Origin of the sequence: Cohnella luojiensis (assembly GCF_004564235.1) — a bacterium.
In the GTDB taxonomy this organism is placed as follows: Bacteria; Bacillota; Bacilli; order Paenibacillales; family Paenibacillaceae; genus Cohnella; species Cohnella luojiensis.
On record NZ_SOMN01000001.1, the window covers coordinates 346,029 to 403,699 of the forward strand.

Below are 57,671 nucleotides of genomic sequence, written 5' to 3' on the forward strand. Positions count from 1 at the left end.
GCGTCTTGAAATCGATTACGAACTAGCTGTGCTTCACGAAGCGCTCGCCAACGATTGGTCCGAGACTGTCGAAGCGAGCAAATCAAGGCTAAAGGGCATGCGCACGGAAATGCTTCTATTGGAACTGTAACGTCCAGAGTGAAACCTATAGAATAGGAAAGAGGAGCTTCCCGTGTATGGGGACGCTCCTCTTTCGCGTTATTTCGGTAGTATTAGTTGAATGATTACGCTTGTGCGAATTCCAACTCGACGTGTACTTTGATCGCGTCGCCGATCAGGATTCCGCCCGTTTCAAGAGCCGCGTTGTAAGTAAGTCCGAATTCGGAGCGGTTGATTACTCCGTCGGCAATGACGCCGAATTTGATATTGCCCCAAGGATCTTTGGCAGGACCGGCGATTTCGGTATTGAGCGTGATGGATTTGGTAACGCCGGCAATCGTAATATCGCCGGTCAGCTTATAATCTTCTCCGCCTTTGGATTCGAGAGCCGTCTTCTTGAAAACGATGCTCGGGAACTGTTCGGCATTGAAGAAATCGGGGGATTTCAAGTGTCCGTCGCGTCCTTCGTCCTTGGTATTGATGCTGTTTACGTCGATCGTGATCGTTGCTTCCAAGGAGGAGAGGTTGTCTGGATCCGCGGATACGACGGCGTCGAATTCGTTAAAGCTTCCTCGAACGTTCGTAATCATCATGTGACGCACGCTGAAGGTAATACCGCTGTGCGATTTGTCAAGAACCCAATTGTTTGCTGCCATCATTCACACATCCCTTTATATTTTATATTTACTATTAAATGATAAGTAAAGAAAAAAAGCAAGAGAAAATATGGAGGCTATTGGAAAATCAAATGAAGGTTTTCATCTTCAAGCAAAAAGAGTACAATAATCGTATTGCGAAAATTTTGTACTAAAGGATGAAGAAAATCATGTCGAATGCAAACATTGGCGTAGTCGGCTTAGCCGTCATGGGTCGTAATCTTGCTCTTAATATCGAAAGCCGCGGATATACCGTTGCGGTATATAACCGTTCGAGAGAAAAGACGGACGATTTGTTGAATACGGATGGACAAGGCAAGAAACTCGTCGCAACTTACTCGGTAGAAGAGTTCGTGAAATCCCTCGAGAAGCCTCGCAAAATTCTGATCATGGTCCAAGCGGGAACGGGAACGGATGCAACGATCGAATCGCTTATTCCGCATCTGGATCAAGGCGATATCATTATCGACGGCGGCAACGCCTATTTCCCTGACACGCAGCGCCGCAGCAACGATTTGAAGGCGCAAGGCTTCCATTTCATCGGAACCGGCGTATCCGGCGGCGAAGAAGGCGCGCTTAAAGGCCCGTCAATCATGCCGGGCGGCCCCGAAGAGGCTTACCGTCTCGTAGAGCCGATCTTGACGGGAATTTCCGCTAAAGTAAACGGGGATCCTTGCTGTACATACATTGGACCGGACGGCGCGGGACACTATGTCAAAATGGTACATAACGGTATCGAGTACGGAGATATGCAGCTCATTTGCGAAGCTTACCAATTGCTGAAGGACGTTCTCGGCGTTTCCACCGACGAGCTTCACAGCATCTTCTCCGAGTGGAACAAAGGCGAGCTGGACAGCTATCTGATCGAAATCACGACCGATATCTTCGCTCAGAAGGATCCTGAGACCGGCAAACCGATGGTCGACGTGATCCTGGATGCGGCAGGACAAAAAGGAACCGGCAAATGGACGAGCCAAAGCGCCCTCGACTTGGGCGTTCCGCTTTCCATTATCACGGAATCCGTGTTCTCCCGTTTCCTCTCCGCGATGAAGGAAGAGCGCGTAGCCGCAAGCAAGGTGCTTAAAGGACCTCGGACCAAGCCTTTCCAAGGCGACAAAGCCGCGTTCATCGAGAGCGTACGCAAAGCATTGTTCGCGAGTAAAATTTGTTCCTACGCGCAAGGCTTCGCTCAAATGCGCGCCGCATCCGAGGAATACGGATGGAATCTGCGTTATGGCGATATCGCGATGATCTTCCGCGGCGGCTGTATCATTCGCGCCCGTTTCCTGCAGAACATCAAAGACGCCTATGACCGCGAACCGCAGCTTCGCAACCTGCTGCTGGACGAGTACTTCAAAGGCGTTGTGGAAGCCTATCAAGACGCTTGGCGCGAAGTCGTATCCACGGCTATCGCTTACGGTATCCCGGTGCCTTCGTTCGCGAGCGCTATCGCTTATTACGATAGCTACCGTTCGGAACGCTTGCCGGCTAATCTGCTTCAAGCTCAACGCGATTACTTCGGAGCCCATACGTTCAAGCGCTTGGACAAAGAAGGCTCCTTCCACCACAACTGGATGAATTCTTAAGTTAGTCGCGCGGCAGAAGTTCGCTTAGCATCGAGCGGAAGCAGGCGGTTTCGTGGCTGCTTGGGCTGCGCCGATGAAGAAGCAACAAGGCCATATCCGCGAAACAGGCAAAATGGGCAAGAAGCTGTGGCCGATCGAGCCCCGACCATTCGGGAGCTCTGTCGGCCACTTTTTTCTTAATGAAGCCAAGCGCCCACAGTACATCTTCCCGGCATAACGGGTAAGAGGGGTCGAGCAGGTGGCGGAGCGGTTGCTCTTTCGGAGCGGTTCGATGATTATCCAATTGCAGCATCACCTTTATCGAACGAAGTGGTTGTACACTATCAAAGTTACGGATAAATTCGCCGTTTTATACCTTAGGATCGGTATGCTATGATACAAGTAAAACGGCTTCGACGTCCTTGGGACGTTGGTAAACGTTTGTATCGAGCGATTAGATGAGTAAAACGACATTGATATTTTTACTTTCTGATCGTGAAAAAGCGTAAAGAGACGGAATGGGGAGCTTCTTTTGAACGGAAACGACTCAAGTCGCAACATCATCATTGTCGGCTTCATGGGCACGGGCAAATCGACGGTAAGCCGTTTGTTGTCCGAGCGTCTAGGTTGGGAGAGTAAGGATACGGACGAGGAAATCGAAAGATTAGCCGGGCGTACCATCAAACAAATGTTTTCCGAGGACGGAGAGCAGGCCTTTCGCGATTGGGAGAGTCGGGTACTGGAAGATGTGCTAGTCAGAGGCAAGCAAGTAGTAGCTACCGGCGGCGGAGCCGTGTTGCGGGAGAGTAATCGGCGCGCGATGATGTCCGGGGGATGGGTTATCGCGCTTACGGCGGATAAGATGAGCTTGATCCGCCGCGTGACGAGCGCAGTCGCTGCAGGGACAAGACCGCTCTTGGAAGGTGACGCGGAAGATCGAGTCAGGGTCTTGCTAGAGACGAGGAGAAATGCCTACGACTTCGCGCACGCGATGGTGGACACGTCCAACCGATCGCCTGCGGAAGTTGCGGAGATGCTTATGCGTTGGTTACCTCAATCGCGGAATTAAGGAAGATTGGTCCAAGCAAGCATGCCGCCAACGAGATTGGTTGTCCCCTTAAATCCAAGGGACGATAAGTATTGGCAGGCTTGATCGCTGCGATAACCGCTGCGGCAGATGAAGATGACTTCTTCATCCTTAGGAATCTGATCTAGTTTATGGGGAACTTGACCTAGAGGCATATGAACGGCTCCGGGAATCATGCCTTGCGCGACTTCCTCGTCCTCGCGAACATCGATCAGATGGATTCGTTCTCCGGCATCTAGCCGCGATTTTAATTCTTCGACTGTAATGGTCGTATAGGAGCTCATAATCGGCCAACCTTTCCTGAGAATATAGGTTCATCATAAGAAACTGCGCATAGGGCTGTCAATGCAAGGGCGGAGGAAACGATGAAAATCGCAATTGGAATAGCTATTGCCGGCTTTCTTGGAGCTGTCGCTCGCTACGGGGCAGGATTTCTATTTCCGTACGATGCGGGTTCGACCGGTTTTCCATGGGCTACGCTATTCATCAACTTGTCGGGCTCCTTCTTGCTTGGTTCATTGACCGGATGGCTAATGCGCAGGAATGATCTCGCTTGGCTGGGAGAGGTGTTCGGTACGGGTTTTCTAGGCTCCTTTACGACCTTCAGCGCCTTTAACGGGCAAATGTGGCAACTATGGGAGCATCATGCTTACGCTCAAGCGATGTCTTACCTGTTGCTGAGCGCAGTAGGCGGATGGCTGCTCGCGATGGTCGGATTACGATGGGGAAGAGGTAAACCCTTATGAACACCTTATGGTCAGCCCTCTTAGTCGGATTCGGCGGGTCGATCGGAACGCTCCTCCGTTATGGAATCGGACGCTTGGCCACAGCCAATGGGAAGCCGGGCTTCTACGGAACGTTATTCGTTAACCTGACGGGATCGCTCGCCATGGGCGTGTTCATAGGACTCCAGCTTGAGCAAGAGCATTTAGAGATATACGCGATTGCTGGAATAGGAATACTGGGCGGGTTCACGACTTATTCCACGTTAAACGTGCAGAAAGCTACTATGTTCGCGAAGGGACCTAAGCGGACGCTAGTTTTCTATTTGGTCGCAACCTACGTCGGAGGATTTGTCTTCACCGCTTCCGGAGTTGGATTAGGATATTTAATACATACATAATTTTCAAGGAGCGTGTTCATTCATGGATATGATCGTCACCCCTACAGGCAAGCTTAAGGGCGAAATTCAAGCGTTATCCTCGAAAAATTATACGACCCGTTATTTGCTCGTATCCGCGTTGGCGGAAGGGACGAGCACGATTCTTTATCCGGCGCACAGCGAGGACGGAGAAGCGATGCGACGCTGCATCCGCGATTTAGGAGCAGTAGTGGAAGAGGATCCCGAGAAAATCGTCATCACCGGATTCGGCCGCCATCCGCGGGCTGCCAAGGAATTAAACGTAGGGAATGCGGGTGCGGTTCTGCGCTTTATCATGTCCGTCGCCGCCTTGCTGCCGGAAGTTCGTTTCGTGAATGCTTACCCGGAATCCCTTGGCAAACGGCCGCATGACGATCTGATCATCGCTCTAGAAAGCATGGGCGTAACCATCGAGCACCAGAACGGACGGCTGCCGATGACGATCAAGGGCGGCAATCCGCGCGGCGGCAAAATACAGGTGTCCGGCAACGTCAGCTCCCAGTTCCTAAGCTCGCTTCTGTTCCTGACTCCTCTTCTGGACGAGGACAGCGAAATCGAAGTGCTGCACGATCTGAAGTCTAAAGTCGTCATCGGCCAAACGCTTGAAGTACTCGCGCAAGCGGGCATCATCGTGGAGGCTTCCGCCGATCTGATGCATTACCGTATCCCCGGCAAGCAAAAGTACAAAGCTCAAACCTATACGGTACAGGGGGATTATCCCGGCTCGGCGGCCATTTTGGCGGCGGCATCGGTCACGGAATCCGATGTGGTCGTTCACCGTCTCATGGAGAACAGCAAGCAAGGCGAACGCGCCGTAGTCGACGTGCTTCGCGCGATGAACGTCCCGTTAACCCACGAGAACGGAATCGTCCACGTGAAAGGGAACGGACGCCTGACAGCAGGCGAGTTCGACGGAGACGAATTCACCGACGGCGTGCTGGCCATGGTCGCCGCAGCCGTATTCGCGGAAGGAACATCCCGGTTCTATAACGTGGAAAACCTGCGTTATAAAGAGTGCGACCGCATTACCGACTACTTAGCCGAGCTGCGCAAAGCGGGTGCCCGCGTCGAAGAAAAGCAAGACGAAATTATCGTCCATGGACGACCCGAGGGCGTAGAGGGAGGCGTGGAAATAGACGCTCACTTCGATCACCGGGTTATTATGGCGCTCACGATCGTAGGCTTGCGTTCCGCTCGGCCGATCCGCATCAAGGACGCGCACCATGTCGCCAAATCGTACCCGATCTATTTCGATCACCTGAAGTCGCTTGGCGCGCAAGTAGAGTGGGTAGACTAATCCGGATCCAACCAACTTAAGGGAGGCCATAAACGATGGCATACGTTCACCCGTCTCGCGATGAGATCAAACAGATTCTGCAGGATTCCCAGACGATTGCCGTAGTTGGACTATCCGACGATCCTTCGAAAACCTCGCACATGGTGTCCGAAGCAATGCAGCAAAAAGGTTATCGAATCATCCCGGTCAACCCCAACGCTTCTTCGATATTAGGCGAAACAAGCTACCCTACGCTGAAGGACGTTCCCGTCCCGATCGATATCGTTAACGTATTCCGCCGCCCCGAGCACACGCCCCCCATCGCCGCGGAAGCCGTAGAAGTCGGCGCTAAGGTGCTATGGCTGCAACTCGGCATATCCAATGAGGAAGCAGCCTCCATCGCCACGGAAGGCGGCCTGCGCGTTATCATGGACCGCTGCATCAAGGTAGAGGACTCCATCCTCCTCCCGAATGGTAAATAATCTTTTTATTAAAAAATAGGCAATGTAAAATAGCTGAATTAAAATGTAAACGAGTATATAGATAATCATAAAAAGAACAGAGATATACCTCCTGTAAGAGTTTACGTCCGCCTCTTGTAGCCCATTTCCACCTTGTAATCTCATCAGGCAATGGGCGGAGAGGAAGCGGCTGGAAGGAGGTATATCGGCGTTCTAAATCTGTGATTATCTATATCTTTCGTTTAAAATGAATTCATTATTTTCCATCGGAAAGGAGGGGGTTACTTGTACGGTATAGGCTATCTCCAGAGATTGGGACGAGCGATGATGCTGCCGATGACGGTTCTTCCCGCCGCCGCCATATTTCTCATGCTCGCGCGGCTGCCGTGGGATTCGTTCGGATGGCCGCAAGTACCCGAATTGCTGAACGCCGCGGGGATGGCTATCTTTCATTTCGTTCCTTACGTGTTCGCCATAGGCATAGCTCTGGGAATGTCCAATCAGACCGCAACGGCCGGAATGGCCGCGCTTACCGGGATGTTTATTTTCCATATCGTCACCCATACCTACGATCCTAACGGCGTTCAGCCTTCCATGTTCGCGGGCGCCGTCATCGGCATTATTTCCGCATGGGCCCATGACCGGTTCAAATCGTTTCAGTTGCCGGAATTTTTGCAGTTTCTCGGGGGATCCCGGTTCGTTCCGCTGTTCATGAGCGTTGTCTCGCTCGCGTTCGCCTGGACCATGATCGGACTAGGCGAGGGCTTGAGGAGTTGGGCAGCCTCGGCTGGCACCCTTGTCTATTCCGCGGGCGGCTTTGGCATTTTCCTATACGGATTTTTGCATCGAATTCTCGTAGCTTTCGGGCTTCATCATCTGCTAAACCATTTATTCTGGTTCCAGGTAGGGGAGTATGAGGGAGCGAACGGGGCTGTTTACTTCGGAGACCTTCCCCGATTTTTCGCAGGGGACCCTACGGCAGGCATTTTTATGGCAGGGCTATATCCGACGATGATGTTCGCGCTTCCGGCTATCGCATTCGCGATCATTCACGAAGCCCGCGAAGATCTGAAGCCGAAGACTAGGAAACAATTTCGGGCAGCCGCGCTGGGCTCCTTCCTGACGGGGATTACCGAGCCGGTTGAATTTGCTTTCTTGTTCGTTGCCCCATATTTATTCCTTGTCCATGCACTAATCTCCGGTGGAATCATGTGGTTCGTTTACGAGCTCGATATTCACCATGGATTTACTTTCTCGGCCGGAGTTCTGGAATTCCTGGTCAATATGCCGCTAGCCCAGAGAGGCTGGCTTTTGCTTCCGATCGGCCTTGCCGTAGGAATCGTCTACTATGTCATGTTCCGTTGGAGCATCCGTCGCTTCCAGCTAGCAACGCCCGGACGCGAAGACGCTACGAGGTTAGACGATTGGGCGGGTGACATTCCTTATCGCGCGCCTTTGATCTTGCAGGCGCTTGGCGGCAAAGAAAATATGATCAGGCTCGAGGCATGCATTACCCGCCTTCGGTTGACATTGGAGGACGATCGGAAAGTAGACGTCCAATCTCTGCGGCATCTTGGAGCGGCTGGAGTCATCAGGCTGGGCGGCGGGCATGTGCAGGTCGTGTTCGGTACCTTCTCCGAATTGATACGGGAAGAAATATACAAGCACATGCAAGCGGACATCCAACAGGTTCAATTCCATTCTCCCGTCCAAGGCAGGATGATTCCCCTGGAGGAGGTCGATGATCCGATTTTTGCTCAGCGATTGGTTGGTAGAGGCGTCGCTTTCATACCCGACAAAGGGGAGCTGGTCGCTCCCGTGCAAGGTAAGATCATACATATACATCCTTCGCTGCACGCGATCGGATTGCTGACGAAAGACGGTTTGGAGGTCCTGCTCCATGTCGGCATCAACACCTCGCACTTAGAAGGCAAAGGCTTTACGAGCTTAGTCAAGATAGGCGACGAAGTGTCGCCCGGCCAGCCGCTTCTGAAATTCCATATTCCTACCTTGAAGCAGCATGCGAAGTCGTTAGCCACGCCGATGGTCATTACCAACAGCGATATCGTGAAATCTTGGCGATTCGCTCCGTATAAGGCCGTCAAGAAGGGGCAAGCCGCGGTCATGTCGGTCGTCGTGAACGATAGAGAGAACAAGGGGGCGGAGAAATGATAAAAGCACTGGGGGCCTCGCAAGGCATTGCAATAGGCAAAGCGTTCGTACTTCCGCACTGGGAATGGGAACTGCCGGATCAGAAGATCGACGTGGCGGATTTGGCTAAGGAGTTCGATCGTCTCTACGAGGGAATTCGTCGCTCCAAAACGGAGATCAATCAGATGAAGACGGAGCTGGACGAAGCCGTCGGCTCCGAGGAAGCGAGCATATTCGACGCTCACTTGGCCATTCTGGAAGATCCGGTGTTCATGAACGAAATCCAAGGAATCATTCAAAGGCAATATAAGGTCGCCGAGGTAGCGGTCAAGGAAGCGATCGATCACTTCGTCACGATGTTCGACCTCTTGGACGACGAATACATGAAGGAACGCGCTCTTGACATTAAAGACGTAGGAAACCGGCTGCTTAAGCATTTGCTCGGAGCGCCCGATATTGCGCTGCCGGAGGATACCCAGCCCTTTGTGCTGGTCGTTAGAGAGCTATCTCCTTCGCAGCTCGTTCATTTGAAGCCGGAGCTCGTGCTCGGAATAGTCACGATGGTCGGAAGTCCGACGTCGCACTCCGCCATTATGGCGAGGGCGTTCGGTATCCCGATGGTCATGGGCGTCGAAGGAAAGCTGGAACAGACGATCGGAACGGGGGATCTTCTGATTGTCGATGGCGGAACCGGAATGCTCCAAGTGGATCCGACTTCCGAGATGGTGTCCCGCTACACGGAGATGCGGAAGCGTCAGATCGCGCTTCGAGAACAGTTGCTAACGATCGTAGAGGTGCCATCCGTCACGCAAGACGGCGTGTCGCTTACGCTGGCGGCCAATATCAGCTCATTGAAGGAGCTTGAAGCTGCGTTAAGCAACGGAGCGGAGGGCGTAGGTCTGTTCCGGACGGAATTTCTCTATATGGATAGGAACCGTTTTCCTTCCGAGGAGGAGCAATTCGAGGTATATAGGTCCGTTGCCCAGAAGCTGAACGGGGAATCCCTGATCATCCGAACTCTGGATATCGGCGGTGATAAGCAACTGGATTATTACGAGTTGCCGGAAGAAGAGAACCCGTTCCTGGGGTTTCGGGCTATCCGATTCAGTCTAGAGCGCAAGGACCTGTTCAAGACGCAGCTGCGCGCCATTCTGCGCGCGTCCTATTACGGCGACGTTCAGATCATGTATCCCCTCATTACTTCCGTTGACGAGATCAGGGAAGCGAATGAAGTGTTAGCCGAGGCTAAGCGAGAATTAACGGAAGAAGGAATAGCGCACCGGTCCGACATCAAGGCGGGCATTATGGTCGAAGTGCCTGCAGCGGTCGCCATCGCCGATCTATTGGCGGAAGAAGTATCCTTCTTCAGCATCGGAACGAATGACCTGATCCAATTTACGTTGGCGGTTGATCGGATGAACGAGCAAATCAGCCATATGTATGAGCCGTATCACCCTGCAATCCTGCGAATGATCCGCACCGTTACGAACGCGGCTAAAGCGCAAGGAATTCCGGTGAGTATTTGCGGGGAAATCGCCGGCGACGTGAATGCGCTCCCGATCTGGCTCGGGCTTGGCATCGAGGAGCTAAGCTTGTCGGCGCAAGCGATATTGCCCGTGAAGGAGAGCATGCTGAGAACAAGAGCATCGGATAGCCGCAAGCTGCTTGAGGAAATGTTCCGTTGCAAGACTGCAGGCGAAGTAAGGGCGCTTGCTAACCAGTTCCACGCGGAGGCCGCGCTGGCGCCGGGAAACGTTCAGCGCTTGATGTAACGGTTGACGTATAAGCAAAGTGCCTCCATGCCGTTCGTCCGGGAATCCCGGACGGACGGCATGGAGGCGCGATTCAATGATATGATTTATGCTTAACGGCCGAACAACAAATCGCAGAATGCCTTCGCGTAAGGCGGGAGATCGGGCGGTCTACGCGCGGAAACGATGTTCCCGTCGATTACGACCGCTTCGTCGATCCATGTAGACCCGGCGTTCTCCATGTCATCCCGAATTCCCGGAGTTGAGGTGACGGTTCTGCCCTCGAGTATTTTGGCCGAGATGAGAACCCAACCCGCGTGGCAGATTTGTCCGATCGGCTTGCCCGCGTCGTTCATGCGGCGAACGAAGTCCAGCACTCGGACATCCCTGCGGATTTTGTCCGGCGCCCAGCCTCCCGGCACGAGTAATCCATCGAACTTATCCGCGTCCAGTTCGTCGTATGAAATATCCGCGACGGCAGGCACGCCGTACTTGCCGATGTGTTTCCGTCCTTGTTCGGGGCCGGCGTAGAGAACCTCCGCGCCTTCTTCCCGAAGACGGTAAACCGGGTACCAAAGCTCCAAATCCTCAAACTCGTCGTCCAGCAAGCATACGACTCTTTTGAAAGCTGTCATTTTACGAAGTCCTCCAATCCAATGCTTAGTATGACTCAGAACTCTATTGTACCAAACCATGAGATTTCCTTCACGTTGGAAGGAATAGAGAGAGGGGGGGTTCCATTGTCGCAAAGATGGAGGTATGTACCCGCATTGCTTTGCATGGCAGCCATCTTCATCTCCTCCTCGCGCAGCGGAGACCAATTGGACAGCGTGCTGCCTTGGGTGCAGAAGTGGTTGCCCGGGTTAACGGATTTCAATCCGATGCATTACGTGGCTTACTTCATTCTGGGCCTAACAGTCGCGTACGCGTTAGGAAAACGGGCCGCTGCATGGAGCGGAGTCTTGATTAACGTCTTGGTCTGTTTGCTTTACGGACTGACGGACGAATGGCATCAGGCTTACGTTCCGATGAGGTCGCCAGATCCGCGGGACTTGCTGCACGATGGGATGGGCGCTGTTGCCGCGGGATTGCTCGTCATGCTCCTTTATACCCTATTTAATAGACGCAGTTCCAGATATTACACCGGCAAATAAGCAGGATTAATAAGGCTTCGGAACGAATATATTTCGGGTAAGCTCTTTTTCATAAGGAGAGATTCCCGTTGCTTAAATCCTGTTCTTGCGGAGGAGAGATGAATCTCATGCTCCGCACCGTCATTTTTGCCAAAAAAGTCAATATTAGCAATGTCCCGGTGTTCAATTGTTCCCAATGCGGACGCAATGACGTGTTTCCTGGCGTGAAGGAAGATGTCGGACGCTTGGTCGGCGAATTGGGTACCCGCCCGGTACCGCACAACATACCCTTCGATCAAGTACATGAATGGGCTGGAGTCCTTTCTCAGGCCTTGCACGTATCGGATTCGCTGCAAGCTACAGTAATCGCCAAAGCCGCCGAGGATCGAATCAATCAATTGCTGGATCTCTGGTTGATCGCCTCTTCCCTGGACGATGAGGGGTGGAAGGCCGAGCTGCAAAGCCGGCTATCCCAGCTTAGCGCCCAATACATATTATAGCGAAAGGGACGGGGGGGGGGGGGGGAGATTTCCCCCCGTTTCTTTGCGATGGAAACCATTTTCTGCTACGATTAGCACATGGAAACTGAAGGAGGCTATCAATATGGCAAACATTCAACAGCTTACAACGATAGAGCAGTGGGATCAAGCAATGAAAAGCAGCTCAGAGAAACCCTTGCTCCTATTTAAGCATAGCACTAGCTGCTCGGTTAGCGCGGGAGCGCATGAAGAGCTGATGCATTTCATTGAGGATGACAAAGCTAACCCGGTCGATTATGCAATCGTGCACGTCATCGAGGCTCGTCCGGTCAGCAATGCGATCGCCGAGCAATTAGGGGTAAAACATGCTTCTCCGCAAGCGATTTTGGTGAAGGACGGACAATCCGTTTGGGACACTTCCCATTGGCACATTACGTACTCCTTTTTGTCGGAAAAGCTTGCACCTTCTGCGAACAACTCCTAATCTCGACTTCATGCGTTGAATATCCCTCATGTCAGATTGCTAAACATGCGGTTTTGTCGTATGATTACCTTAATAATCCATGACTGGACAAGACTTTGAACTCCAGTCACGAACATTGGAGCGAATCATTGTGACGGTAACCATTTACGACGTGGCACGCGAAGCCGGAGTATCGATGGCAACTGTATCTCGCGTAGTCAATAACAATCCGAATGTCAAACCACAGACTCGCAAGAAGGTATATGAAGCTATCGAGCGTCTCGGCTATCGGCCGAACGCGGTGGCACGCGGTCTGGCCAGCAAGAAAACGACAACGGTCGGCGTTGTCATCCCCGATATCGCGAATGCCATATTCGCCGAGGTAGCTCGGGGGATCGAAGATATTGCAAATATGTATCATTACAATATTATTCTTTGTAATGCCGACAAACGCAAAGATAAAGAAATCCGAGTTATTAACACCCTTCTTGAGAAGCAAGTCGATGGCTTGTTATTCATGGGGGGCGCCGTGACGGACGAGCATATCCAAGCGTTCAAAACTTCCAACGTGCCGATCGTGCTTTGCGCGACGACCGACGAGAAGGGCAATATTCCTTCCGTGGATATCGATCATGAGGGAGCGGCATTCGATGCGGTTAACCGGCTGATCGCGGAAGGCCATCAGGCAATCGCGATGATTAGCGGAACGCTTCAGGATCCCGCGAATGGCTATGCCCGTTACCAAGGCTATAAGCGTGCGCTCTCTCAAGCCGGTTTGCCTTACCGGGAGGAGTTCGTTCGAGTCGGTAATTATAAATACGAGTCGGGCATCGACGCCATGCAGTACTTCCTTGATCTCCCCGAACGTCCGACCGCGGTATTCTCGGCAACGGACGAGATGGCGATCGGTGCGATACACTGCATTCAGGATGCCGGCTTAAACGTCCCTGAAGACGTCTCCGTCATCAGCGTGGACAACAGTCGAATTTCTTCGATGGTTCGTCCGCTTCTTACGACGGTCGCTCAGCCGATGTACGATATTGGCGCCGTCTCTATGAGACTGCTTACGAAGCTGATGAAGAAGGAAAACGTGGAGACCGCCAAGGTCACCCTGCCGCACGAGTTAATCGTACGACGTTCGGTTACCGGACCTAAGGGTAACTAAATCGATGTGAATAGTACAAGCCCTGCCTCGGCGTTATGCGACCGACGCGGGGCCTCTTTATGAGCAAGAGACGGAAAGGAAGATCGGAATGACATATGGAACAATAGGGATCATTGGCGCTATGCAGGAGGAGATCGAGCTGTTGCTAGCTCAGCTGGATGATCGGTTTACGGAGCAGCACGCGGGCATCGTCTATCATCGCGGTACCTTTCAAGGACGAAAAGTCGTGCTGACGCGTTCGGGAGTAGGCAAGGTGAATTCTGCGGTTTGCACGCAGATTTTAATCGATCGTTACGGTGCTGACGCCATCATCTTCACCGGAGTAGCGGGAGCGGTCGACCCGCGGCTGAATATCGGGGACATCGTCATTTCCACGAGTAGTTTGCAGCATGACGTAGACGTTACGGCGCTAGGTTTCCCGCGTGGAACTATTCCTTATCAGGAAGTGTCGGAGTATGCTGCAGATCCGAGCTTAATTGCGCTAGCCGAAGAAGCCGGCAAGAAGGTTTATCCGGAGCGTTGCTTCACCGGCAAGGTATTGTCTGGAGATCAATTCATCGCGGATCGTACGGTAGTTAAGGGGTTATACGAGGAGCTTGGAGGCGCCTGCACGGAAATGGAAGGAGCTTCTGTTGCCCAAGCATGTTTCATGAACGGGGTTCCGCACGTCATTATCCGCTCCATGTCGGACAAAGCGGACGGTTCGGCTCACGTGAACTTCGCGGAATTTACAATCGAAGCCGCTAATCGGTCTTTTGCGATCGTGAAGGAAATGATTAGCCAAGTTTGAAGTTAGAAGAAAAAGCCGTCAGCGATCGACCGGCTGACGGCTTTTTATCCGACATGCTGGAGCGAGAGCTCCAGCATCGTTTGGTTCTTGGCGGTTATTTCGGCTCTCCTGGGCATCGGCGTCCAGGAAGCTACGTCGTCCAGCCATGTTGTCGGGAGAGGATCGTCGGATTTGCGGCTTGCGGTTATGGTCGGCCATTGTTCGGGCAGATGACCGCCGTTAGGTTCGGAATCGATTCGAGCGAGGAGCGGATGGTCGTTCATTTCCAGCCACAGCAGGCTCCAGGCTCTGGGTACGACTCTCCAATGATCGTATCCGCCTCCGCCTAGCGCCATCCATTTGCCTTGAGTGTAACGCTCTGCAAGCTGATGGATGATCCTAGGCATTTCGCGATAGATCTTCATGCTGCAATGAATATGAGCCAGCGGATCGAAAGCATGGGCATCGCAGCCGTGTTGGCTAACGATGATATCCGGACGAAAGACGCGTGCCGCATGCTCGACGGCCTGCCGGAAACAATCGAGCCAAGACTCGTCTTCCGTATAAGGCTCCATTGATACGTTAAGGCATGCGCCGTAACCGGTCGAATCTCCTCGTTCGTGCGGAAATCCGCTGCCCGGAAACAGAAATTTGCCGGTCTCGTGAATCGACAGCGTGAACACGTCAGGATCCGTATAATAAAACCACTGAACGCCGTCCCCGTGATGAACGTCCGTATCAATATATAACACGCGTGCATGATACTTCTCGCGAATGTAAGATATTGCCGCAGCAGCGTCATTATACACGCAGAAGCCGGAGGCGCGATCGGGAAAAGCGTGATGCAGTCCGCCAGCCAGATGAAGCGCATGCTCCGCGCGACCCGACATGACCTCTTCCGCCGCTGCTAAGGAACCGGCTGTTACCGCTACGGACGCTTCGTGCATGCCTGCGAAGTAAGGGGTATCTCCACTGCCTTCAAGGCCGCACTGCGCGGCTTGCTTAATCGCATCCAAGCTTGGATTGCCGGTGCTTAACGCGGCGACGTTAGCCACATAATCGGATCGATGGATATCGCGTATCACCTGTTCCGCATGTTCAAGGGAGAATGGACGTACCATTTGGAGTCCATCCAACGCGCCGCATTCGCGCAGAAGGTTTTCCGTCAGTTCCAGTCGAACGGGGTGGAACGGATGATCGTCTGAAAAACGGTAACGCCCGGATGCGGAATTGTTGATCCATTTCGTTCTGGATGCCAGTGGAGGTCGCCTGCCTTTCATCTAGTACATGAAACGTTGCCTGAATCGCACGCGATCGAATTGTTCCACGGAGTTTATAGGAACGTCTTTGCCGATCCTCACCATAAGGCAATTGGCGGGATGCGCGCAAATTTCCGGATCGTCCGTCGCAAACCAAACCATGCCGACCGACTTCATCAATTTTTCCATCATCTCGCGGTATTCCCATACGGTTAGGCCGCTGGATTCCAAATCCCAGTGCCAATAATATTCGGTCGTGAACACGATCATATTGTCCAATTGGCCGTTCTCGAACGCCGTGGTAATCAGAGCCTTGCCGACGCCTAAGTTACGGCAATCATCCGCTACCTCGATCGCTCCTAGCTCGACCAAGTCCTTCATGCCGCCCTCTGACCACCGCTCCATCTCATCCGGATAGTGGAAGGTTACATAGCCGACGACGATGTCTTCTTCGCGGGCGATAATAATTCTTCCCTCGGGCAGCTCGGCAATTTCTATGAGAGCGAGATGCTGCTCTTTAGGCCTGCGAAAGGCATCTAATTTCGGGTGGAGCGAAAGGCCTCTTAATGTTTCGGGAGAAACGGGACCCTCGACGATTAACGACCGGCCATTTCGATGAATGGGATACTGAACATAAGATTTGATATGATCCATGCCGTTCCCCTTTCATCCGTTCTATAACTTTGATGTCCTATTATAGCACCTAAGGGAGCCGGGGAGGAACCGTCTACTGGATCATGCAGGTAAAATTGTCCCTTAAATGGCGGAAAATGTCCTTTATCCTGTGCCTAGTCCGCGTGCGCTATGATATAATGGCAATGGCAGAGGAGATTATTTTAACCAGGAATTGAAAGCGCATTCTTCTCGGATGCCCGCATTTCTTCATGGGAAGGTGATGTATCGTGACATTTCAATCGGATGAAAAACTCGCCGTTACGGCGACGGTGTCGAACATGGAATCGTACGAAGAAGCGGTAAAAAGCTTTAACTGGGCTGATGTCGAGAAACAATTTTCTTGGGTATCGACCGGCAAGGTGAACATGGCTTATGAAGCGATCGATCGCCATGTAGACAATGGACGCGGCGATAAAATAGCCCTCCACTACAGCGATAACCAGCGCGAGCAAAGCTATACCTTCGCGGAAATGTCGAGGCAATCCAACAGGTTCGCGAACGTGCTTGGCGGATTAGGCGTAGAGAAGGGCGACCGCGTATTTATTTTTATGCCGCGGACACCTGAGCTGTATTTCAGCTTGTTCGGCGCGCTGAAGGTCGGAGCGGTTGTCGGACCGTTATTCGAGGCATTCATGGAAACAGCCGTAAGGGATCGATTGCAGGATAGCGGCGCGGTTGCGATCGTGACGACGCCTGCATTACTGTCACGCATACCTCGGTCGGAATTGCCGGATTTGAAGCATATCATCGTATTCGGTGATTCGGTAGAAGAAGCGGATGGAATCGTGGCTTATCGTTCCGCGATGGAGTCGGCCTCCGATAAAGCGGAAATAACCTTCCTAGACCGGGAAGATGGACTCATTCTTCATTACACCTCAGGTTCTACGGGTAAGCCTAAAGGAGTCTTCCATGTCCAGAACGCGATGCTCCAGCATTATCATACCGGTCGCATCGTCTTGGATCTTCGCGAGGACGATGTGTATTGGTGCACGGCCGATCCGGGCTGGGTAACCGGAACCTCGTACGGCATATTCGCGCCTTGGTTAAACGGGGTAACCAACGTCGTTCGCGGAGGCAGGTTCAGTCCTCAAGATTGGTATTCAACGATTCAAAAATATAAAGTAACCGTATGGTACAGCGCGCCAACGGCATTCCGCATGCTGATGGGAGCGGGAGACGACGTTGTTAAGAACTTCGACTTGTCCAGCTTGCGCCATGTGCTAAGCGTTGGCGAGCCCCTGAATCCCGAAGTCGTCCGTTGGGGCAATAAGACGTACGGCCAGCGCATTCACGACACTTGGTGGATGACGGAAACAGGGGGGCAGCTCATCTGCAACTACCCGAGCATGGAAATTAAGCCAGGATCGATGGGTCGTCCGATTCCCGGAGTCCAGGCGGCGATCATCGACGATCAGGGCAACGTGCTTCCGCCGTTCCGGATGGGCAATCTCGCGATCCAAACCCCTTGGCCGTCCATGATGCGCAAAGTGTGGAACAATCCGACGAAGTACGCGGAATATTTCCACATCCCCGGGTGGTACGTATCGGGAGATTCCGCTTACCAGGATGAAGAAGGCTATTTCTGGTTCCAGGGACGGATAGATGACGTCATCAACACTTCCGGAGAGCGCGTCGGACCGTTCGAGGTCGAGAGCAAGCTAGTCGAGCATCCGGCCGTTGCCGAAGCAGGAGTAATCGGCAAGCCGGACCCGTTGCGCGGGGAAATCATCAAGGCGTTTATCTCGCTCCGTGAAGGCTTCACGCCGACGGATGAGCTTAAAGCGGACATTTCCAAGTTCGTGAAAGAAGGTCTTTCCGCCCATGCGTCTCCGCGGGAGATCGAGTTCAAAGACAAGCTTCCGAAAACCCGAAGCGGAAAAATCATGCGCAGGGTATTGAAAGCATGGGAGTTGAACTTGCCGACGGGAGATTTGTCTACGATCGAGGATTAGGAAGTTGCTTTGACATAAATAAACGAAAAGCCCCCGACTTCGTCCATAACGACGAGGAGGGGGCTTTCGTTTGCTTGGCAACTATAGTCCGCTTCTTACCTCGACAGGCGAAGTGGGAGGCGACTCGCCGGACGGGCTAATCGCCGTTACGCGATACCAGCCGGATGACAGCGGTGCGATATACTCGAAACTCGTAGATTCCGTCGTTCCGAGAAGTTTATATTTACCGTTGGATGTCGTGCTATACCATACTTGATATTGCGTTATGCCTTGATCGCTAGGATTGGCGTCCCATTTCAGCGTAACGCCGATTTCCGTTCCTTGCGCGCTAAATCCGCTAGGCGCGGTAGGGTGGATTCCGTTGTTCCCGCCGTTATTATCATTCGGGAATCCCGGGTCGGTTCCATCACCGGGATCGCCTCCATTAGGATCGTTCGGATCGATATTCCCCGGCAAGCCGTCAGTCCAAACCTTCTCGCTTGGAGCGGATTCATTGCCGGCTACGTCGACGGCGGTTACATAATAGCTGTAATATTGGCCAGAGGTAATATAATTTATGAACTTCGGATCCTCTCCCGTCGGAACAGAAGCCTCTACTTTCTGGTAGTTGACGCCATCGATAGAACGGTACAGTCTGTATCCTGCCACATCCGCCTGAGCGGAAGGGGTGAATGTGATTCTCGCAAGTCCGTTAAGCGTTTCGACCGAAATGTACGTTAGGGCGTTAGGGATCGCTCCATCTTCTACGCGCGGATCGATCTTTGAAGGCGCGCTTTGCGCCGCATCCTTCGGTAAGTAGTACGATAGCGCCTTGCGGGACTGGGAGGAAACTTGGCCGAGCTTCGCTTTCAATTCCTCAATAAGCGTGTCGAGCGGCGTTTCCCGTACGACCATGATAGATTCGCGCAATAAATCTTCCGGCGTCCCGGGTTGCGGCATGTAATTGACCCCGTTGTAAGAAATATACTTCAACTTAACGAGGGCATCGTCTTCCTCCGTCGGAATGAATTTGCGGTTGAAAATATCCGTAACGAGCTTGCCGGCCGACTTGGTTAGCTCGGTAGGGAGCTTGCCGCTTACGCTAGACACCGTCATGGAGACGATGCCGTTCGGCTTTTCGAAGGACTTGGTCGGGAAAAGCTCCGGTTTGGCATCCGTTACTTCGTTCATTATTTTCGCCCAGATGGAACGAGCGCGACCATGGCTATCCTTGGATAACGTATGGATTACCTTCTCGTACCCGGCCCATACGCCGAGAGTAATATCCGGAGTGTAGCCTTCGAACCAGACGTCTCCGTAGTTTTGGGTCGTTCCCGTCTTGCCGACTATAGGAATGCTCTTATAATTTTTGAATTGGGACATAAGCGACGTCGCCGTTCCGTTGGTTACGACGGTGCGAAGCATATCGGTCATCAGATAAGCCGATTGATCGGATACGACTTGTTTTGGATCCGCTTTGTGTTTGTAAATGCTCTTATTATTGGAGTCTCGGATCTCTTCGATCAAGTAGGCATCGTTGAATACGCCTTTGTTCGCGATTGCGGCATATGCGTTCGTCAATTCCTCGACCGATACCCCGTATTTCAATCCCCCGATGACGCCGGTTTGGGCTCCATCGTCCTCCTTCACCAAAGTGGTGATCCCCAGGGAACGAGCGAACGCCCAGGAATCCTTGATGGTGACCTTGTTCAGAAAGATTTTCAAGGCAGGGATGTTGTAAGAATGGTTAAGCGCTTGGCGGGCGGTCACGAGTCCTGAATAACGGTTGTTGGAGTTTTTCGGGATATGGTAACCCCCTCCGCCGTTTTTCAGAATGATGGGAGCATCGTCGACAACGCTTCCCGGTTGGATCAGGCCTTTATCGATTGCCGGTAAATAGGCGGCTATCGTCTTCATGGCCGAACCCGGCTGCCTAGTCATTTGCGTAGCGAAGTTCATCTGTTCGATATGGAAGTCCCGGCCTTCGATCATCCCCAGAATGGCGCCCGTTTTCTGGTTCATCATGACGGCAGCGATCTGCTCAACGCCTTTAACGGGATGATCCGGCGCGAAGTTTTCCGGATTTTCGGCGATTTCATGCATGAGATTATACACTTTTTTGTCGATCGTAGTTGTGACTTTGTATCCGCTGCGCAGTAATTGTCCGCGAGCTTCCTCGATCAAGTCCGAGTTTTCTTTTTTCTTCAAGTCTTCGCGAGTCAGCTCGGGGTTCATCTGCAAGACGAGTACTTCGGCCGCTTGGCGTTCGACTTCTAGCATCAGGTAGGGATAGGTGTTATAAGCCTTCTCGCTAGGCTTGGCTAGAGAGCTGTAAAGATCGAACGCTAAAGCTTCTTCGTATTGTGCCTGATTAATCTTCTTCTCCTCAAGCATACGGCTAAGCACGAGCTTCTGCCGCGTTACCGCGCGCTTGAAATTTTTCTCGTTAAAATCCCCTTTGCCGTTGAACGCGGAAAACAGGGAAGGGAGCTGCGGTACGCCAGCCAAATAAGCGGCTTGCGCGATATTGAGGTTGTCGAGTTTTTCGATTCCGAAAATGCCTTTGGACGCGGCTTTGATTCCGAATACTTGATATCCGGAAGAGCCATTGCCGTAAGGGACTTTATTCAAATAAGCCGTTATGATTTCTTTTTTGCTTAAGAATCTTTCCAGGCGCAGCGACAGGAAGATTTCCTTAGCTTTCCGGCTGGACGTTTGATCTAGGTTAAGGAACACGCGCCTAGCCAACTGCTGGGTGATCGTACTCCCGCCGGTTTGAACGCTTTCGTTCAATAATTGCTGCCTGACTGCCCGGAACAAGCCATTCGTGTCGATTCCGGGATGGGTGAAGAAGTTCTTGTCTTCTATCGCGATAACCGCGTCGATAATCGTTTGGGGAATTTGATCGTAAGTTACCGGCCGACGGTCTTCCTCGGAGCGTAATTGCCCGATTGGAGTGCCATCGTTGAAATAGACGAAACCGGTAATCGCATTCTCGTTAATCTTCTCCTCGATCAAGCCGCGTTTGCGAATCGGATCGTCGTGGACCAATGAAGCTATGTATCCCGTGACTGCGCCGGCTCCAACAAGTCCGGCAAGTACCCCGAACAGGATAAGCCATAGCACGGTAAAGCCTGCGATTTTCCCCGCCGTCTTGAATCCTTCGCCTTTAGGCTTTGGACTGGAAGGGGGGTGTTTAGTATTTGACATTAAGAAATCCTCCTTCAACAAACAGTACCATTATAGCACATTTAGCCATCGTTTGACTTCCCTCGATGGGGCGCGCCAAGTATGATTACCCCGCGGAATCGCTTCTGAAGCTTGCTTTCGATATTCGTTAGGCGAGCAGGAGTGAAAAAATAACCTTGCGCGAACAACAAAAAAGGCTGCCCCGATGGATGTCGTGGCAGCCTTCTGGCGATTACAATGCCGGAGGAGTAAAGGTTCGCTGAGCGAATTCCGTGTCCATCATGAAGAAGGCATTGCTATCCTTATCGATCCGCTTTAGTTTATTGATAATGCTGTCGAACATCGATTCTTCTTCGACCTGCTCGTCGATAAACCATTTCAAGAATTGAATCGTCGCATGCTCGCGGTCATTCATTGCGAGATCGGAGAGGTGGTAGATTCTTCTTGTTACTTCCTGCTCATGAGCATACGCGTGTTCGAACGCATCGAGAGTGGAGGTGTACTCGTTGTTCGGAGTATCCATCCCCGCCATCGTTACGCGTTTGCCCCGGTCGTTCAAATACTTATAAATTTTCATCGCGTGGAACTTTTCTTCCTCTGCCTGAACCATGAAGAAATTGGCGAATCCGTCCAAGCTTTCGCCCGAACAGTACGCGGCAATGGCCAAGTAGACATGCGCGGAATAAAGCTCGAAATTCAGCTGATCGTTCAACGCCTTGCTCAAGGATTCATTTAACATGCGCCACTCACTCCCTATACGCTATCGGATATACCCGAATTGTACCATAAATTGACGGGTCATCCTATTCGCTGCTTCAATTTCTCGTAAAGCACCTCGGGGGTGGGGGCGACGATGATTTCGGCTTTGCCGATCAACGCCATGCATTGTTTCGTGCACAGCTTGCATTCTCCTAGACAGTCTTTCTTCTTCTGTTTCATATCGGGAAACTCGGCCTTAAGCGTTTTATAGACGGCTTTGGAGCCGTGCTTAAAGTTCTTGCAGCAGTACTTAATTTTCCGCATTATCGGACCAACCTTCATGGAAGATTTCATATCCACCATAAATGATATTAATTCTCATTATCATTGTCAATGGGAAAAAGAAAAAACCACTCCGATTCGGAGTGGTTCGCATGAAGTTTACGATTAACGGCTGTAGAACTCGACGATTTGTTTAACGTCGATGTCTTGGGACAGCTCGCCGCGGTCTGGAAGACGAACATACTTGCCTTCCATTGCGTTAGCATCGTACTCAACGTATCCTGGCAGGTGATGACGGCCTTCGGAAGCTTCTTTGATCGTTTTCAGGGAGCGGGAACGCTCGCGAAGACCGATTTTGTCACCAACTTGCACGGTGTAGGAAGCGATGTCGACCTTCTTGCCATTAACGGTCACGTGACCGTGAGATACCAATTGGCGGGAGCCGTAACGAGAGTTAGCCCAACCAAGACGATATACGAGGTTGTCGAGGCGGCTCTCAAGCAAGAACATGAAGTTCTCGCCGGCGATACCTTGTTGCTTCGATGCGCGGTCGAACAAGTTGCGGAATTGCTTCTCGTTCAAGCCGTACATGTGGCGAAGCTTTTGTTTTTCTTGCAATTGCATGCCGTATCCGCTGATTTTGCGGCGCGTGTTAGCGCCGTGTTGACCTGGAGGGAATGCGCGTTTCAATTCTTTTCCGGATCCGCTCAGGGAAATTCCAAGGCGGCGACTTAACTTGAACTTAGGACCTGTATATCTTGACATGAATTAGAAAGCTCCTTTTTCAAAATGAAATTTTCTGAAAATGGGTTTCGTTGCGCGGATTTCTCCATAACCGAATTATCGGTTCCAGTAGGGATGTTCAGCCGCAGCCCGCTGGCGGATCGTCCGAGAGGGTGTCACAAGAGCTAAGCCCAGTATTCAACAAGTTATATTATAAGAAATTGTACGCATTTGTCAAGGCACAGGATTATTTTCTTCCATAAGCAGCATAAATATAAAAATAAGCCATTAGACTATAGACTTCTATGAACCTAGTGCAAAATTCACTGTTTCATTGTATAGTTAAGGAAAGAGGACATCGGGGGCGGAGGTGTCGGGCATGGTCAATAAAAGAAAAATACAGCAACAGCAAGATGTGCTAGAGGATATCGAAAGTCCATCCCGCACCCGTCAGCAGTTGCCTAACTGGCTGCAGAAACAAGACTTTACAGAAGCGGATATACCGTACATACATACCTTGTTAATTAGCAGCTTCTCGGATTGGTTCGAAGAAGTAGACGGTTTTCCGTGGCTTGGCAGCCCAATGGTGCTTCTGCATCCGGACGGTACGAGGATTCGCGTCGAGGGACAATCGGAAGATAGCGAATCCGATTTCTGGAACGCGGAGGCGATCGGGCCCACTGCGGCAAGCACTGCGCTTGAAACATGTCGGCCGACTCTTATGCGCGCCGAAGAGCATTTATCCCCTAAGCTTAGAGCATTCGATTCCATTGCCGTTCCCATTTTCACGCGGACGACCGGTTTTCCTTGCGCAATCGTCGCTTGCCTGCTGCCCGCGGGTACCGCGCAAGCCGGACAGCTTAAACTGCTTCAGGCGGCTGCGCTCCATATTCGGACTTGCATCTACCGCCATTTCGAGAATTTGTTCGTAGGCGGGTTGCTTAGGGAACGCAAGCTATCGAAGAAGGAAGAGAGCCGCAGGGATATTTTGTTCGAAGTCATGCGCAGGCTTAACGATCACATCGACGTCGAGAATGTTCTATCGGAGGTACTCGATAGCCTTGAGCAGCTATATCCGATATGCAAAGCGGATTTATTCCTATCGCAAGACTATAATAGCCCGAATGAGAAAGTAAAGCCGCTCGCTTTCCATCTAAACGACATGGACTTATGTAAATCGGCTTTCGTGGATGGGAAAATACGGGAAGACCGCTCAGGCGGGCGTCACCAGCTTGCATTGCCTCTATCCGGCAAGCAAGGGGTATATGGCGTACTGCGGTTGGACATGCCGGAGAACGAATTCGACGATGCCGATATTAGCTTCCTGACGATGTTAGCTGCCGCAGCGGGCGCAGCCTTCGAGAAGGCCAAGCTGCATGAGCAGGCAAACGTGCTAGTCGGCGAGCTTCGACTCATCAACGAATTAACGCAAAGGCTCAATAGCAGCCTGAAGCTGTCGGACACGATGCAATTCGCTTCGGCGGAATTGCTGACGATATTCAAGTCGGATTCCTGCTGCATCCTGCAATTCGATGCCGCGTCTCAACAATTCGTGGTCATCTCCGCCAACGTGGCGGAAATGATCGGCGAGATTTACTCCAAGGATTATGGGTTTTGCGGGGTTATATGGTCGACGAAGGAGCCGATAATCCTATCCGATTATTGCTCCGCGACACCGGTAGCCTCGCAAATGATGGACGTAACGAATTCTCGCTCGCTTCTGGCATCTCCTTTGCTGCTTAATGGCGAGGTGATTGGCGCGGTGCTAATCACTAAGCAAGAGCCTAATCATTTCTCCTATGACAATTACAAGCTCTTGCAGGTGTTATCCGCCCATCTCGGGCTAGCGATGTCTAATGCGACCTTGCATGCAGAAGTGCGAAGGATGGTCATTACGGATAATTTGACCGGGTTGTATGCCCGTCACTACTTGAATGAGAGAATTGGCCGCAAGCAAACAAGGGATACCTCCGGCTCGCTTATCGTCGTTGATATCGACCATTTCAAAAAAATAAACGATACTTACGGGCATCAGGTAGGGGACGACATTCTGATCCAGGTAAGCGATATTATTCGCACCTCGATTCGGGATAGCGACATAGCCGCCCGTTGGGGCGGGGAAGAGCTCGCGATTTACTTGCCGTTGCTCGGCTTAGAGCAAACCGAGCGGGTAGCGGAAAGAATCAGGCAGCGTGTCGAGACCGAGACGAATCCTCAAGTCACGGTATCTTGCGGGATCTCGGAATGGCGAATGGCGGATGACAAGGTCAGCGTGGAATCGTTGTTCTATAAGGCGGACATGGCATTATACGAAGCGAAGCACCATGGACGGAATTGCATCGTAATAGGATAACCATATTTGAGAAGGAAGCTTGCTTACAGTCGCGAGACTTGGGATAGCTTCTTTTTTTTTGCATATACGAAGCAAAAGGGGAGACGATACGAGTAAAAGGGGTGAAAGCCATGCCGGGCCATAATAGGACTTATGCTTTGCTTGCGGGAATAATATTGCTGCTGATGGGAATTATCCTGACGGGATGTATGGCTGCTTCGAATACTTTGCCAGCCGATGAAGCCTTTGCGTTATCCGCATCCGCTCTGTCCGGCAGCGAGAGCTACGAGTTCGATGGAGAGGTATCCTTACTCGATCCGGGAGGTTTAGTAGGGAGCCGGGCTGCATACGAGGGTGAAGTTTCGTTGCACGGGAATTTGAAGATGAGATGGAAAACCAAGGAATCTAATCCCGTTACGTCCGACTCCGTTAAGTCCAAGCCTATAAGTACGACTGCCTATCGACCTCTGCAGCTATTAGAATACATCAAAGCAAAATCCGCGGTCATTTCCTATGCAGAACAGCCCGTCCCCGCGCAGCCGGTTCGTCTGCGGATCCAAATAGACGAAAATGTAGCAACGGAGCGGGTAGCTGCAGGGCTAAGGGAGGATTTCAAGCTTCTTCTAGCCGACGGAGAGCTTCGGAAAGGCAACCCCGATAAAGCGAACCAAATATTGAGCGATGCCGACCAACGGCTCGAAACGGCACTGACTACCCTGAAGGTGAAAACCGTCTGCCAATGGACCGCGAATCCTAATGGGTGGTTTCCGTCTCAATTAACGGAAGAAACGGTATTAAGCTATACATGGGACGGAAAACCATTTCAAGAGAAACGAATTTCAGAAACCAATTTCCTCCTTAAAGCCCAAGATGGTACAATGATAAAGTCAAACAAGTAACAGGCTAAAGGAGAGACGTTACAATATGCGAGATTCACGACTGCAGAAACTGGCCGCTAATCTGGCGGGATATTCAATCAAGGTACAGCCGGGCGACAACGTACTCATCGAAATGATCGGTTCGGAGCGAGAATTATTGAAATGTCTTATTGAAGAGGTGGCCAAGCTTGGCGGGAACCCCTTTGTTGAAATAGAGGACCGTTCCGTGCTTCGAACGCTGCTGAATCATGCTAACGAGGATCAGTTGGCCACCTGGGCCGCTTACGATCTCGAGAGAATGAAGCAGATGCAAGGTTATATCGGCATCCGCGCCGGAGAGAACGTCAACGAGTTGGCAGACGTTCCCGCGCAAACAATGAAATCGTACGACCGGATTCACCGCCATCCCGTACATATGGAGCAACGCGTGAAGAAGACCAAATGGGTCGTGTTGCGGTACCCGAATACGGCTATGGCTCAATTAGCCAATATGAGCACGGAAGCATTCGAGGATTTCTACTTCGACGTATGCAACCTGGACTATGCCAAGATGGATCGCGCCATGGATCCGCTGCAAGAGCTCATGAGCCGCACGGATAAAGTCCGTATCGTATCGCCGGGTACGGATCTGACGTTCTCGATTAAAGGAATCGGCGCCCAGAAATGTTCCGGGGAACGAAACATCCCGGACGGAGAGGTGTATTCCTGCCCAGTTCGCGATTCCGTCAACGGCACTATTGCCTATAACACTCCAAGCGTATACAACGGATTTACTTACGAGAACATCACGTTCACCTTCGAGAACGGCAAGATCATTAAAGCGACCGCGAACGATACGGATCGCATTAACGCTCTCCTTGACAGCGACGACGGCGCGCGCCATATCGGAGAATTCAGCCTTGGCTTCAACCCCTATATCCTGCATCCGATGAAGGATACGCTGTTCGACGAGAAGATCGCCGGAAGCCTGCACTTCACGCCAGGGCAAGCTTACGAGGTCACCGACAACGGCAATCGCTCTTCGATTCACTGGGATCTGGTGCTTATCCAAAGGCCGGAGTACGGCGGCGGAGAAGTTTATTTCGATGACGAATTGATCCGTAAAGACGGAATATTCGTCATTCCCGAGCTGGAAGGTCTTAACCCGGAATCCTTGAAATAGTACTTTCCCCTCTTGCGTGAGTTTGGGGGAACAAGGTATGATGTGGAAGAGATTTGAATTGCCTAAAATTTAGGAGGGGATACCATGTCTAATAATGCGGCTATTGTAGAATTGTCCCAAACCGCGAATAAGTTTCGTTCTTCGATCGTACTTCAAGCTGAGAACAAGTACATCGACGTGAAAAGTATCCTAGGATTGTTTACTACGCTTGTAGGTAACCTTTCTTATGAGCTTCATGTACACGGACCGGACGCGGAAGAAGCCAAGAAGGCTCTTGGAGAAGTTTTCTCCAAGCATAGCCTGAACGTTAAAATCGTAGAATAATCACAAAAGCAACCTAATCGTATTGAAGCATCCCTGCCTTCCCGGCGGGATGTTTTTTTATGTCTTCCATCGGAAACAAGTTAAGTGTCCTTGTACTTCTCGGCGATATCGTCTAATATAAAAGTGATAGCTAGAGACAGCTAGCATGCGACGTTCCATCACGAGCGCAGCGGCTCCTCTCTAATGGGAGTTTGGGCACAGGGGGAGTGGGAATGGCAGCATCGGATACCATCATCGATCTAAATCAGAAGGCTCTACGTCTACTTCAAGAGGACGCAGACAAAATCGAGAAGTTGATCGCCATCCAGATGGAGAACTTAACGACCCGTAAATGTCCGCTATATGAGGAAGTGCTGGATACCCAAATGTACGGCTTCTCAAGAGCGGTTGATTTTGCGGTGAGGACAGGTCTGGTAGTGGAAGGCGCGGGCAAATTGCTGATCAGCCAGTTGGAACGCAATCTGGCGATTTTATACGAAGCGTTAGAAAAGAAAGAAGAGTAGCACCCACACGGGTTGCTGCTCTTCTTTCTTGTAGATGCCGAAAGGGCGGCTGGCTTACACGAAGTAAAACGAAACGCCAAGAATAACGTATACGATTAGGAGCAGCTTACCCTCGAACCAAGTCGTGGCACCATCCCTGGAGATAGAGGTCGCAATCAGCACGGAGACGCCTATGGCCGCCAACTCGATCGTTGTGAAGATGAGGTCCATTTCCTTGCCGAATAGCAAGCTGACGAACACAAGGACGGGCGCTACGAACAGTGCGATTTGAAGGCTGCTGCCTACGGCGATTTCAACCGCGGCACCCATTTTGTTTTTCATGGCCAGCAAGATCGCTGCGCTGTGCTCTGCGGCGTTACCGACGATGGCGACGACGAAAGCCCCCACGAATAAATCAGATAAACCAAAGCGCGATGAGAAGGTATCCAGCGTGTGCACGAGCCATTCGCTAATGAAAGCGACCATGACCGTGGCAACGACGAGCAAGAGGATGGACATTCCTTTCGTCCAAGCGGGTTTCTCGCCATGACTCGCTTGCGTATCCACATGGTCTTCCAGCATGTCCTTGTGCGTAACCATGGAATACACCAACCAGCCGATGTAAGCAAAAATGAGGATAGCCGCGACGATAATGCTGATCGTCATCGTGTTTTCATCGGAAATATGCTCGGTTTTGACGAAGATTGCAGGGACGAACAGGGCAATGATGCCGAGCATCATGAGCGAAGCGTTCTGGCCAGCTAGATGATCGTTGAACTTCTGCTCCTTGTATTTCAATCCGCCCGCTAACGCGCTCGCCCCTAGGACAAGGAGCAAGTTACCGATGATAGCTCCGGTCAAGCTTGCTTTGACGATTTCGAATAATCCTTCCTTGATCAGGAAGATGGCGATAATAAGCTCTGCGGCATTGCCGAACGTTGCGTTAAGAAAGCCCCCAATCCGTTGACCGGCGTAATGGGCGACGGACTCGGTCGCTTTCCCGAGAAGTCCCGCGGCGAACAGAATCGCCAATCCCGCGAACGCGAATTCGACTTCCGCTCCCCAATGCATAAAGTGGGAAAGGGCGCTGAGAATAAAGGTAATAATCAGAAGGGGATAGAACAATTTTTTTAACAAACCATACACCTCGTCGTGGAAGAAATTTTTATGTAGCAGCGATTGGCATTTAATACTATACCCAATAAGTATTCCGAAGTAAACGGGATAACCGAGTACTTATACGCTGGCAACGCTTACGGTTGCTTCTGGCCTAGTCTTCCATTACAATGGAAGCATACCAGGTTCGGGAGAGTGAGCCGCCATGACGGAAGAACTGCAGCAAGGATTAATTCGGATTTCTGATGATGTCGTCGCAACGATTGCCGGATTAGCGGCATTGGAGACACCTGGAATCGCCGCCATGTCAGGCGGAATATCGGAAGGCCTAGCCAAAAGGCTGAGCGGACGCAACGCGCAGAAGGGCGTGTCGGTCGAAGTAGGCCAAGTGGAAGCGGCCATCGATCTTAGAGTCGTCGTACATTACGGGATTCCCATTCAAGAGGTCGGACGCCGACTGCAAGATAATGTCCGGGAAGCAGTGGAGAATATGACCGGTCTTACCGTCGTTGAAGTCAACGTGAAGGTTGAAGGCGTCGCCTTCAAGGACGAAGAGACGGACGAAGCCCACCGGGTGAAGTAGCAAGCCGGATAACGAGTAAATCAAAAACGTGATGAAGCAGCCCGGGAGAGCGCTTCATCACGTTTTTTAATTTCTTTTGGAATAGGAAGCAGGTTCCTTCTCTACTCGGTTATATTCCCTGGATATGCTGAGCAGTATGCCCATGCCCGTAAGCAACGTCAGCATTGAGGAGCCTCCATAGCTGATGAAAGGCAAAGTAACCCCGGTTATCGGCATCGCTCCGCTTACTCCGCCCATGTTAATGATCGCTTGGATCCCGATCAAGGCCACGAGGCCTATGCCGACGAGCGTACCAAAGATGTCTGGACACCGAAGGGCAACGATTAGCGCTCTCCACAGAAAAACGATATAGAATAGAATGAAGAGGGTTGTTCCGATAAATCCGAGCTCTTCGCCAATGACGGCAAAAATAAAGTCATTATAGGCATAAGGCAAATAAAATAATTTTTGTACGCTGTTTCCAAGCCCAGTACCCGTGAGTCCCCCATGCCCGAATGCCTCAAGCGAGCGCGTCAGATGGTATCCGTCCCCTTGCTGGTCCGCCAACGGATCCATGAAGGAGGTGAAACGGTCTCCGCGAAAACCGAAGTCGGCGCCGGGGTTAAACAAGAAGTAGACGCTCGTCCCAAGAGCGGCTAGACCTAGCAAGACGCCCGAGGAGAGCATGATATGCTTTAGATTCGAGCCTCCGGCAATGACGATGGCTGAGGCGCACATGACGAGAATCGCGCAAGAGCCGAAGTCCGGTTGCAGCATGATGAGAAAGGCGAAAAATCCGACCACGATCATGACGGGGAGAAGCCCTCGCTTAAAATCGCGGAATTTCTCGTCCTTCTTGGCGATGATTGCGGCTAAGTATAGTATAATGGCGAGCTTGGCGAATTCCGTTGGCTGGACGCCGAAGCTTCCGACTCCGATCCAACTCTTAGCTCCGTTTCTTGCTTCAGCGATAAACGGGACAAGAATGAGCAGGAAAAGGGTCCCGACGAAGAATAAAAGAAATAACTTCTTGTACTTCTGGAAATGGATATTCATCAGCACAAGCATAATAAAGGTGCCGAGCCCGACCCACATCAATTGACGCTTCACGAAGTAGAGGGCGTCATTGTTGTAGTCGGGCTCGGAGACCGCCATGCTAGAGCTGGCGCTGAACACCATGACAAGACCGAAACCCACGAGCAGAAGCGTCAGAATAAGCAACAGAAAATCTGGCGTGCCCCGCTGGCCGCTCTCCGGAGTCTTCATCTCTGATTCCTCCGTGCCGCTAGGACAGCAGTTTCTTTAATTCCTGCGTGTGCTGGGTTGCCGCATTCAAGATCGGTTGAGGAATCGCGGATTCGTAATCAAGGCCATGAGGGAAGGTTGCTCTGCCAATATAGACGGCTTCCACTTCGAGGATGGCTTCCGGATTTTCCAGCTTGCCTTCTACCGCCCGCGTAGTTATGCGTAAGAAATAATCTTGCCCGTTCGTGCGATCATGCAGCTTAAGGTCATATGTAGCGCGGCGATATTCCCATTGCCAACGTACGAAGCCCAACTTATCGCCGGATTCGTCCAGATGTCCGAGGTCGCTGCGCATTCCGTTTAATCCTGTATTTTCGAGTAACATGAATATTCCTCCTTTTAAGGTGCAATCAAATAGGCAGCGTCATTGACGTCTGCGGTTTGTTGTCACTGAGGTTAACGCAAGCGTCGTTCCTTTCCATGATAGTCGGTTTAAGACCCTTCTGCAAGCCCGTAACCTTACAGAAGTTCGAACGTTCATTGACATTTATATCCTTCAGACGCGAGGAGAAGGTTACGGTAAAGCGTGCTTTCTGATACAATGGTACCAAGTAAAACGGCTTTCGGGAAGGAGGCGCCGCCTTGACGGTTAAGGAACTTACGTTGGAGTCTTTATATGACGATATGGTGAAATGGCGCCGACACTTGCATCAGAACCCGGAATTATCTTTCCATGAATTCGAGACTTCCCGGATGATTGCCGAGCTGCTCGAGGCTTGGGGGCTTGAGGTTCGCCGAGGCGTCGCCGGAACGGGAATCGTTGCCAAGCTCCGCGGCGGGTTACCGGGGCGTACGATCGCGCTTCGCGCCGATATCGACGCCCTTTCCATTCAAGATGTTAAAGATTGTTCCTATCGGTCCCAAGTTTCCGGGGTTATGCATGCTTGCGGACACGACGGCCATACCGCACAATTGCTAGCCGTTGCCCGTTATTATAGCCTTCACAGGAATGAGACGGCAGGGACTCGGGTGTTCCTGTTCCAACCAGGCGAGGAGGTACTGCCCGGAGGGGCGATTCGCATGATTGAAGACGGGGCGCTTGACGGCGTCGACGCCATTTACGGAGTTCACTTATGGACACCGATGCCGTACGGAACCGCGGCGACCCGGCCTGGTCCGTTCATGGCTACTCCGGATGAATTCGAGATCGAGATTATCGGGCGCGGCGGACACGGCGGTCTGCCCCATGAAAGCAAGGACGCGTTAGTCGTGGGTGCTTCCCTTGTCGTAGCGCTGCAGACGATCGTGGCCCGAAGCGTCAACCCATTGGATGCAACGGTATTATCGGTAGGCAAATTCGCTTCCGGATCCGCCAACAACGTAATTGCCGAGAGCAGCAGGCTTAGCGGTACGGTACGTTCCTTCGACAAGAGGGTTCGCGCCATCGTCCGCAAGCGGTTGGAGGAAATCGTCAAGCATACGTGCGAGATGCATGGCTGCGAGTATAGGTTGGCTTATTTCGAGGGCTATCCGCCGGTAGTGAATAATGAGGCAGAAGCGGGACGGGTTCTACGGTTGATCGGAGAATGGTTCCCGGAATCCGCCGGTCCATGCGAACCGATTATGGCGGGTGAAGACTTTTCGTATTATTTAGAGCAGAAACCGGGATGTTTTTTCTTCGTAGGCGCAGGCAGCGACGACGGCAGCTCGTCTCCTCACCATCACCCGCGCTTCGACATCGAGGAGAAAGCCATGCTCCATTCGGCAAAGCTTCTTATTGCCGTGGCCGACGACTCGGCTTTGGATGTATAAGGATCTTCTGTTTCGGTCAATTTAGGTAAGTGCCTATTTTGACGAATCGCGAACAGGAGGAAGATTTATGCGTAAAATTGCGGATATTATGTCTGAAGATTGCGTAACGGTTTCGCCGCAAAGCAATATCAACGAAGTGGCAAAATTGATGAAAGATCATGACATTGGCTTCGTTCCGGTCATTGACGGCCGCAAGCTGATTGGAGTCGTTACGGACCGCGATTTGGTCATCCGGGGTTATGCCGACAATCAATCCGGCGCTACGTCCGTTACAGAAGTATTGACTGGAAACGTTCGGTCGGTATCTCCGAATACGTCGGTCGACGAAGCGGCTTCCATCATGTCCTCCGGTCAAATTCGACGGCTTCCCGTCGTGGAGAACGGGGAATTAATGGGCGTCGTCTCCTTAGGGGACCTGGCCGTGAGGGAAATCTTCGTCAATGAAGCCGGCGAAGCACTAAGCAATATATCCGAACACGAGAATCAGCCGTCAAAATTTGCCCACTAGCAGCGAAGATCCATTTTCCGGAGGTTTCGGAAAATGGATTTTTTTTTTTAATATGGGAACGATGTTAGAAGCAAGGAGGGATGCTGGATGGATACTGCCCGGCCACTTTGGGTGCAATCGGACGGAACGCTGCTGCTAGACGAGCGACATCCGGAATACGAGGAAGCCAGAGAGTTGCTTAGAGTGATTTCAGAGCTTCAGAAACGTCCCGGAGTTCTGCACACGTATAAATTGACTCCGGTCGCATTATGGAATGCCGCAGCATCGGGGTGGAGTTCCAAGCCCGTATTGGAACGATTGGCCGCGTTGTCTCGTTATCCGCTGCCCCATTCGGTGGAAGAAGAAATTCGAACACAGATGAGCAGATATGGGCAAATACGCTTGGTTTCCTCGGACGTCGGCCTTCAGCTCATTGCAAAATCTCCCGAAGTGATGGACATGATTGGCGGTCTAGAGGAGATAGCATCGGTTTTTATCGGGAAGCCCTCTCGTACGAGCGTTATTATCCAGGACGCTTCTCGCGGATGGATTAAACGGGAGCTGGCTGCCAGGGGTTATCCCGTCAAGGATGAAGCCGGATTCCACGCTGGCGACGCGCTGGAGGTTTCTTTGCGGTCCAAGAGCATATTAGGCAAACCTGTCGCGCTGAGAGACTATCAGAACGAAGCGGTGGAAGCATTGCTTGGAGAAGCCGATGGAGACGGAGGCAGCGGAGTGGTCGTTCTCCCCTGCGGGTCAGGAAAAACCTGGGTTGGGATAGCCGCTATTGCACGTTTGAAGTGCGAGACGCTAATCTTGACGCCGAACGGAGTGTCCGTATCCCAATGGATAACCGAGCTGATTAACCATACAAGCTTAACGGCCGCTGAGGTAGGCGAATATACCGGGCAAGCGAAGAACGTAAAACCGGTAACCGTAGCCACTTATCAAATGCTTACGCATCGCCGTTCCAAGAGGGAGGAATACCCCCATCTCCAGCTTTTCGAAAACCGGGATTGGGGACTCATCATCTACGACGAGGTCCATTTGCTGCCTGCCCCCGTTTTCCGGATAACGGCCGACATCCAAGCGACGCGTAGATTGGGACTGACGGCTACTCTCGTAAGGGAGGATGGAAGAGAAGAGGATGCCTTTGCCCTTATCGGTCCGAAGCGCTACGAGATTCCTTGGAAAACGATGGAGAGCAGGGGGTGGATTGCGCAGGCCAAATGCACGGAAGTTAGAGTGCCTCTAGATACTCGGACTTCTTTGAACTATTTTGCGGCGCCCAAGCGGAACAGGCACCGTATTGCCGGGGAGAACCCATGCAAGACCGAGGTGGTAAAAGCGCTTCTTAGCCGCCATGACGGAACGCCGACGCTGGTAATCGGTCAATATTTGGACCAGTTGCACGAATTGGCCCGCGAGCTCTCTCTTCCGCTCATTACCGGCGAGATGCCGCATAAGAGTCGAAAGGTTTTGTTCGACCGATTTAACCAAGGGGAGATCAGCGTCTTGCTAGTATCCAAAGTCGCGAATTTCGCCGTGGATCTTCCCGATGCTTCCGTAGCCATTCAAGTTTCCGGCAGCTACGGGTCCAGGCAGGAGGAAGCCCAGCGGCTGGGACGCATATTGCGGCCAAAGAAATCAGGCGGGGGAGCGATTTTTTATTCCTTGGTTAGCGAGGGGACGGATGAGGTGGAGTTTGCCCGCAACAGGGGACGTTTCCTGCTCGAGCAAGGCTATCCCTATTCCGTCGATCAGTGGGCCTCGTCGGATCAGTCGATGATTACCGGGAAGGTGATCTTGTGAATTTGCGTATGTCCGTAGCAAGGCTTCCCGATTCCATTAGGGAGCTCATCTTGACCGAGCGGACGATCAAGATGAGATATGAACGAGGAGAGATACTTGAGAACATATTGGCAAGCGGCGAATGGGCGCAAGAGTGGAAGATGCGAGCCGATTCCAGTTGCGTGGCCGTGCTTAACGGAATCGTGGCGCGATTCGCCGCCGAACCTTTCGAGCTCGATTCTTTGATCAAATCCTTCGGGGAGACGTCCTCTTTAACCGGAGCGGAGATTCGCATCGCCGTGGCTAGGTTGCGCAGAAGCGGCATCGTTTTTGCAGTTCGTAAAGCATGGGGAGACCGATTGTTCTACCTGCCCGTTGACTGCGTTCCGGTTTGGCAACGATTAATGCTCCCGGTCGAGAGTACCCCTCTGGCGGAAGAGGAAATGAAGGAGATCGTATTTCCACCCAAGCCGTTCCGTCTTCCGCTGTCGTTGGAATTGTTGTCGGCTTGGCAAGCAGTCTCCCTTCAGCCCATCGAATGGACAACCAAGGGAGCGCTAAACAAAGTCTCCGTTAACAAAATGACGGGGGCAATGAGGATTAATGAAGAAGAAATAGCCGTTTTGTCTTTGTCCTATCCCCATAAAGATCAGCTCCCAGCCCATGCTGCTTTGGCTCTGGATCTTGGACTCTATGCCAAGGTGCTTTGCAAGGAAGGCAACGTCATTCGCGTCTCCGATCAAGGCCTCTCGGAGTGGCTGATCTTTTCGCCGGAAGAGGCGGATTCCCAATTGCATTCTTGGGTGGTCGAACGCTACGGAGCCGCTAACCCGGCTCACCACTTAGCGGCCGCGGCCATAGACTCCTTGAACGAGATGGAGTGGCACCAAGTGGAAGCAATCGGGAGTCGGATTGGACATCAGGGAGCGATATGCGATTGGCTAGGTTTGATGGAGTCATTCGGTTGGGTGGAACGAGGGATCTGCCGCGAGAATGCGGTATTTCGCAAGAAGGTAAGCCATCGTCGGAGAGAGAATCCGATCGCGCAGGGAGATGGAGCTTTCTTTGTCCAACCGGACGGGGAGATCTTCGTTCCGCCGGAAACGGAATTAAGAGCACGCTGGGTGTTAGCGGAGATCGCGGAGAAGGTGACGGAGGATTCCGTCTTCGTCTATCGATTGACTCGGAATGCGTGCTCAAAGGCGATGAACGCAGGTTATGCGCTGAAATCCGTTCAAGCTTTTTTGGAGGAGGGATCCTCGCTTCCATTGCCTGATCCTGTACTCAGGTCGCTTCAGGATTGGTTCCTGCCGCTTGGCAAAGCAGCGTTCTCCGAGGTGATGTTGCTGCGGACGAGCAGCCCGGAGTTAGCGTCGATTCTTAAGCAAGATCCGAATACGGCGGAAAAACTGATAGAACAGCTAGGTGACCGAGATTTTATCGTCGATGCGGCTTCTTATCCTTTCTTGCGATTGCGGCTGCAAAAGCTGGGATACCCTCCGCTAGAAAGTAAAAGGGATGCCACAGCCATGAAAAAGGAAGAGCCGGATGCGAATTCTCAGGAAAATATGCAGGAAGACCAAGGTTGGGTGTATAGGAGGCACGTGCTGTCCGTATTCGAACCGGACCGCGCCGTACCGAGCATGGATGAGCTGTTTCCAGGGCTCTCGAGCATTCCCGCGTCGTGGGTATCGAAGCCGCGAACATATCATGCTTCAACGAGCAAACAACTGCTGCAACGGGCCATTGAGTGGCAAGCCTCAGTGAGATTGGAGAGTGACGGAAGCAGTCGAACTTTCATTCCTGAAGAGTTAAAGGACGATAGCGGGGAATGGTCGGTAGTCGGCCATTGGCGCGGTTTATCGGCGAGGGACGATGAACCGGGCATAGGGAAGAAGATGGCTGTCGTACATCCGGAAGAAATCACCAAACTCATGATATGGCTGCCGCTCCTTGAGGAGCTTGAAACCAATTGACCTGTTAGGCTACATTTGTGTTATGATAAGTGGGTATGGCATAGCCGAATTGCAACTGCTTTCTTTCACTGAAGGCGATTAGGGCAGTTGTCAACCAAAGGTGAGGTGAGGCCCATGGCCAGCATGACACAAACCCTCCCTGCGGCAGAACAAGGCGTAACGGAGAACGCGCCTGTCGATATGGCGTTGCTCTTGTCCCGCGCCTTCGAGCTGGGGGATTCGCTTAAAAATTCCGAGTTCGCTGCGGAATACGTGTATTGGAAAGACCAAGTTTCTCAAGATGCCGAGGTGCAGAGCCTAACCAAGCAATTCGCCAAGGCCAAAGAGAAATTCGCCGAATGCGAACGGTTTGGAAGGTTTCATCCAGATTATAACGCCGCCTTGGATCAAGTGTACGAGGTGGAAGGCAAACTTGACCAGGTGGAGTCCGTACGCAGGTACAAAGCTGCGGAGAGCTCGATGGATGAACTGCTTAACGATATATCCCGGACGCTGGCATACGCCGTATCGCACAGCATCAAGGTGCCGGATAACGATCCTAACCCGAAAGCTTCGGGCTGCGGGAACGGCGGCAGCTGCTCTTGCGGCAGCGGGGGCTGCGGATAAAAGAACGGATAACCGGAGGTAGGACATGTTTGCAGAACGGACAGGTTATATCGTGTGGTTTAGCGATTCGAAAGCAGCCAAAGGCTTGGACAAATACGGTACGTTGCACTATATGTCTCGGAAGATGCAATACGCCGTCATGTATATGAATGCCGACGTAGCGGAAGAAGCCGTCCGCAATTTGCAGCGTCTACCCTTCGTCCGCAAGATTGAACGCTCATACCGGAATGAGATTAAGACGGAATACGAGAAGAACGTACCCGACAAAACCCGTTTTTACGGGCTCTAATCTTTAGGCAATTACGCTTCGATTTAGCATCTATCAAAAAAAGCCTCCTATTATTTAGGAGGCTTTCTTGTATTAAAACGATATAACTATTATTATCTAAATATTGGAATGTAAGGAGCCATTTTATTTTATTGTTGAATCCTCGGGAATGAATACGGTAAAATGAACTTAAGTTCCTAGGCATAGAAATAGACTTGAGTCATTAGACCTAGAATCGGGAAGGGGATAGCCCGGTGAAGGATAAGCATACGGAGCGTTGGAGTACTTACGAACCCTTCCACATCGTTCTGGGTGATAAGAAGGTAGTCGATATCATCATAACCAATCATGCTCGTACGCGTTGGACAGACCGGGTGGAAAGCGAGAAAACTGGTTATTCCGATATTGCAGAGTATATGTGGGAATGCTTGAAGGAAGACCGCATCGTTTCTTATTACCGAAATGAACAAGACGTGTATACGATCGACGACGACCTTGTATTCGTCGCGGAGTTTGCCGTAAGCGAGAATGACACGGACTTGCTCGGTAATCCGTTACACAAGATGATTATCGTCACGTTTCTCGGACGAATGTCCGAGACGATGGAGCTTCGGGATTTGAAAACGTATTATTCATGGCTGCGGCACTCCCGTCGCATGACCTTGATCAAGAACAACCGTAAACGCCGTTAAGGCATTCCTTTTTTCCAAGCAGCCGGGCCGGAGCGCAATCCTCCCCCGGCTGTTTGCTCTTGTGGTATAATTCGAGGTATTCCTACGGACGGAAGGCGGAAAAGGCATGGCTCTGAACGTGCATCAGTTACATATTTTCTACACGGTGGCGGAACGGGGAAGTTTCTCGGCCGCGGCTCAGAGTCTGCACATGACGCAGCCAGCCGTTACGATGCAGGTACAGGCGTTAGAGGAACGATTCGGAACGAAGCTGCTCAATAGAACGACCAAGAAGCTCGAATTGACCGAAGCGGGACATCGATTGCTGCCGCAGGCGCGTAAAGCGGTGGAGCTGATGCGGGACACCGATATCATGATGGTTAAATATATCGAGGAATTGAAGGGCCGGCTGCAATTCGCGGCTAGCCTGACGATAGGAGAATACGTTTTGCCTAGGCTGCTAGGGCCGTTCTTGCGAAGGTTCCCGGAAGTATCGGTCGACATGAAGGTCATGAACACGACGGAAATCATCGAGGCAATCGCACATCACGGACTTGATTTCGGAATCATCGAGGCTCCTTGCGACGTTCCCGGCTTCGACGTGGAACCCGTCATGGACGATGAACTCCTGTTGGTCATGCCTACGGAGCATCCTTTCGCTTCTCGCGATGAAATCACGCTGGAGGAAGCCTTGAATGAGCCGATGGTGCTTCGGGAGAAGGGTTCCGGGACCCGGAAGATTATGGAAGACGAGATGCTGCGCCAAGGTGTACCGGAGTCTCGATTGAAAGTCGTCAGCGAATTCGGAAGCAATGGAGCGGTGAAATCCGCCGTTGAAGCGGGCTTGGGTTTGTCGATATTATCCGTGTGGACCATTAAGCACGAAATTGCTCTTGGTCTGCTGAAGCCCATGAGAATAGCGGGCGTGAGCTTCAGGCGGCAATTTTTCGCCATTCGGCTGCAATCTTCTTTGTTGCCGATGCCGGCTGCCGCGTTACTGCATGATTTGAGGGAGTTGTCTCATGAATAATAATATGGCGGATCTGCATACTCACACGACGGCCTCCGACGGGATGTTCCGTCCTGCCGTAAACGTTAGAATGGCGAAGGAAGCGGGTTTGGCAGCGCTCGCGATAACGGATCACGATACGGTTGCGGGAATACCCGAGGCATTGGCTGCCGGAATCGCCCATGGGGTCCTAGTCGTGCCGGGAGTGGAGATGAGTACTGCCATAGGCGGCAAAGATATTCATATTCTCGGATACGGTATTTCTCCGGACGATCCGGTGCTATTGAATCGGCTTCTTTCCCTTCGCAACGTGCGGAACCGTAGGAATGAGGAGATTCTAGCTAAGCTAGCCCAATTAGACATGCCCATATCCATCAAAGAGCTCGAACGGACGGCGGGTAAGTCCGAACAGAAAGACGGCTCCGTAGGCAGGCCGCATATCGCTCAGGTGCTTGTGGCTAAAGGGTATGTATCTAACATCCGAGAGGCGTTCGATCGCTATCTCGGCGAAGGAAAACCGGCGTACGCGACCCCTGCGCGGATCTCTCCAGTTGAAGCGTTCAAGTGGATTCATGACGCGGGGGGAACGGCGATTATCGCTCATCCGGGTCTGTTCGAGGATGACGCTTCGGTATTGGCTTTGCTCGACGAAGGAGCGGACGGGCTGGAGGCTTTCCATTCCGATCATGATCCTCTGATGGAACAACGCTATGCGGAGTGGGCAACAGAACGGGGCAAGCTCGTGACCGGGGGATCGGATTTCCATGGCGCCAAGGATGGCGTCGCCTTCCATGGAGCGATCGGGAGCCGTTCGGTCGATGCGTCCATCGTTGGCCGACTGTTAGGGAGATCTGTAGATGAATAAGCCTTGGCATAAAAGAGGGGATTCTTAAGCAGGTTGAAGGCAAGCGAAAGCCGTCAGTGCTCTAAGCCGCTGCCAGCGGTCTAAATGAGAGAAAACGGAGTCCGTTAGTGCTCTAAGCCGCTGCCAGCGGTCTAAATGCGAGAAAACGGAGTACGTTAGTGCTCTAAGCCGCTGCCAGCGGTCTAAATGAAAGAAAACGGAGTCCGTCAGTGCTCTAAGCCGCTGCCAGCGGTCTAAATGAAAGAAAACGGAGTCCGTCAGTGCTCTAAGCCGCTGCCAGCGGTCTAAATGAAAGAAAACGGAGTCCGTTAGTGCTATAAGCCGCTGCCAGCGGTCTAAATGTATGAAATGGCTCAATAATTTGTGCAAAGAAGCCAGTTGAGGGGATGTATCTCCCGCAGCGGCTTCGTTTGCCTTTGGAATCGTGAAATCTCCTTTGAGACAGCCCTTATTTCACTGTAGAAGGCATCTGCTGAACAAGCGTCTCGTCAGGCGTTACGAATAGCGTTTTTTGTCCGTCGTAGATGACGAATCCGGGCTTTGCTCCATTTGGTTTGCGCACGTTGCGGATTCTGGTGTAATCCACGGGGACGCTGCTCGAAGCTCTGGCTTTACTATAGTAGGCAGCCAATACCGCGGCCTCATGCAAGGTTGCTTCGCCGTATTCGGCGCTGCGGATCAGCACGTGCGAGCCGGGAATATCCTTCGTGTGAAGCCATGTGTCCGAAGACATCGCCAAACGGTTCGTCACGTAATCGTTCTGGGTATTGTTTTTGCCGACATAGATCGGAATCCCTTCGCTAGACGTGTAACAGAGAATGGAAGGAGCATCTTTCTTTTTCTTCCTCATGCCCCGCTTTACGCCGCGTTCGCGAATATATCCCTGCTCGATGAGTTCCTCGCGAATTTCCCCGATGTCGTTAGGGGTTGCAGATTCAAGCCCTTGCAGCACCGATGCCAAATAGGCCAATTCCGTTTTCGTAGAATCCATCTGCTCCGTAACGACTGCGCGGCTGTTCTTCTGCTTATTGTATTTGCGGAAGTAACGTTGCGCGTTCTCGTTCGGCGTTAGAAGCGGGTCAAGGGGAATCGACCTTATAGGCTGCTCTTCCTCGTAATAGTCAGTGACCTCTACGAATTTATCGCCCCGCTTGAAGGCATGAAGGTGCGCCGTGAGCAGCTCCCCCATCCGGCGTACGAGATCGGCCCCTTCCGCTTCCTTCAACGTGTCCTGCAGCTTGATCAGCTTCTTTTCGTTCTTGGCTATTTCGTTGAGCAGGAACCGATTCAAATCCGTGGTACGCTGACGCACCAAATCCCTTGAAGCTTTATCCCGATAGAAGGCTTCGAGACATTCGTGCATGGAAGCGAATGTTTGGGGCTCTCCTTGCGCATGAGTCAACGCTAATGCGGAAAATAAGGCTTTTCCGTCTTCTAGGAGCACCAGATTCGGTTCGTATTCATGTCTTGATACTTGATTCATCGTATCTTCGAACACGGCCCATGGATCCTTCTGCCGATTGACCGCTCGAAAAGCAATTTCGCGGGTTATTAAAGGGCTCAGTCCGGTGAAGGCGTTAAGCAAGGCCGATGACACGGCATTCATGAAATCCCCGTCATGCGATGGAGGGATGTTTGCCATCACGGTATTGAAATCAACCTTCGATTGCTCAAGCGGATTGACCTTATCCTGGGAAGGAGGGGAAACATAAGCACTGCCGGGCAACACGACGCGGTGGCTGCTGATGGCAGGGGTAACGTGCCGTATTCCGTCATGGATGATGCCGGTGGTCGGATCCAGCAGGATCAAGTTACTGTGGCGGCCCATGATTTCCAGCACGATTCTCTTAAGGGAGGAATCTCCCAGTTCGTCGCGATGCCTGACGTCCATTTCGACGATCCGCTCGAGGCCGACCTGACGAACGGCTTCGATGACGCCGCCCTCGCAATATTTGCGGAGCAGCATGCAGAACATCGGCGGCTCTTGGGGATTCGCCCAAGTCTGCTCCGTCCAATGAATACGCGGCATGGAAGGATGCGCTGACAGCAACAGCTTTCCGTTTACGCCTTGTCCGCGGATGTGCATGATCAATTCATTTTCCGTAGGCTGATAAATTTTATGAATGCGGGCTTTGACGCAAGCTTGCAGCTCGTGCACGAGCGCTCGTGTGACGATACCGTCCAATGACATAGCGTTTGCTCCTGTTACATCGCTTCGGATGCTTGATTTTCTGTCTTCCTATGATGCCATACATCGATGCAAAGGGAAAGCCTCCGCGATCTTCGCTCCGCAACCGAAGGGGATATTTCCCGGCTTGTCTGAATAGATATAGGTCAAGTGAACAACCCAATATTGATGGTAAATGCGGATAAGATGGAAGGGGATGAACAATCGTGGAAGGAAAGGCATGGCATCAGTTAGGCGAGGAACAGTTGCTCGAGGTGCTGAACTCCGATATCAAGAAAGGGCTAGAGCCGGATGAAGCGTCCAAACGGCTGCAAGCGCAAGGTCCCAACGAGCTTGCGGAGAAGCGCGGGGAATCTCCTCTTAAGCTGCTGCTGAATCAATTCAAGGATTTCATGGTGCTCGTATTGCTTGGGGCAACCGTCATCTCCGGTCTGCTCGGGGAAATGCTGGACGCCCTGACGATCGTCGCGATCATTCTGATCAACGGAGTGCTTGGTTTCTACCAGGAGTATCGGGCAGAGCGATCGTTACGAGCGCTTAAGGAGCTCTCCGCTCCGTCGGCCAAAGTTATCCGCGGCGGAGAATATCTGCAGGTTGCCGCCAGAGAGCTCGTGGCCGGCGACGTCGTGCTATTGGAGAGCGGCGACCGCGTTCCGGCGGATTTGCGTTTCATCGAATGCAACGAATGCTCCGTCGACGAAGCGGCATTAACGGGAGAATCGGTTCCGGTCGTTAAGGAAGCCGGGCGGATAGAGGCTAAGGATCTTCCTCTAGGCGATCGGAAAAACTGCGGTTATCTCGGAACGATGGTCACGCGGGGAACGGCCAAAGGCGTCGTCACCGTAACGGGAATGCAAACGGAGATGGGGAAAATAGCGGACCTCATCCAACAGACGGAAGAAGCCGATACCCCGCTGCAGCACCGGCTAGAGCAGCTTGGCAAAATCTTGATCGTCGTATCGATCATCTTGACGGTCGTTGTCGTTCTGGCAGGAATTCTGCACGGACAACCTATCTACGATATGTTCCTGGCGGGAGTTAGCCTGGCGGTTGCCGCCATTCCGGAAGGCCTTCCCGCGATCGTGACGATCGCACTGGCGCTCGGCGTGCAGCGTATGATTAAACGAAGGGCTATCGTGAGGAAGCTGCCTTCCGTCGAGACGCTCGGCTGCGCTTCCGTTATCTGTTCGGACAAGACCGGTACGCTGACGCAAAATAAAATGACGGTGACGCAGCTGTGGCTCGGAGGAAGGACGATCGAAGTTACCGGAGAAGGTTACGAACCCATCGGCTCGTTAAGGGAAGCGGGCAAAGGAATCGATGCCAAAGGCGACGCCTCCCTTCGGAGGCTGACCCAGATTGCCGCATTATGCAACAACTCGGATTTAACCCAGCAAGAGAAGGCGGAGGAATCTAAGAAACGCAAATCCGGCAAAGCCGAGCAATCGGACGGGGAGTCCTTGGAGTGGAGAATTAAGGGAGACCCGACCGAGGGGGCACTGCTCGTTCTCGCGGCGAAGACGGGGCTCGCCAAATCCACGCTGCAAAGCCTATATACGCGAGTAAAGGAATTTCCGTTCGATGCGGAGCGCAAACGGATGTCAGTCCTCGTGTCCCATCAAGGCGGCAAGCTGATCTGCACGAAGGGTGCGCCGGACTTGCTTGTCGGTAAATGCTCCTATGTCCTATGGGGAGACCAAGTCGTTCCGTTCACGGGGACATTGAAACAGAAGGTGCTTTCGGCTAACGAGGGCATGGCCAAGGAATCATTGCGGGTGCTGGGCCTCGCTTTCCGTGAAGTAAAGTCCCATGAGGAGTGCAGCAGCAGCGAACAAGCGGAGAACGGGCTGATCTTCGTCGGATTAACGGGAATGATGGATCCGCCTCGCAAAGAGGTAAAGGAAGCCATCTACAAGTGTCGCCAAGCCGGCATCAAGACGGTCATGATCACGGGAGACCACGGCATGACGGCGGAAGCGATCGCGAAGTCGTTGGGAATCATGGTGCGAGGCGGTCGGGTGGTCACCGGGTCGGAGCTATCGCACATGAGCGACGACGATCTCGAGAAAATCGCCGACGATGTCCAGGTTTACGCACGGGTATCGCCCGAGCACAAACTGAGAATCGTCCAGGCTTTGCAACGCCGCGGACATGTCGTGGCGATGACGGGCGACGGGGTGAACGATGCTCCCGCGGTCAAAGCGGCCGATATCGGAATCGCGATGGGCATATCGGGGACGGACGTAACGAAGGAGGCTTCGGCGCTTGTCTTGGCGGACGATAACTTCTCCAGCATCGTGGCGGCCGTGGAGGAAGGCAGAGGCATCTACGAGAACATCCGTAAATTCATCCGTTATTTGCTCGCTTCCAACGTCGGGGAAATCATGACGATGTTCATGGCGATGATGGCCGGCTTGCCGTTACCCCTCGTTCCGATTCAAATCCTATGGGTGAATCTGGTCACCGACGGCCTGCCGGCAATGGCGCTTGGCGTCGACCAAGCGGAGAGCGATCTTATGCAGCATAAACCGCGTTCCGCCAAGGAGAATATTTTCGCCCGCCGATTAGGTTGGAAAATCATTAGCCGCGGCATTCTCATCGGCGTCTGTACGTTGGGTGCGTTCGTCCTCGCTTTGAACCAGGGGGCGGGACATTCGGAGCAGCTCATCCACGCGCAGACCGTCGCATTCGCGACATTGGTTATGGCGCAGTTAATCCATGTGTTCGATTGCCGAAGCTCCCGTTCGATCTTCCATCGTAGGTTGCTAGAGAATAAGTTTCTCGTTCTCGCGGTATTGTCGTCCCTCTTGCTCATGCTTGCCGTTCTTTATGTAGAGCCGCTGCAGCCCGTTTTCAAAACCGTGCCGCTAGACTTGCGGGATTGGGCGCTTGTCGTCGTAGCCGCGGGCATACCGACGTTCGCGATGGGAATCGGCAGCGTGATGGGCACGACGAAGAACAAAAAAGGCCGCAAAATCACTTATGGAGGAAGCTCGGCTCCGCCGACTGCCGCGAGGTAGCATACACCGAATAAGCAACCGAAGCTGCCCTGGGCCGGAGTCTCTTTCCGGCAAAGGGCGGCTTTTCTTTTTTAGACCTGGCTATCGATTTTCCTTCGTGTATAATGGACGGTATTGAATAAGTCTGTCGGGAGGAATAGGAACGATGTACATAGGTAAAAAGTTGATGCTGCTTGGATCCGGAGAGTTAGGTAAAGAAGTCATTATCGAGGCTCAGCGCCTTGGAATAGAGACGATTGCGGTCGACAGATACGAGAATGCGCCGGCGATGCAGGTAGCGCATCGCAGCTACGTCATCGATATGCTTGATCGGAAAGCACTGCGTGAGGTTGTCGAGAGGGAGAAGCCGGATCTAATCGTTCCCGAGATCGAGGCAATCGCTACCGCCGAGCTCGTGAAGCTGGAGGAGGAAGGCTGCCGGGTGATTCCGACCGCCCGCGCCGCGCAGCTGACGATGGATCGCGAAGGGATCAGGCGCCTTGCTTCCGAGACGCTCGGACTGCCTACCGCGGGGTATCGCTTCGCGGATACTTACGAGCAATTCGCTCAAGCTGCCCGGGAAACGGGTTTCCCTTGCGTAGTCAAGCCTCTGATGAGCTCTTCGGGTAAAGGCCAGAGCGTCTGCCGTTCCGAAGAAGATTTGGACCGCTGCTGGACGATCGCGATGGAAGGCGGACGCGTACAACAGGCGCGGGTCATCGTGGAAGAGTTCATTACATTCGAATCGGAAATAACGTTGCTAACGGTCCGTTCGGTTAACGGTACGTTATTCTGCCCTCCCATCGGACACATTCAGAAGGACGGGGATTACATCGAATCCTGGCAGCCGCACGAGATGACCGAGCAGCAGATCGCCGAAGCGAAGAGAATCGCCGGCGTTATTACGGACGCGCTTGGCGGATCCGGTATTTTCGGCGTGGAGCTTTTCCTTGCCAAAGACAAGGTATACTTCAGCGAGGTTTCCCCGCGTCCGCATGATACGGGGTTAGTAACCTTGGTAAGCCAGAACCTCTCCGAATTCGCGCTTCACGTACGGGCGATTCTGGGATATCCGATCCCGGAAATCTACGTCACGGCTCCGGGAGCTAGCAGGCCGCTTAAAGCCGAGGGAGAACTGGGGGCTTACAGGATCGACGGAATCGGCGAAGCCTTGTCCGTCCCGCAGACGCAAATTCGCGTGTTCGGCAAGCCCGTAACAAAGGTCGGCAGGCGCATGGCGGTGACTCTGTCTACCGGTACATCCGTCCAAGAGGCGCGCGATAGGGCGAAGAATGCGCTGGATAAGCTTAGCATTCATGGCGAATAATCGTCGCCCATAGTCGGAAAAGTGCAAACAAACGGAGAATTGTTGTATATTCATCCCTTTACATGACCGTTATGATAGAAACAAGCGAGTTATTTGCAGGAGGTAATCGAACAATGGAATTTACGAAAATGCATGGATTAGGCAACGACTTTATCGTTGTCGCCGATCAACAAAGCCTTCCGGGCGACGTTGCGGATCTTGCGATAAAGCTGTGCAACCGGTTTTTCGGCATCGGAGCGGACGGGTTAGTATATATCCTGCCTTCGGACAAAGCCGACTTCAAGATGAGAATCATCAACTCCGACGGCTCGGAAGCGGAGCAGTGCGGCAATGCGATCCGGTGCGTGGCTAAGTACGTTTACGATAACGGGTTGACGAGCAAAACGGAGCTGACGATCGAGACGCTAGGTGCCGGCGTTCAGCCTGTGCAATTAAAGTTGGAGAACGGCAAAGCGGCGCAAGTTACCGTGGATATGGGACAACCTATCCTGAACGGCTTGGATGTCCCGACGACGATCGACGCGAACCCGGTCATCGGCCATCAAGTCACGATCGACGGACGCGAGTTCGCTTTCACGGCGGTGTCGATGGGCAATCCTCATTGCGTCATCTACGTGGACGACGCGGCGAATTTCGATCTGGCGACTTGGGGACCTAAGCTGGAGAAGCACCCGTTGTTCCCTCGCAAGATTAACGTGGAATTCGCGACGGTCAACTCCCGCGATCAAGTAGACATGAGAGTATGGGAACGCGGCGCGGGTCCGACGCTTGCTTGCGGCACCGGGGCTTGCGCGACGCTCGTATCCTCCGTGTTGAACGGGCACACTGACCGCAAGGCGACGATCTCCCTCGCGGGCGGCGACCTTCTGATCGACTGGAACGAAGACAATAACCGGATTTACATGACCGGTCCTGCCGCATTTGTATTCACGGGAACAGTAATATAAACAAAGCTTTACATCGCAACCCAGCCGGACATTTGGCTGGGTTGTTTTGCTCGGGATAACGGTGTTGGGGCCGTAATTTTGGACAATGATGAAGGTTTACTTTTTAACTTAGCTATGTTATCTTATATTTCGATACTTATAGAAGTATACGTTGAGAAGCGGAGGTGAGAAAGATGGGGGAAGACAACGCGGACATCCAACAAGCCGTTAAAGTCTACAAGGCGTTAGGCGAGCCGACAAGGCTGAAGATTGCGCTGCTGCTTACCGAGGAGAGAAATCTATGCTGTTCCGATATCGGAAGCAAGCTGGAATCCGTGGCCGGATCGACGCTGTCGCACCATCTGAAGCAGCTCACCGAATGCGGACTGCTTACCTTGCGCAAGGACGGCACGTATATCTACTACAGCGTGAATCGCGATATGGCACAGAAATATGCGCCTTATTTGTTGGTGTAATTTTTTTTAGATTATATTTCTATACATTTAGAAATATAAAACAATGGAGTGGAGAAGGGAGACTAAACAAGCATGCCGAATTCATGGAAAATTTACATGTTGGCCATCGTCAGCTTTCTGGTCGGAACGTCGGAAAATATTATCGCGGGAATTCTGGATATGGTGGCGGGAGACATGGGGGTATCGGTGGCCGCCGCGGGACAGCTGATTACCGTTTTCTCGCTTGCCTATGCTTTCGGAACGCCGGTCCTCATGGCCGTTACTGCGCGAATGGAGCGAAGGAAGCTATTGTTGGCGGCGCTCGGTTTATTCTTCGCAGGGAATATCATCGCTTTCACGGCATCGGGTTACCTCTCTTTGATGGGTTCGAGGATTATTTTAGCGCTGAGCACGGGAGTGTTCATCGTGGTAGCGTTGACGGTCGCGGCTAAGCTGGCGCAGCCGGGTAAACAAGGCAGCGCCATCGCGACGCTAGTCATGGGTTTCAGCACTTCGCTAATCATCGGCGTCCCTCTCGGAAGGGTTATTGCCTCCGTTTATGATTGGAAATTGATTTTCGCGGGAATCGGCTTATTAGGTCTTCTGGCGATGTTTGCCATCTTGCGTACGATTCCTAAGGCGGAAGGAGAGGAACCCGTTCCGATTCGTACGCAACTTTCCTTGTTGCGTAATCCGAAGATCGCCATCGCTTTATCGATCACTTTCTTCTGGATATTCGGATATTCCGTCGTTTATACTTATATATCCCCTTACTTGCTAACGATTACAGGCATGAGCGAGCGGGCCGTCAGCATCGGATTGTTCGCCTTCGGCGTGGCAAGCCTCATCGGTTCCAAGCTCGGAGGGTACAGCACGGATAGATGGGGGGTAGCGCGAACGTTAACCGGCGGGATGCTGCTTCATTCCGGAGTGCTCTTCTTATTATCGGCATTCTCCCAATCCGCGTACATCATGTTCCCTCTGCTTATGTTATGGGCATTCTCCGCGTGGTCGTCGGGGCCGACGCAGCAATATTATCTGATGACTTTATCCCCGGAAGCTTCGGGCATCATGCTCAGCGTGAACACTTCCGTGTTGCAGTTGGCCATGGCGGCCGGCGCGGGAGTTGGCGGTATCGTCGTCGATAGCGTGTCGCTTTCCGCGGTCGGTTGGCTTGGAGCCGCGGGCGTAGCCATTGCCGCCGTTCTGGCTGCTTCATCGTTCGGCTACTCGAGGAACAGATCCAGGATACTCGAAGAAAGATTACGCTTAGCCGAAGCCGATTCGGAAGCCACTTCAGCATAATAAACGGAAATCCGCGCAACCCGATCGAATATGGTCGGGTTTTTCCATTTTCCCGGAGAGGAAATTATGCTACATTAAGAATACTTTATCGATGGAATGGATGGGGAAGCTTCATGAAACCGGACTTGCGCACAGCGCTAGCTCTTAAGCCCCGGGTCGGCGACGGTGCGATGGCTACTTACTTGTACCAGCTCGGATTGCCCGTCGGGGTATCGTTCGAAGAATTCAATCTCCTTAAGCCCGACGTGATCGCGGACGTGCACAGACGTTATGCGGCCGCCGGTGCGGAAATTATCGAGACCAATACCTATTCGGCCCAACATAATAAATTATCCAAGTACGGTTTAGAGAAAAAAACCGAAGAGATCAACGCCGCAGGCGTCTCGATTGCCCGCAGGGCCGTCGGTCAAGAGGCTTACGTAGTCGGATCGATCGGCGCCGTCAGGGGCGGCGCGGGTAAAAATGTCAGAACCGCCGTGGTGAAGCGCGATTTCGAAGAACAAATCGGCGTTTTGCTAGCTTCTGGCGTAGACGGCTTATTATTGGAAACGTTTTTCGATCTGGAAGAGCTTTCCTTGGCGCTGTCGATCATCCGCAAGAAGAGCGACATCAGCGTCATTTGCCAGTTCGCGGTGGAGGACGCCCATAGGACGCATGACGGAATTCCTTTGCCGGAAGCTTTCCGCCGATTGAAGGGCGAAGGCGCCGACGTGATCGGCTTTAACTGCCGCAGCGGACCGAACGGCATTCTGCGCGCTCTCGAGACGATTCCGCGGGATTTGGGCGTGTCTCTAAGCGTGTTTCCCAATGCCGGAATACCGGATTACGTAGACGGTAAAGTGGTCTATTCGGCTACGCCCGAATATTTCGCTTCTTCCGCCATAAAGTTCGCGGATGCGGGAGCTCGGCTGATCGGGGGCTGCTGCGGCACGACGCCGGAGCATATTTCCGCGATGGCTCAGGCGCTTCAAGGGTATTCGCCGAATGCTCATGCGGCAGCGCCTGAGGGAGCAACGCCAGCTCAACCCGTCGAAGTCATTGAAGCAAGTTTCCAGAGCGGCAAGCCGCCTCTGGTGACGGAGCCGAGCATTATCGATCTCGTTCGCGAAAGGCACACGGTTATCGTCGAATTGGATCCGCCTCGCGACTTGGACATCTCCAAGTTCATGGCAGGCGCGCAAGCATTGAAGGACGCGAAAGCGGATGCCCTTACGATGGCCGACAATTCGTTGGCCGTCACGAGAATGAGCAACATGGCGCTAGCCGCGCTCTTGAAGGAACGGGTCGGTATTCGTCCATTAGTGCACATTGCTTGCCGAGACCGCAATCTGATCGGAACGCAATCCCATATGATGGGCTTCGATGCGCTGGGAATCGATCACGTGCTGGCGGTTACCGGAGATCCGGCCAAATTCGGAGACTTGCCCGGTTCCAGTTCCGTCTACGATTTGACTTCATTTGAAATCATACGAATGATTAAGCAGTTAAACGAAGGCATTGCCTTCTCGGGCAAGCCTCTTAAGCAGAAGGCCAACTTTATCGTCGGAGCCGCATTCAATCCGAACGTCAAACATCTGGACAAGGCGATTCAACGGCTGGAGCGCAAAATATCGGCGGGAGCGGACTATATTATGACGCAGCCGGTATACGATCCCGATTTGATCGAGCGCATAGCGGAAATGACGAAGCATTTGACCATCCCGATATTCCTGGGCATTTTCCCGCTCGCCAGCGGGAGAAACGCGGAATACCTGCACAACGAAGTGCCCGGCATTCAGCTTTCGGATTCCGTCCGCCAACGGATGAGCGGACTGGAAGGGGCGGAGGGGCGCGCTGAAGGCGTAAAGATCGCGAAGGAGCTGCTTGATGTCGCGATGGCGCGCTTTAACGGGATCTATCTCATGACTCCGTTCCTGGCGTATGAGATGACCGTGTCGCTCACCGAATACGTAAGGAAGAAAAGCAAGAGTTTGACTTCCGATAAGTAACATGCTTCATCCTCTTGTCCCACATAGCGATTTGCAGTACAATAAAGCAATAAATCGATAGAGAATGAAAACAGGCCATTTTTAACCCTACAGTATGCGGAGAACGGCTTTCGGCAACAATGGAAGCGTAGTTCGGTTACCCGCCAATTCGCTGTTAGGCAGGAATGACCGGAGGGAAAGTGCTAACCATGGCGATCAAGCTGATTAATATCGGATTTGGCAATATCGTTTCGGCGAACCGGATTATATCTATCGTCAGTCCGGAATCCGCGCCGATTAAACGGATCATCCAAGAAGCGCGGGACCGCCATATGCTGATCGACGCTACCTACGGTCGTCGTACTCGGGCGGTTATTATTACGGACAGCGATCACGTTATATTGTCAGCGGTACAACCGGAAACGGTTGCGCACCGGTTGTCTACCAAAGACGACGAACACGATGAATGAATGGGGAACACCATGAGCAGAGGTATTTTATTCGTACTATCCGGTCCTTCCGGGGTTGGCAAAGGCTCCGTATGCGCCATGCTGCGCCGCAAGCTTCCCGAGCTAATCTATTCCGTATCGGCAACGACCCGCTCTCCGCGGGAAGGCGAGCAGGACGGGGTGAACTATTTCTTCAAATCACGCGAGCAGTTTCAACATATGATAGAAACGGATGCGCTCCTTGAGCATGCTGAGTACGTCGGAAACTATTACGGAACGCCTCGCGATTTCGTAGAGAAGACGCTGTCGGAAGGCAAAGATATTATTCTAGAGATCGAAGTGCAGGGAGCCTTGAAGGTAAGGGAGAAATTCGCCGAAGGCGTATTCATCTTCCTGATGCCTCCTTCCCTTAACGAATTGAAGCAAAGAATCGTAGGCAGGGGGACTGAGTCCCAGGCAACGATCGACCATCGGTTATCGGTAGCCGTAGAAGAGATGAACCTGCTGCATCATTACGATTACGCGGTCGTGAATGACGAGATCGATCAGGCGTGCCAACGAATCAGCTCCATCATAACGGCGGAGCATTGCAAGCGGGAACGATTTCTGGGAGAGCTTTTTCAACAACTCCAAGTCGTGAAAACCGCAGACAACGTCTGAAAGAGGTGATATTATGTTATACCCATCCATCGATGAACTGGTAAAGAAAGTAGACAGCAAGTATACGCTAGTCGTTGCCGCTTCCAAAAGAGCTCGCGGATTGCGCGAGGGCGTCATGTGCAACCTTGCCGCGCCGAAGTCCCATAAATACGTCGGAGTAGCGTTGGAAGAGATTTATCACGAAGCGATTAAAGTCGAGCATCTGAAGACGAACACGTTGAATAGAGACTAATCTCGCAACTGGATAAGATCGGAAGGAAGGACAACCCTGCGCGGTTGTTTTTTTTCTACTATCAGCAAGTATCAGTTTTTGATTTCCTTATACTCAGCTGATAGCTCGATACAAACGTATATAGCCGTCCTAAGGACGGCGAAGCCGTTTTACTTGAGGAGGGGAACCGAACCATGAACAAACCGCTATCGGGGAAAACGGTCTTGCTAGGCGTTACGGGAGGGATCGCGGCTTACAAGGCGGCCACCTTGTGCAGTCGCTTAGTCAGTCTGGGAGCGAACGTAAAGGTCATCATGACGGAAGGCGCGACAAAATTCATTACCCCGCTGACTCTGCAGGTTCTTACCCGTAATCCCGTCGCGACGGATATTTTCGACGAACGCGATGCCGCGGGCGTGCAGCACATCGACTTGGCGGATTCGGCGGATTTGGCGGTCATCGCCCCGGCGACGGCGAATATCCTATCCAAGCTAGCGAACGGGTCAGCCGATGATATGCTTAGCACGACGATGCTTGCAACTACTGCTCCTTTATTAATCGCTCCGGCGATGAACGTACATATGTGGGAGCATCCGGCCGTCATCGATAACGTCAATAAGCTTGCCTCGCGCGGCGCCACCTTCGTGGAGCCGGGAACGGGCCAATTGGCGTGCGGATATGTCGGCAAAGGGCGTCTCGCCGAGCCGGACGAGATCGTCGAGGCTATCGTTGCCATGTTAGCCGGTCCCAAGCCTTTGTCAGGTCAACGCTTAGTCGTGACGGCGGGAGGTACGGTGGAAAGAATCGACCCGGTCCGGTATATCACGAACGATTCCTCCGGCAAGATGGGCTTTGCTATCGCGGAAGCGGCGAGGGACCGCGGCGCGGAAGTGACGTTAATCTGCGGTAAAACGGAAGCGCCAGTGCCGAACGGAGTTTTGGTCGTGAAGGTCGATTCGGCCATTCAAATGCATGACGAGGTCATGAAGCGTCTACCGGATGCGGATATCGTCGTGAAGGCGGCAGCCGTAGCCGATTACCGTCCGCTGCATAGGGCTGAGCACAAAATGAAAAAAACGTCCGAGTCGCTAACGTTGGAGCTTGTTCGCAATCCCGATATTTTGCAGGCCGTCGGCGAATGGAAGTCCGGCCAACCATTGAAGGACAAGCCTTTCGTGGTAGGCTTTGCCGCGGAGACGACGGACGTGGAGAAACACGCAATGGACAAGCTGAATCGCAAGAAATGCGACCTTATCGTGGCAAACGACATTACCGAAGCGGGAGCGGGATTCGGGACGGAAACGAATATCGTTACCGTTTATGGGGCTGAAGGTCCTGTAGAGCAGCTTCCGCAGATGATAAAGAGAGCCGTCGCGGAGCGGTTAATGGATATCGTCCTGTCCAGAATGAATCGCGGCAAGGAACAAGCAAGCCGGAAAGGAACGGAAGCATGACGGTTGCCAGAGTTATTGTAGACGTTCCGAGCCGGGATACGGATCGGACGTTCGATTATTTGATCCCGGACCGATTGAGCGGCTGGGTGGAGATCGGCAGCCGGGTAGCCGTACCTTTCGGTCCCCGTAAGCTTCAAGGGATAGTCACGGGGCTCTCGGAAGGCGCGGACGTGGAATACGCCAAGCTGAAGCCGATCGAAGACTTGCTGGACGCCATTCCGCCGTTATCTCCCGAATTGGTGGAGCTTGGGGAATGGATCAGCAGAAGATGGATATGCCCTTTAACCGTGGCGCTCCAAGCGATGCTGCCCGCCGCCCTTAAAGGACGCTCGGAGAAATACGTTTTTCCGGCCGCTGGAGCAGAGTGGTCCGAGGAGGAGACCGCCCAGAGTGGCGGTCTCTTGCTTGCGCTCAAGAAGGGCAAGCCTCTGAAGCTGACCGGTCTTCTGCAGCAGTATCCCGAGCAAGGCCAGCAGCTGAAGCGTTGGCTTCGCCAAGGACGTCTGGAGGAGCGACAGCGTGTCGAGGACCAGTTGTCCGTGAAGACCGTTCAAACGGTATTCCCGACGTCGCGGGAAACGTTGTTGGAGGCGGTTGGAGATATTCCGGCCAGGGCGAACAAGCAAAGGGAAGTCGTTCTATATTTAGCCGAGCATAATGAGCCTGTCGCGGTTCTCAAGCTGACGGAGGCGGCATCGACGACCTCGTCGACGATCCGGTCCTTGGCCGAGCGCGGATTGATCGAGATTCGCTCCGTAACGGAAGACCGCGATCCGTACGCCCATCGGGATTTTCCGGAATCCCTTCCCATGAAGCTGACGCCTAAGCAGGCAGATGCGCTCGCGCCGATTCAATCGGCTTTGGATGACGGCCGGAACGAGAGTTTCCTTCTTCACGGCGTCACCGGCAGCGGGAAAACGGAAGTTTACCTGCAAGCGATCCAGCGTTGCCTAGAGATGGGGCGGGAAGCGATCGTTCTCGTTCCGGAGATTGCATTGACGCCGCAGATGGTAGAACGCTTCAAAAGCAGGTTCGGCGCAAGAGTCGCGGTCCTGCACAGCAGATTATCCCAAGGGGAGCGTTACGATGAGTGGCGCAAAATCAGGGAAGGCCGCGCACAGGTGGCGGTTGGCGCCCGTTCGGCTATTTTCGCCCCGTTTACGAGTATTGGACTTATCGTTATCGATGAAGAACACGAGACCTCTTATAAGCAGGAAGAAAGCCCGAAATATCACGCCCGCGACGTCGCGGTAGAGCGAGCCCGTCTTCACGGTGCGGTTGTCGTTCTTGGATCGGCGACTCCGGCGCTGGAAACGTATGAATCCTCCGTGTACAGCGGACGGGAGACGGGGCTTAGGGGCATGAAATACATTGCCCTGCCGGAGAGGGTCGCGAACCGGCCTCTTCCCGGAGTGAGCATCGTCGATATGCGAGAGGAGCTTAAGCTCGGCAATCGGGCCATGTTCAGCCGCCCTTTGGCCGATGCGATACGGGACAGGCTGGCCAAGAAAGAACAGATGGTGCTGCTTCTGAATCGACGGGGGTACGCCACATTCGTCATGTGCCGGTCTTGCGGCTATACCGCGGCTTGCCCGCACTGCGAAATTTCTCTAACCTATCACCGCGGATCCCAGAATCTCCGTTGCCATTATTGCGGTTATACGGAGGCCGAACCTAAAGCTTGCCCGAGTTGCGAGAGCCCGCATATCCGATTCTTCGGCACCGGCACGCAGAAGGTAGAAGAAGCGTTGGCCGAGACGTTCCCCGGTATAAGAGTCATCAGGATGGACGTCGACACGACGACGGAGAAGGGCTCCCACGAGAGATGGCTCACGGAATTTCGCGAGCGTCGGGCGGATGTCCTTCTTGGGACGCAGATGGTTGCCAAAGGCTTGGATTTCCCCTATGTGACTCTTGTCGGCGTACTGGCTGCGGATGCCGCTCTCAGATTGCCGGACTTCCGGGCTCCGGAGCGAACTTTCCAACTGCTGACGCAGGTTGCGGGGAGAGCGGGGAGGCATGAGTTGCCGGGAGAGGTCATTATACAAACTTACGATCCGGAGCACGAGTCGATCACGTCGGTACAGGGCCATGATTACAAAGGCTTCGCGGAGAGGGCGCTTACTCTGCGCAGGCAGCTCGGATACCCGCCTTACGGTCGTCTTATCTCCGTCACGTTCTCCCATGAGTCCGTACCGATGCTGCTATCCATTGGCGAAAAGTTTGCATCCGGCATGCGAGAGAAAGCTGCGATGATCGGCGTTCGCAAGGATTTCGATTTCGGCGACAACGCGGCTTTGGAAGTATTGGGTCCGGTTTCTTCGCCCATTGCCCGATTGAAGGATCGCTACCGTTTTCAATGTATGGTAAAATATCGGGGAGACGTAGACGCTAGCTCGCTGGCTTCTCAGGTACTTCAGGAAATGGGAGACGCGGTCAAGAGGGGCGGCGTCCAGGTCAGCGTCGACGTGGATCCGCAGATGATGCTTTAATCAGGATTCAAATGAAAGTTGAACTACCACTGTAAGGAAAGAAGGATGCCGTTATGTCAATTCGATTAATCGTGAAACACCCTGATGCTGTGCTTAGGGAAAGAGCGCAGGAAGTGACGAAGTTCAATGCCAACCTGCACAAATTGCTGGACGACATGGCGGAAACGATGTATGATGCCGACGGAGTCGGGTTAGCTGCACCACAGGTAGGAATTTTGAAACGAGTCATCGTCGTTGACGTGGGTGACGAACATGAACTCATCGAGTTGGTTAATCCTGAGATCGTTTCGTCGGAAGGCGAGCAGCTCGGACCGGAAGGCTGCCTCAGCATTCCCGGGCTGCAAGGAGATGTCCGCAGGGCCAATCGGATCGTTATCCGCGGCCAGGATCGCAACGGCAACCCGATTCAATATGAAAGCACGGAATTTCTGTCCAGGGCGTTCCAGCATGAGCTGGATCACCTGAACGGCGTATTGTTTATCGATATGGCCGAATCGGTATACGAGGCTCGCAAGCTTAGCGAGCAGGAGCAGGATGGAGAGTAGCATGAAAATATTGTTTATGGGAACGCCGGAATTCGCCGTTGCCTCATTGGCTCTGCTATTGGAGTATGGTTACGAGATAGCGGCGGTCGTTACGCAGCCGGACCGGCCTAAAGGCCGAAAGCGCGAGCTCGCGCCGCCCCCTGTGAAGGCGTT

The 57,671-nt window shown here is 52.7% G+C and carries 57 protein-coding genes (2 of these 57 cut by a window edge); 43 read left to right on the plus strand and 14 right to left on the minus strand.

Annotation, left to right across the window (positions count from 1 at the left end; translation table 11 throughout):
- Positions 1-130: the final stretch of a hypothetical protein gene (locus E2980_RS01615; RefSeq protein WP_135150358.1), read on the plus strand. 470 nt of this gene lie to the left of the window's left edge; 130 of the gene's 600 nt are visible here — the last part of the coding sequence; its start codon lies off the left edge, out of view; it ends in the stop codon at positions 128-130.
- A gap of 94 nt (positions 131-224) precedes the next feature.
- Here E2980_RS01615 and E2980_RS01620 read toward each other — a convergent pair whose 3' ends face one another.
- Entirely contained in the window at positions 225-755 is a 531-nt protein-coding gene (locus E2980_RS01620; protein WP_135150359.1) for a YceI family protein, read from the minus strand.
- A 170-nt stretch (positions 756-925) separates the two neighbouring features.
- Here E2980_RS01620 and gndA point away from each other — a divergent pair, with 170 nt between their 5' ends.
- A complete protein-coding gene (gene gndA, locus E2980_RS01625; protein WP_135150360.1) occupies positions 926-2,341 on the plus strand; it encodes an NADP-dependent phosphogluconate dehydrogenase in 1,416 nt (471 codons plus the stop codon).
- 1 nt (position 2,342) lies between these two features.
- Here gndA and E2980_RS01630 read toward each other — a convergent pair whose 3' ends face one another.
- A complete protein-coding gene (locus E2980_RS01630) occupies positions 2,343-2,624 on the minus strand; it encodes a hypothetical protein (RefSeq protein WP_167746939.1) in 282 nt (93 codons plus the stop codon).
- A gap of 228 nt (positions 2,625-2,852) precedes the next feature.
- Between E2980_RS01630 and E2980_RS01635 the strand changes: the two genes are divergently transcribed.
- Positions 2,853-3,389: a shikimate kinase gene (locus E2980_RS01635; protein ID WP_276322221.1), complete on the plus strand. Its 537-nt coding sequence runs from the start codon at positions 2,853-2,855 to the stop codon at positions 3,387-3,389.
- Here E2980_RS01635 and E2980_RS01640 read toward each other — a convergent pair.
- Positions 3,386-3,691, minus strand: coding sequence for a rhodanese-like domain-containing protein (locus E2980_RS01640; RefSeq protein ID WP_135150362.1), 306 nt, complete (start codon positions 3,689-3,691; stop codon positions 3,386-3,388). The two genes, E2980_RS01635 and E2980_RS01640, sit on opposite strands and share 4 nt — an antisense overlap.
- A gap of 81 nt (positions 3,692-3,772) precedes the next feature.
- Here E2980_RS01640 and E2980_RS01645 point away from each other — a divergent pair, with 81 nt between their 5' ends.
- From E2980_RS01645 to ptsP, 6 genes are all read left to right on the plus strand, one after another.
- A complete protein-coding gene (locus tag E2980_RS01645; RefSeq protein WP_135150363.1) occupies positions 3,773-4,153 on the plus strand; it encodes a fluoride efflux transporter FluC in 381 nt (126 codons plus the stop codon).
- A complete protein-coding gene (locus tag E2980_RS01650; protein WP_135150364.1) occupies positions 4,150-4,530 on the plus strand; it encodes a fluoride efflux transporter FluC in 381 nt (126 codons plus the stop codon). Before E2980_RS01645 ends, E2980_RS01650 begins: the two co-directional genes overlap by 4 nt.
- Before the next feature lie 22 nt (positions 4,531-4,552).
- Complete coding sequence (gene aroA, locus E2980_RS01655; RefSeq protein WP_135150365.1) at positions 4,553-5,845, plus strand: 3-phosphoshikimate 1-carboxyvinyltransferase; 1,293 nt, start codon at positions 4,553-4,555, stop codon at positions 5,843-5,845.
- Positions 5,846-5,880: 35 nt separating this feature from the next.
- A complete protein-coding gene (locus E2980_RS01660; RefSeq protein ID WP_135150366.1) occupies positions 5,881-6,306 on the plus strand; it encodes a CoA-binding protein in 426 nt (141 codons plus the stop codon).
- 303 nt (positions 6,307-6,609) lie between these two features.
- Positions 6,610-8,457, plus strand: coding sequence for a glucose PTS transporter subunit IIA (locus E2980_RS01665; RefSeq protein WP_420808598.1), 1,848 nt, complete (start codon positions 6,610-6,612; stop codon positions 8,455-8,457).
- A complete protein-coding gene (gene ptsP / locus E2980_RS01670) occupies positions 8,454-10,208 on the plus strand; it encodes a phosphoenolpyruvate--protein phosphotransferase (RefSeq protein WP_135150368.1) in 1,755 nt (584 codons plus the stop codon). The genes E2980_RS01665 and ptsP overlap by 4 nt, the downstream gene beginning before the upstream one ends.
- Before the next feature lie 92 nt (positions 10,209-10,300).
- Here the strand turns inward: ptsP and E2980_RS01675 are convergent, their stop codons facing one another.
- Positions 10,301-10,822, minus strand: coding sequence for a type 1 glutamine amidotransferase domain-containing protein (locus E2980_RS01675; RefSeq protein WP_135150369.1), 522 nt, complete (start codon positions 10,820-10,822; stop codon positions 10,301-10,303).
- Positions 10,823-10,927: 105 nt separating this feature from the next.
- On the opposite strand from E2980_RS01675, the gene E2980_RS01680 reads away from it, so the two are divergent.
- From E2980_RS01680 to E2980_RS01700, 5 genes are all read left to right on the plus strand, one after another.
- On the plus strand, positions 10,928-11,341 hold the full coding sequence (locus tag E2980_RS01680; RefSeq protein ID WP_240702800.1) for a VanZ family protein: 414 nt from the start codon (positions 10,928-10,930) through the stop codon (positions 11,339-11,341).
- A gap of 68 nt (positions 11,342-11,409) precedes the next feature.
- Complete coding sequence (locus E2980_RS01685) at positions 11,410-11,820, plus strand: hypothetical protein (protein WP_135150371.1); 411 nt, start codon at positions 11,410-11,412, stop codon at positions 11,818-11,820.
- Positions 11,821-11,923: 103 nt separating this feature from the next.
- Positions 11,924-12,283 (plus strand): bacillithiol system redox-active protein YtxJ, encoded by a 360-nt coding sequence (gene ytxJ / locus E2980_RS01690; protein ID WP_135150372.1) that lies wholly within the window; start codon positions 11,924-11,926, stop codon positions 12,281-12,283.
- A 130-nt stretch (positions 12,284-12,413) separates the two neighbouring features.
- On the plus strand, positions 12,414-13,427 hold the full coding sequence (gene ccpA, locus E2980_RS01695; RefSeq protein WP_135150457.1) for a catabolite control protein A: 1,014 nt from the start codon (positions 12,414-12,416) through the stop codon (positions 13,425-13,427).
- A gap of 88 nt (positions 13,428-13,515) precedes the next feature.
- Positions 13,516-14,217 carry a 5'-methylthioadenosine/adenosylhomocysteine nucleosidase gene (locus tag E2980_RS01700; protein WP_135150373.1) on the plus strand — a complete coding sequence of 234 codons (702 nt, stop codon included), beginning with the start codon at positions 13,516-13,518 and terminating at the stop codon, positions 14,215-14,217.
- A 44-nt stretch (positions 14,218-14,261) separates the two neighbouring features.
- On the opposite strand, the gene E2980_RS01705 is transcribed toward E2980_RS01700, so the two are convergent.
- Together E2980_RS01705 and E2980_RS01710 are read right to left on the minus strand one after the other, a co-directional pair.
- Entirely contained in the window at positions 14,262-15,476 is a 1,215-nt protein-coding gene (locus E2980_RS01705) for an acetoin utilization protein AcuC (RefSeq protein WP_135150374.1), read from the minus strand.
- Positions 15,477-16,109 (minus strand): GNAT family N-acetyltransferase, encoded by a 633-nt coding sequence (locus E2980_RS01710; protein ID WP_135150375.1) that lies wholly within the window; start codon positions 16,107-16,109, stop codon positions 15,477-15,479.
- 299 nt (positions 16,110-16,408) lie between these two features.
- Here E2980_RS01710 and acsA point away from each other — a divergent pair, with 299 nt between their 5' ends.
- A complete protein-coding gene (acsA, locus tag E2980_RS01715) occupies positions 16,409-18,082 on the plus strand; it encodes an acetate--CoA ligase (RefSeq protein WP_240702811.1) in 1,674 nt (557 codons plus the stop codon).
- Between the two features lie 81 nt (positions 18,083-18,163).
- Here the strand turns inward: acsA and E2980_RS01720 are convergent, their stop codons facing one another.
- The 4 genes from E2980_RS01720 to rpsD form a co-directional block, all read right to left on the minus strand.
- On the minus strand, positions 18,164-21,271 hold the full coding sequence (locus E2980_RS01720) for a transglycosylase domain-containing protein (protein WP_135150377.1): 3,108 nt from the start codon (positions 21,269-21,271) through the stop codon (positions 18,164-18,166).
- A 211-nt stretch (positions 21,272-21,482) separates the two neighbouring features.
- The gene (locus E2980_RS01725; protein WP_135150378.1) at positions 21,483-21,989 is read right to left on the minus strand and encodes a ferritin; all 507 of its coding nucleotides are present in this window, start codon (positions 21,987-21,989) and stop codon (positions 21,483-21,485) included.
- 59 nt (positions 21,990-22,048) lie between these two features.
- The gene (locus tag E2980_RS01730; RefSeq protein WP_135150379.1) at positions 22,049-22,273 is read right to left on the minus strand and encodes a DUF1450 domain-containing protein; all 225 of its coding nucleotides are present in this window, start codon (positions 22,271-22,273) and stop codon (positions 22,049-22,051) included.
- 123 nt (positions 22,274-22,396) lie between these two features.
- Positions 22,397-22,996, minus strand: a complete 600-nt coding sequence (gene rpsD / locus E2980_RS01735; protein ID WP_135150380.1) for a 30S ribosomal protein S4 — start codon at positions 22,994-22,996, stop codon at positions 22,397-22,399.
- Positions 22,997-23,333: 337 nt separating this feature from the next.
- On the opposite strand from rpsD, the gene E2980_RS01740 reads away from it, so the two are divergent.
- From E2980_RS01740 to E2980_RS01760, 5 genes are all read left to right on the plus strand, one after another.
- Positions 23,334-25,307 carry a sensor domain-containing diguanylate cyclase gene (locus tag E2980_RS01740; RefSeq protein ID WP_135150381.1) on the plus strand — a complete coding sequence of 658 codons (1,974 nt, stop codon included), beginning with the start codon at positions 23,334-23,336 and terminating at the stop codon, positions 25,305-25,307.
- A gap of 110 nt (positions 25,308-25,417) precedes the next feature.
- Positions 25,418-26,185 (plus strand): hypothetical protein, encoded by a 768-nt coding sequence (locus tag E2980_RS01745; RefSeq protein ID WP_135150382.1) that lies wholly within the window; start codon positions 25,418-25,420, stop codon positions 26,183-26,185.
- Positions 26,186-26,210: 25 nt separating this feature from the next.
- Complete coding sequence (locus tag E2980_RS01750; protein ID WP_135150383.1) at positions 26,211-27,326, plus strand: aminopeptidase; 1,116 nt, start codon at positions 26,211-26,213, stop codon at positions 27,324-27,326.
- Positions 27,327-27,410: 84 nt separating this feature from the next.
- Positions 27,411-27,650 (plus strand): HPr family phosphocarrier protein, encoded by a 240-nt coding sequence (locus E2980_RS01755; RefSeq protein ID WP_135150384.1) that lies wholly within the window; start codon positions 27,411-27,413, stop codon positions 27,648-27,650.
- A gap of 212 nt (positions 27,651-27,862) precedes the next feature.
- The gene (locus E2980_RS01760; RefSeq protein WP_135150385.1) at positions 27,863-28,153 is read left to right on the plus strand and encodes an Fpa/YlaN family protein; all 291 of its coding nucleotides are present in this window, start codon (positions 27,863-27,865) and stop codon (positions 28,151-28,153) included.
- 54 nt (positions 28,154-28,207) lie between these two features.
- Here the strand turns inward: E2980_RS01760 and cax are convergent, their stop codons facing one another.
- Positions 28,208-29,269 carry a calcium/proton exchanger gene (gene cax / locus E2980_RS01765; protein WP_135150386.1) on the minus strand — a complete coding sequence of 354 codons (1,062 nt, stop codon included), beginning with the start codon at positions 29,267-29,269 and terminating at the stop codon, positions 28,208-28,210.
- Between the two features lie 184 nt (positions 29,270-29,453).
- Between cax and E2980_RS01770 the strand changes: the two genes are divergently transcribed.
- Positions 29,454-29,831, plus strand: coding sequence for an Asp23/Gls24 family envelope stress response protein (locus tag E2980_RS01770; protein ID WP_135150387.1), 378 nt, complete (start codon positions 29,454-29,456; stop codon positions 29,829-29,831).
- 66 nt (positions 29,832-29,897) lie between these two features.
- Here the strand turns inward: E2980_RS01770 and ftsW are convergent, their stop codons facing one another.
- Together ftsW and E2980_RS01780 are read right to left on the minus strand one after the other, a co-directional pair.
- The gene (gene ftsW, locus E2980_RS01775; protein WP_135150388.1) at positions 29,898-31,076 is read right to left on the minus strand and encodes a putative lipid II flippase FtsW; all 1,179 of its coding nucleotides are present in this window, start codon (positions 31,074-31,076) and stop codon (positions 29,898-29,900) included.
- A 19-nt stretch (positions 31,077-31,095) separates the two neighbouring features.
- Positions 31,096-31,440 carry a YugN family protein gene (locus E2980_RS01780; protein WP_135150389.1) on the minus strand — a complete coding sequence of 115 codons (345 nt, stop codon included), beginning with the start codon at positions 31,438-31,440 and terminating at the stop codon, positions 31,096-31,098.
- A gap of 257 nt (positions 31,441-31,697) precedes the next feature.
- Between E2980_RS01780 and E2980_RS01785 the strand changes: the two genes are divergently transcribed.
- From E2980_RS01785 to E2980_RS01825, 9 genes are all read left to right on the plus strand, one after another.
- On the plus strand, positions 31,698-32,867 hold the full coding sequence (locus E2980_RS01785) for a M20 metallopeptidase family protein (RefSeq protein WP_338080590.1): 1,170 nt from the start codon (positions 31,698-31,700) through the stop codon (positions 32,865-32,867).
- A 67-nt stretch (positions 32,868-32,934) separates the two neighbouring features.
- Positions 32,935-33,375, plus strand: coding sequence for a CBS domain-containing protein (locus tag E2980_RS01790; protein ID WP_135150390.1), 441 nt, complete (start codon positions 32,935-32,937; stop codon positions 33,373-33,375).
- Positions 33,376-33,462: 87 nt separating this feature from the next.
- Entirely contained in the window at positions 33,463-35,166 is a 1,704-nt protein-coding gene (locus E2980_RS01795) for a DNA repair helicase XPB (protein WP_135150391.1), read from the plus strand.
- The gene (locus E2980_RS01800; protein ID WP_135150392.1) at positions 35,163-37,121 is read left to right on the plus strand and encodes a helicase-associated domain-containing protein; all 1,959 of its coding nucleotides are present in this window, start codon (positions 35,163-35,165) and stop codon (positions 37,119-37,121) included. The genes E2980_RS01795 and E2980_RS01800 overlap by 4 nt, the downstream gene beginning before the upstream one ends.
- A 114-nt stretch (positions 37,122-37,235) precedes the next feature.
- Positions 37,236-37,727, plus strand: a complete 492-nt coding sequence (locus E2980_RS01805; RefSeq protein WP_135150393.1) for a YlbF/YmcA family competence regulator — start codon at positions 37,236-37,238, stop codon at positions 37,725-37,727.
- A gap of 25 nt (positions 37,728-37,752) precedes the next feature.
- A complete protein-coding gene (locus E2980_RS01810) occupies positions 37,753-38,016 on the plus strand; it encodes a YlbG family protein (RefSeq protein WP_135150394.1) in 264 nt (87 codons plus the stop codon).
- A gap of 233 nt (positions 38,017-38,249) precedes the next feature.
- Positions 38,250-38,687 carry a hypothetical protein gene (locus tag E2980_RS01815; protein WP_135150395.1) on the plus strand — a complete coding sequence of 146 codons (438 nt, stop codon included), beginning with the start codon at positions 38,250-38,252 and terminating at the stop codon, positions 38,685-38,687.
- A gap of 106 nt (positions 38,688-38,793) precedes the next feature.
- Positions 38,794-39,696 carry a LysR family transcriptional regulator gene (locus tag E2980_RS01820; RefSeq protein ID WP_135150396.1) on the plus strand — a complete coding sequence of 301 codons (903 nt, stop codon included), beginning with the start codon at positions 38,794-38,796 and terminating at the stop codon, positions 39,694-39,696.
- The gene (locus tag E2980_RS01825; protein ID WP_135150397.1) at positions 39,689-40,540 is read left to right on the plus strand and encodes a PHP domain-containing protein; all 852 of its coding nucleotides are present in this window, start codon (positions 39,689-39,691) and stop codon (positions 40,538-40,540) included. Before E2980_RS01820 ends, E2980_RS01825 begins: the two co-directional genes overlap by 8 nt.
- A gap of 448 nt (positions 40,541-40,988) precedes the next feature.
- Here E2980_RS01825 and E2980_RS01830 read toward each other — a convergent pair whose 3' ends face one another.
- Entirely contained in the window at positions 40,989-42,731 is a 1,743-nt protein-coding gene (locus tag E2980_RS01830) for an Rqc2 family fibronectin-binding protein (RefSeq protein ID WP_135150398.1), read from the minus strand.
- Positions 42,732-42,934: 203 nt separating this feature from the next.
- Here E2980_RS01830 and E2980_RS01835 point away from each other — a divergent pair, with 203 nt between their 5' ends.
- From E2980_RS01835 to fmt, 13 genes are all read left to right on the plus strand, one after another.
- Complete coding sequence (locus E2980_RS01835) at positions 42,935-45,748, plus strand: calcium-translocating P-type ATPase, SERCA-type (protein ID WP_135150399.1); 2,814 nt, start codon at positions 42,935-42,937, stop codon at positions 45,746-45,748.
- Between the two features lie 145 nt (positions 45,749-45,893).
- Positions 45,894-47,054 (plus strand): phosphoribosylglycinamide formyltransferase 2, encoded by a 1,161-nt coding sequence (purT, locus tag E2980_RS01840; RefSeq protein WP_135150400.1) that lies wholly within the window; start codon positions 45,894-45,896, stop codon positions 47,052-47,054.
- 113 nt (positions 47,055-47,167) lie between these two features.
- Entirely contained in the window at positions 47,168-48,001 is an 834-nt protein-coding gene (gene dapF / locus E2980_RS01845) for a diaminopimelate epimerase (protein WP_135150401.1), read from the plus strand.
- A 173-nt stretch (positions 48,002-48,174) separates the two neighbouring features.
- Positions 48,175-48,456 (plus strand): ArsR/SmtB family transcription factor, encoded by a 282-nt coding sequence (locus tag E2980_RS01850; protein WP_135150402.1) that lies wholly within the window; start codon positions 48,175-48,177, stop codon positions 48,454-48,456.
- Between the two features lie 72 nt (positions 48,457-48,528).
- Positions 48,529-49,740, plus strand: a complete 1,212-nt coding sequence (locus tag E2980_RS01855) for an MFS transporter (RefSeq protein ID WP_135150403.1) — start codon at positions 48,529-48,531, stop codon at positions 49,738-49,740.
- Positions 49,741-49,853: 113 nt separating this feature from the next.
- Positions 49,854-51,728: a bifunctional homocysteine S-methyltransferase/methylenetetrahydrofolate reductase gene (locus E2980_RS01860; RefSeq protein WP_135150404.1), complete on the plus strand. Its 1,875-nt coding sequence runs from the start codon at positions 49,854-49,856 to the stop codon at positions 51,726-51,728.
- A gap of 188 nt (positions 51,729-51,916) precedes the next feature.
- On the plus strand, positions 51,917-52,177 hold the full coding sequence (gene remA / locus E2980_RS01865) for an extracellular matrix/biofilm regulator RemA (protein WP_027084220.1): 261 nt from the start codon (positions 51,917-51,919) through the stop codon (positions 52,175-52,177).
- Positions 52,178-52,189: 12 nt separating this feature from the next.
- Positions 52,190-52,816: a guanylate kinase gene (gene gmk, locus E2980_RS01870; protein ID WP_135150405.1), complete on the plus strand. Its 627-nt coding sequence runs from the start codon at positions 52,190-52,192 to the stop codon at positions 52,814-52,816.
- Between the two features lie 13 nt (positions 52,817-52,829).
- Complete coding sequence (rpoZ, locus tag E2980_RS01875) at positions 52,830-53,048, plus strand: DNA-directed RNA polymerase subunit omega (RefSeq protein ID WP_115990873.1); 219 nt, start codon at positions 52,830-52,832, stop codon at positions 53,046-53,048.
- Positions 53,049-53,221: 173 nt separating this feature from the next.
- Entirely contained in the window at positions 53,222-54,481 is a 1,260-nt protein-coding gene (gene coaBC, locus E2980_RS01880; RefSeq protein ID WP_135150406.1) for a bifunctional phosphopantothenoylcysteine decarboxylase/phosphopantothenate--cysteine ligase CoaBC, read from the plus strand.
- Positions 54,478-56,973 carry a primosomal protein N' gene (gene priA, locus E2980_RS01885; protein ID WP_135150407.1) on the plus strand — a complete coding sequence of 832 codons (2,496 nt, stop codon included), beginning with the start codon at positions 54,478-54,480 and terminating at the stop codon, positions 56,971-56,973. The genes coaBC and priA overlap by 4 nt, the downstream gene beginning before the upstream one ends.
- A gap of 53 nt (positions 56,974-57,026) precedes the next feature.
- Complete coding sequence (gene def, locus E2980_RS01890) at positions 57,027-57,518, plus strand: peptide deformylase (protein ID WP_135150408.1); 492 nt, start codon at positions 57,027-57,029, stop codon at positions 57,516-57,518.
- A 1-nt stretch (position 57,519) separates the two neighbouring features.
- Positions 57,520-57,671: the beginning of a methionyl-tRNA formyltransferase gene (gene fmt / locus E2980_RS01895; RefSeq protein ID WP_135150409.1), read on the plus strand. 802 nt of this gene lie beyond the right edge of the window; only the first 152 of its 954 coding nucleotides appear in the window; its start codon is at positions 57,520-57,522; its stop codon lies off the right edge, out of view.

Excerpts from the sequence above, each read along its gene's own strand:
- E2980_RS01770 (WP_135150387.1), top strand. The coding sequence starts at position 29,454 with ATGACGGAAGAACTGCAGCAAGGATTAATTCGGATTTCTGATGATGTC.
- E2980_RS01620 (WP_135150359.1), bottom strand. The coding sequence starts at position 755 with ATGGCAGCAAACAATTGGGTTCTTGACAAATCGCACAGCGGTATTACC.
- E2980_RS01720 (WP_135150377.1), bottom strand. The coding sequence starts at position 21,271 with ATGTCAAATACTAAACACCCCCCTTCCAGTCCAAAGCCTAAAGGCGAA.
- rpsD (WP_135150380.1), bottom strand. The coding sequence starts at position 22,996 with ATGTCAAGATATACAGGTCCTAAGTTCAAGTTAAGTCGCCGCCTTGGA.
- dapF (WP_135150401.1), top strand. The coding sequence starts at position 47,168 with ATGGAATTTACGAAAATGCATGGATTAGGCAACGACTTTATCGTTGTC.
- E2980_RS01745 (WP_135150382.1), top strand. The coding sequence starts at position 25,418 with ATGCCGGGCCATAATAGGACTTATGCTTTGCTTGCGGGAATAATATTG.
- E2980_RS01730 (WP_135150379.1), bottom strand. The coding sequence starts at position 22,273 with ATGCGGAAAATTAAGTACTGCTGCAAGAACTTTAAGCACGGCTCCAAA.
- ptsP (WP_135150368.1), top strand. The coding sequence starts at position 8,454 with ATGATAAAAGCACTGGGGGCCTCGCAAGGCATTGCAATAGGCAAAGCG.
- E2980_RS01725 (WP_135150378.1), bottom strand. The coding sequence starts at position 21,989 with ATGTTAAATGAATCCTTGAGCAAGGCGTTGAACGATCAGCTGAATTTC.
- ytxJ (WP_135150372.1), top strand. The coding sequence starts at position 11,924 with ATGGCAAACATTCAACAGCTTACAACGATAGAGCAGTGGGATCAAGCA.
- coaBC (WP_135150406.1), top strand. The coding sequence starts at position 53,222 with ATGAACAAACCGCTATCGGGGAAAACGGTCTTGCTAGGCGTTACGGGA.
- E2980_RS01850 (WP_135150402.1), top strand. The coding sequence starts at position 48,175 with ATGGGGGAAGACAACGCGGACATCCAACAAGCCGTTAAAGTCTACAAG.
- E2980_RS01645 (WP_135150363.1), top strand. The coding sequence starts at position 3,773 with ATGAAAATCGCAATTGGAATAGCTATTGCCGGCTTTCTTGGAGCTGTC.
- E2980_RS01740 (WP_135150381.1), top strand. The coding sequence starts at position 23,334 with ATGGTCAATAAAAGAAAAATACAGCAACAGCAAGATGTGCTAGAGGAT.
- rpoZ (WP_115990873.1), top strand. The coding sequence starts at position 52,830 with ATGTTATACCCATCCATCGATGAACTGGTAAAGAAAGTAGACAGCAAG.
- E2980_RS01830 (WP_135150398.1), bottom strand. The coding sequence starts at position 42,731 with ATGTCATTGGACGGTATCGTCACACGAGCGCTCGTGCACGAGCTGCAA.
- E2980_RS01660 (WP_135150366.1), top strand. The coding sequence starts at position 5,881 with ATGGCATACGTTCACCCGTCTCGCGATGAGATCAAACAGATTCTGCAG.
- E2980_RS01795 (WP_135150391.1), top strand. The coding sequence starts at position 33,463 with ATGGATACTGCCCGGCCACTTTGGGTGCAATCGGACGGAACGCTGCTG.
- acsA (WP_240702811.1), top strand. The coding sequence starts at position 16,409 with ATGGAATCGTACGAAGAAGCGGTAAAAAGCTTTAACTGGGCTGATGTC.
- E2980_RS01855 (WP_135150403.1), top strand. The coding sequence starts at position 48,529 with ATGCCGAATTCATGGAAAATTTACATGTTGGCCATCGTCAGCTTTCTG.
- remA (WP_027084220.1), top strand. The coding sequence starts at position 51,917 with ATGGCGATCAAGCTGATTAATATCGGATTTGGCAATATCGTTTCGGCG.
- gndA (WP_135150360.1), top strand. The coding sequence starts at position 926 with ATGTCGAATGCAAACATTGGCGTAGTCGGCTTAGCCGTCATGGGTCGT.
- E2980_RS01825 (WP_135150397.1), top strand. The coding sequence starts at position 39,689 with ATGAATAATAATATGGCGGATCTGCATACTCACACGACGGCCTCCGAC.
- E2980_RS01780 (WP_135150389.1), bottom strand. The coding sequence starts at position 31,440 with ATGTTACTCGAAAATACAGGATTAAACGGAATGCGCAGCGACCTCGGA.
- E2980_RS01710 (WP_135150375.1), bottom strand. The coding sequence starts at position 16,109 with ATGGATCATATCAAATCTTATGTTCAGTATCCCATTCATCGAAATGGC.
- ftsW (WP_135150388.1), bottom strand. The coding sequence starts at position 31,076 with ATGAAGACTCCGGAGAGCGGCCAGCGGGGCACGCCAGATTTTCTGTTG.
- E2980_RS01790 (WP_135150390.1), top strand. The coding sequence starts at position 32,935 with ATGCGTAAAATTGCGGATATTATGTCTGAAGATTGCGTAACGGTTTCG.
- E2980_RS01650 (WP_135150364.1), top strand. The coding sequence starts at position 4,150 with ATGAACACCTTATGGTCAGCCCTCTTAGTCGGATTCGGCGGGTCGATC.
- def (WP_135150408.1), top strand. The coding sequence starts at position 57,027 with ATGTCAATTCGATTAATCGTGAAACACCCTGATGCTGTGCTTAGGGAA.
- gmk (WP_135150405.1), top strand. The coding sequence starts at position 52,190 with ATGAGCAGAGGTATTTTATTCGTACTATCCGGTCCTTCCGGGGTTGGC.
- aroA (WP_135150365.1), top strand. The coding sequence starts at position 4,553 with ATGGATATGATCGTCACCCCTACAGGCAAGCTTAAGGGCGAAATTCAA.
- E2980_RS01700 (WP_135150373.1), top strand. The coding sequence starts at position 13,516 with ATGACATATGGAACAATAGGGATCATTGGCGCTATGCAGGAGGAGATC.
- purT (WP_135150400.1), top strand. The coding sequence starts at position 45,894 with ATGTACATAGGTAAAAAGTTGATGCTGCTTGGATCCGGAGAGTTAGGT.
- E2980_RS01640 (WP_135150362.1), bottom strand. The coding sequence starts at position 3,691 with ATGAGCTCCTATACGACCATTACAGTCGAAGAATTAAAATCGCGGCTA.
- E2980_RS01860 (WP_135150404.1), top strand. The coding sequence starts at position 49,854 with ATGAAACCGGACTTGCGCACAGCGCTAGCTCTTAAGCCCCGGGTCGGC.
- E2980_RS01820 (WP_135150396.1), top strand. The coding sequence starts at position 38,794 with ATGGCTCTGAACGTGCATCAGTTACATATTTTCTACACGGTGGCGGAA.
- E2980_RS01805 (WP_135150393.1), top strand. The coding sequence starts at position 37,236 with ATGGCCAGCATGACACAAACCCTCCCTGCGGCAGAACAAGGCGTAACG.
- E2980_RS01675 (WP_135150369.1), bottom strand. The coding sequence starts at position 10,822 with ATGACAGCTTTCAAAAGAGTCGTATGCTTGCTGGACGACGAGTTTGAG.
- E2980_RS01760 (WP_135150385.1), top strand. The coding sequence starts at position 27,863 with ATGGCAGCATCGGATACCATCATCGATCTAAATCAGAAGGCTCTACGT.
- E2980_RS01665 (WP_420808598.1), top strand. The coding sequence starts at position 6,610 with ATGATGCTGCCGATGACGGTTCTTCCCGCCGCCGCCATATTTCTCATG.
- E2980_RS01755 (WP_135150384.1), top strand. The coding sequence starts at position 27,411 with ATGTCTAATAATGCGGCTATTGTAGAATTGTCCCAAACCGCGAATAAG.
- priA (WP_135150407.1), top strand. The coding sequence starts at position 54,478 with ATGACGGTTGCCAGAGTTATTGTAGACGTTCCGAGCCGGGATACGGAT.
- E2980_RS01810 (WP_135150394.1), top strand. The coding sequence starts at position 37,753 with ATGTTTGCAGAACGGACAGGTTATATCGTGTGGTTTAGCGATTCGAAA.
- E2980_RS01750 (WP_135150383.1), top strand. The coding sequence starts at position 26,211 with ATGCGAGATTCACGACTGCAGAAACTGGCCGCTAATCTGGCGGGATAT.
- E2980_RS01705 (WP_135150374.1), bottom strand. The coding sequence starts at position 15,476 with ATGAAAGGCAGGCGACCTCCACTGGCATCCAGAACGAAATGGATCAAC.